The 56630-nt window shown below is 70.1% G+C and carries 49 protein-coding genes, 1 tRNA gene, 1 pseudogene and 1 riboswitch (1 of these 52 running past the window's edge); of the genes and pseudogenes, 22 read left to right on the top strand and 29 right to left on the bottom strand.

Going from position 1 to position 56630, the window contains the following annotated elements:
• Both ACFT7S_RS17975 and ACFT7S_RS17970 read left to right on the top strand, forming a co-directional pair.
• A protein-coding gene (locus ACFT7S_RS17975) for a pyridoxamine 5'-phosphate oxidase family protein (RefSeq protein WP_382732665.1) crosses the window boundary here: on the top strand, positions 1–541 show its 3' portion. 119 nt of this gene lie to the left of the window's left edge; 541 of the gene's 660 nt are visible here — the last part of the coding sequence; its start codon lies beyond the left edge, outside the window; its stop codon occupies positions 539–541.
• A gap of 219 nt (positions 542–760) precedes the next feature.
• A pseudogene (locus ACFT7S_RS17970) lies at positions 761–952 on the top strand (tyrosine-type recombinase/integrase); the annotation flags it as partial.
• Positions 953–1078: 126 nt separating this feature from the next.
• Here the strand turns inward: ACFT7S_RS17970 and ACFT7S_RS17965 are convergent.
• Positions 1079–1152, bottom strand: a tRNA-Pro gene (locus ACFT7S_RS17965).
• 128 nt (positions 1153–1280) lie between these two features.
• Between ACFT7S_RS17965 and ACFT7S_RS17960 the strand changes: the two genes are divergently transcribed.
• Together ACFT7S_RS17960 and ACFT7S_RS17955 are read left to right on the top strand one after the other, a co-directional pair.
• Positions 1281–1979, top strand: a complete 699-nt coding sequence (locus ACFT7S_RS17960) for a transketolase (RefSeq protein WP_382732663.1) — start codon at positions 1281–1283, stop codon at positions 1977–1979.
• A 39-nt stretch (positions 1980–2018) separates the two neighbouring features.
• On the top strand, positions 2019–2918 hold the full coding sequence (locus ACFT7S_RS17955) for a transketolase family protein (protein WP_382732661.1): 900 nt from the start codon (positions 2019–2021) through the stop codon (positions 2916–2918).
• An 87-nt stretch (positions 2919–3005) separates the two neighbouring features.
• On the opposite strand, the gene ACFT7S_RS17950 is transcribed toward ACFT7S_RS17955, so the two are convergent.
• Positions 3006–3359, bottom strand: a complete 354-nt coding sequence (locus ACFT7S_RS17950) for an MmcQ/YjbR family DNA-binding protein (RefSeq protein ID WP_382732659.1) — start codon at positions 3357–3359, stop codon at positions 3006–3008.
• Positions 3360–3589: 230 nt separating this feature from the next.
• Between ACFT7S_RS17950 and ACFT7S_RS17945 the strand changes: the two genes are divergently transcribed.
• Positions 3590–7084 carry a ThuA domain-containing protein gene (locus ACFT7S_RS17945; RefSeq protein ID WP_382732657.1) on the top strand — a complete coding sequence of 1165 codons (3495 nt, stop codon included), beginning with the start codon at positions 3590–3592 and terminating at the stop codon, positions 7082–7084.
• A 30-nt stretch (positions 7085–7114) separates the two neighbouring features.
• Positions 7115–7972, top strand: coding sequence for a sugar phosphate isomerase/epimerase family protein (locus tag ACFT7S_RS17940; protein ID WP_382732655.1), 858 nt, complete (start codon positions 7115–7117; stop codon positions 7970–7972).
• Between the two features lie 64 nt (positions 7973–8036).
• Here the strand turns inward: ACFT7S_RS17940 and ACFT7S_RS17935 are convergent, their stop codons facing one another.
• Positions 8037–8984 carry an NAD-dependent epimerase/dehydratase family protein gene (locus tag ACFT7S_RS17935; RefSeq protein ID WP_382732653.1) on the bottom strand — a complete coding sequence of 316 codons (948 nt, stop codon included), beginning with the start codon at positions 8982–8984 and terminating at the stop codon, positions 8037–8039.
• A 134-nt stretch (positions 8985–9118) separates the two neighbouring features.
• Between ACFT7S_RS17935 and ACFT7S_RS17930 the strand changes: the two genes are divergently transcribed.
• Positions 9119–9844, top strand: a complete 726-nt coding sequence (locus ACFT7S_RS17930; RefSeq protein WP_382732652.1) for a TetR/AcrR family transcriptional regulator — start codon at positions 9119–9121, stop codon at positions 9842–9844.
• Between the two features lie 63 nt (positions 9845–9907).
• Here ACFT7S_RS17930 and ACFT7S_RS17925 read toward each other — a convergent pair whose 3' ends face one another.
• Genes ACFT7S_RS17925 through ACFT7S_RS17915 form a run of 3 tightly spaced genes read right to left on the bottom strand, consistent with a single transcriptional unit; the run spans position 9908 to position 12627 of the window.
• Entirely contained in the window at positions 9908–10723 is an 816-nt protein-coding gene (locus ACFT7S_RS17925; RefSeq protein WP_382732650.1) for an ABC transporter ATP-binding protein, read from the bottom strand.
• Positions 10720–11739 carry an ABC transporter substrate-binding protein gene (locus ACFT7S_RS17920; protein ID WP_382732648.1) on the bottom strand — a complete coding sequence of 340 codons (1020 nt, stop codon included), beginning with the start codon at positions 11737–11739 and terminating at the stop codon, positions 10720–10722. Before ACFT7S_RS17920 ends, ACFT7S_RS17925 begins: the two co-directional genes overlap by 4 nt.
• A gap of 24 nt (positions 11740–11763) precedes the next feature.
• Positions 11764–12627 (bottom strand): ABC transporter permease, encoded by an 864-nt coding sequence (locus tag ACFT7S_RS17915; RefSeq protein ID WP_382732646.1) that lies wholly within the window; start codon positions 12625–12627, stop codon positions 11764–11766.
• A 252-nt stretch (positions 12628–12879) separates the two neighbouring features.
• Between ACFT7S_RS17915 and ACFT7S_RS17910 the strand changes: the two genes are divergently transcribed.
• Positions 12880–13899: a LacI family DNA-binding transcriptional regulator gene (locus tag ACFT7S_RS17910; RefSeq protein ID WP_382732644.1), complete on the top strand. Its 1020-nt coding sequence runs from the start codon at positions 12880–12882 to the stop codon at positions 13897–13899.
• 127 nt (positions 13900–14026) lie between these two features.
• On the opposite strand, the gene ACFT7S_RS17905 is transcribed toward ACFT7S_RS17910, so the two are convergent.
• From ACFT7S_RS17905 to ACFT7S_RS17880, 6 genes are all read right to left on the bottom strand, one after another.
• Positions 14027–15214 (bottom strand): Gfo/Idh/MocA family protein, encoded by a 1188-nt coding sequence (locus tag ACFT7S_RS17905; protein ID WP_382732642.1) that lies wholly within the window; start codon positions 15212–15214, stop codon positions 14027–14029.
• 28 nt (positions 15215–15242) lie between these two features.
• A complete protein-coding gene (locus ACFT7S_RS17900) occupies positions 15243–17453 on the bottom strand; it encodes a right-handed parallel beta-helix repeat-containing protein (RefSeq protein WP_382732640.1) in 2211 nt (736 codons plus the stop codon).
• Positions 17450–18916, bottom strand: coding sequence for a M1 family metallopeptidase (locus ACFT7S_RS17895; protein ID WP_382732638.1), 1467 nt, complete (start codon positions 18914–18916; stop codon positions 17450–17452). The genes ACFT7S_RS17900 and ACFT7S_RS17895 overlap by 4 nt, the downstream gene beginning before the upstream one ends.
• Complete coding sequence (locus tag ACFT7S_RS17890) at positions 18913–20586, bottom strand: extracellular solute-binding protein (RefSeq protein ID WP_382732636.1); 1674 nt, start codon at positions 20584–20586, stop codon at positions 18913–18915. Before ACFT7S_RS17890 ends, ACFT7S_RS17895 begins: the two co-directional genes overlap by 4 nt.
• Positions 20587–20633: 47 nt before the next feature.
• The gene (locus ACFT7S_RS17885) at positions 20634–21494 is read right to left on the bottom strand and encodes a carbohydrate ABC transporter permease (RefSeq protein WP_382732868.1); all 861 of its coding nucleotides are present in this window, start codon (positions 21492–21494) and stop codon (positions 20634–20636) included.
• Positions 21495–21594: 100 nt separating this feature from the next.
• Entirely contained in the window at positions 21595–22542 is a 948-nt protein-coding gene (locus tag ACFT7S_RS17880; protein ID WP_382732634.1) for an ABC transporter permease, read from the bottom strand.
• 339 nt (positions 22543–22881) lie between these two features.
• On the opposite strand from ACFT7S_RS17880, the gene ACFT7S_RS17875 reads away from it, so the two are divergent.
• From ACFT7S_RS17875 to ACFT7S_RS17855, 5 genes are all read left to right on the top strand, one after another.
• Complete coding sequence (locus ACFT7S_RS17875; protein ID WP_382732632.1) at positions 22882–23868, top strand: hydroxyacid dehydrogenase; 987 nt, start codon at positions 22882–22884, stop codon at positions 23866–23868.
• 62 nt (positions 23869–23930) lie between these two features.
• Positions 23931–25022, top strand: a complete 1092-nt coding sequence (locus ACFT7S_RS17870; RefSeq protein WP_382732630.1) for a LacI family DNA-binding transcriptional regulator — start codon at positions 23931–23933, stop codon at positions 25020–25022.
• A 167-nt stretch (positions 25023–25189) separates the two neighbouring features.
• Complete coding sequence (locus ACFT7S_RS17865) at positions 25190–26548, top strand: M60 family metallopeptidase (RefSeq protein ID WP_382732628.1); 1359 nt, start codon at positions 25190–25192, stop codon at positions 26546–26548.
• Between the two features lie 20 nt (positions 26549–26568).
• Positions 26569–28983: a polysaccharide lyase 8 family protein gene (locus ACFT7S_RS17860; RefSeq protein ID WP_382732626.1), complete on the top strand. Its 2415-nt coding sequence runs from the start codon at positions 26569–26571 to the stop codon at positions 28981–28983.
• Between the two features lie 21 nt (positions 28984–29004).
• A complete protein-coding gene (locus ACFT7S_RS17855) occupies positions 29005–30915 on the top strand; it encodes a DUF2264 domain-containing protein (protein ID WP_382732624.1) in 1911 nt (636 codons plus the stop codon).
• A 15-nt stretch (positions 30916–30930) separates the two neighbouring features.
• On the opposite strand, the gene ACFT7S_RS17850 is transcribed toward ACFT7S_RS17855, so the two are convergent.
• From ACFT7S_RS17850 to ACFT7S_RS17820, 7 genes are all read right to left on the bottom strand, one after another.
• Positions 30931–31512 (bottom strand): GAF domain-containing protein, encoded by a 582-nt coding sequence (locus ACFT7S_RS17850; RefSeq protein ID WP_382732622.1) that lies wholly within the window; start codon positions 31510–31512, stop codon positions 30931–30933.
• The gene (locus ACFT7S_RS17845) at positions 31509–32141 is read right to left on the bottom strand and encodes an ATP/GTP-binding protein (RefSeq protein ID WP_382732619.1); all 633 of its coding nucleotides are present in this window, start codon (positions 32139–32141) and stop codon (positions 31509–31511) included. Before ACFT7S_RS17845 ends, ACFT7S_RS17850 begins: the two co-directional genes overlap by 4 nt.
• Positions 32119–32490 (bottom strand): DUF742 domain-containing protein, encoded by a 372-nt coding sequence (locus ACFT7S_RS17840; RefSeq protein ID WP_362839838.1) that lies wholly within the window; start codon positions 32488–32490, stop codon positions 32119–32121. Before ACFT7S_RS17840 ends, ACFT7S_RS17845 begins: the two co-directional genes overlap by 23 nt.
• A gap of 2 nt (positions 32491–32492) precedes the next feature.
• Positions 32493–32927, bottom strand: a complete 435-nt coding sequence (locus ACFT7S_RS17835) for a roadblock/LC7 domain-containing protein (protein WP_382732617.1) — start codon at positions 32925–32927, stop codon at positions 32493–32495.
• Between the two features lie 7 nt (positions 32928–32934).
• Positions 32935–34914, bottom strand: coding sequence for an ATP-binding protein (locus ACFT7S_RS17830; RefSeq protein ID WP_382732615.1), 1980 nt, complete (start codon positions 34912–34914; stop codon positions 32935–32937).
• Between the two features lie 371 nt (positions 34915–35285).
• The gene (locus tag ACFT7S_RS17825; RefSeq protein WP_382732613.1) at positions 35286–36527 is read right to left on the bottom strand and encodes an MBL fold metallo-hydrolase; all 1242 of its coding nucleotides are present in this window, start codon (positions 36525–36527) and stop codon (positions 35286–35288) included.
• Positions 36528–36640: 113 nt separating this feature from the next.
• Complete coding sequence (locus ACFT7S_RS17820; protein WP_382732611.1) at positions 36641–36790, bottom strand: hypothetical protein; 150 nt, start codon at positions 36788–36790, stop codon at positions 36641–36643.
• Between the two features lie 143 nt (positions 36791–36933).
• Here ACFT7S_RS17820 and ACFT7S_RS17815 point away from each other — a divergent pair, with 143 nt between their 5' ends.
• The 3 genes from ACFT7S_RS17815 (at position 36934) to ACFT7S_RS17805 (ending at position 39522) form a co-directional block, all read left to right on the top strand.
• Positions 36934–37497 (top strand): carboxymuconolactone decarboxylase family protein, encoded by a 564-nt coding sequence (locus ACFT7S_RS17815; protein WP_382732609.1) that lies wholly within the window; start codon positions 36934–36936, stop codon positions 37495–37497.
• Between the two features lie 119 nt (positions 37498–37616).
• Complete coding sequence (locus ACFT7S_RS17810; RefSeq protein WP_382732607.1) at positions 37617–38831, top strand: Glu/Leu/Phe/Val dehydrogenase dimerization domain-containing protein; 1215 nt, start codon at positions 37617–37619, stop codon at positions 38829–38831.
• 79 nt (positions 38832–38910) lie between these two features.
• A complete protein-coding gene (locus tag ACFT7S_RS17805) occupies positions 38911–39522 on the top strand; it encodes a TetR/AcrR family transcriptional regulator (RefSeq protein WP_382732605.1) in 612 nt (203 codons plus the stop codon).
• A 56-nt stretch (positions 39523–39578) separates the two neighbouring features.
• Here the strand turns inward: ACFT7S_RS17805 and ACFT7S_RS17800 are convergent, their stop codons facing one another.
• Together ACFT7S_RS17800 and ACFT7S_RS17795 are read right to left on the bottom strand one after the other, a co-directional pair.
• Positions 39579–40580 (bottom strand): DUF6745 domain-containing protein, encoded by a 1002-nt coding sequence (locus ACFT7S_RS17800; protein WP_382732603.1) that lies wholly within the window; start codon positions 40578–40580, stop codon positions 39579–39581.
• An 82-nt stretch (positions 40581–40662) separates the two neighbouring features.
• The gene (locus tag ACFT7S_RS17795; RefSeq protein WP_382732601.1) at positions 40663–40989 is read right to left on the bottom strand and encodes a hypothetical protein; all 327 of its coding nucleotides are present in this window, start codon (positions 40987–40989) and stop codon (positions 40663–40665) included.
• 175 nt (positions 40990–41164) lie between these two features.
• Between ACFT7S_RS17795 and ACFT7S_RS17790 the strand changes: the two genes are divergently transcribed.
• The 5 genes from ACFT7S_RS17790 to ACFT7S_RS17770 are packed head-to-tail and all read left to right on the top strand — an operon-like array spanning position 41165 to position 46365.
• Positions 41165–42115: an STM4015 family protein gene (locus tag ACFT7S_RS17790; protein WP_382732599.1), complete on the top strand. Its 951-nt coding sequence runs from the start codon at positions 41165–41167 to the stop codon at positions 42113–42115.
• Between the two features lie 6 nt (positions 42116–42121).
• Positions 42122–43258: an STM4014 family protein gene (locus ACFT7S_RS17785; RefSeq protein WP_382732597.1), complete on the top strand. Its 1137-nt coding sequence runs from the start codon at positions 42122–42124 to the stop codon at positions 43256–43258.
• A gap of 34 nt (positions 43259–43292) precedes the next feature.
• A complete protein-coding gene (locus ACFT7S_RS17780) occupies positions 43293–44105 on the top strand; it encodes an STM4013/SEN3800 family hydrolase (protein ID WP_382732865.1) in 813 nt (270 codons plus the stop codon).
• Positions 44102–45475, top strand: coding sequence for an STM4012 family radical SAM protein (locus ACFT7S_RS17775; protein WP_382732595.1), 1374 nt, complete (start codon positions 44102–44104; stop codon positions 45473–45475). The genes ACFT7S_RS17780 and ACFT7S_RS17775 overlap by 4 nt, the downstream gene beginning before the upstream one ends.
• A gap of 8 nt (positions 45476–45483) precedes the next feature.
• Positions 45484–46365 carry an STM4011 family radical SAM protein gene (locus ACFT7S_RS17770; protein ID WP_382732593.1) on the top strand — a complete coding sequence of 294 codons (882 nt, stop codon included), beginning with the start codon at positions 45484–45486 and terminating at the stop codon, positions 46363–46365.
• Here ACFT7S_RS17770 and ACFT7S_RS17765 read toward each other — a convergent pair.
• From ACFT7S_RS17765 to ACFT7S_RS17755, 3 genes are all read right to left on the bottom strand, one after another.
• Positions 46351–47205, bottom strand: a complete 855-nt coding sequence (locus tag ACFT7S_RS17765) for an SGNH/GDSL hydrolase family protein (protein ID WP_382732591.1) — start codon at positions 47203–47205, stop codon at positions 46351–46353. The two genes, ACFT7S_RS17770 and ACFT7S_RS17765, sit on opposite strands and share 15 nt — an antisense overlap.
• Before the next feature lie 187 nt (positions 47206–47392).
• The gene (locus tag ACFT7S_RS17760) at positions 47393–48388 is read right to left on the bottom strand and encodes a peptidoglycan DD-metalloendopeptidase family protein (protein WP_382732589.1); all 996 of its coding nucleotides are present in this window, start codon (positions 48386–48388) and stop codon (positions 47393–47395) included.
• 5 nt (positions 48389–48393) lie between these two features.
• Positions 48394–48552: riboswitch (cyclic di-AMP (ydaO/yuaA leader) on the bottom strand.
• Between the two features lie 288 nt (positions 48553–48840).
• A complete protein-coding gene (locus ACFT7S_RS17755) occupies positions 48841–50940 on the bottom strand; it encodes an alpha-galactosidase (protein ID WP_382732587.1) in 2100 nt (699 codons plus the stop codon).
• Positions 50941–51119: 179 nt separating this feature from the next.
• On the opposite strand from ACFT7S_RS17755, the gene ACFT7S_RS17750 reads away from it, so the two are divergent.
• Positions 51120–51932, top strand: coding sequence for a tyrosine-protein phosphatase (locus tag ACFT7S_RS17750; RefSeq protein ID WP_382732585.1), 813 nt, complete (start codon positions 51120–51122; stop codon positions 51930–51932).
• Positions 51933–51942: 10 nt separating this feature from the next.
• Here ACFT7S_RS17750 and ACFT7S_RS17745 read toward each other — a convergent pair whose 3' ends face one another.
• The 5 genes from ACFT7S_RS17745 to ACFT7S_RS17725 form a co-directional block, all read right to left on the bottom strand.
• Positions 51943–52116: a DUF6126 family protein gene (locus tag ACFT7S_RS17745; protein ID WP_382732583.1), complete on the bottom strand. Its 174-nt coding sequence runs from the start codon at positions 52114–52116 to the stop codon at positions 51943–51945.
• Positions 52117–52161: 45 nt separating this feature from the next.
• Entirely contained in the window at positions 52162–52770 is a 609-nt protein-coding gene (locus ACFT7S_RS17740) for a helix-turn-helix domain-containing protein (RefSeq protein WP_382732581.1), read from the bottom strand.
• A gap of 64 nt (positions 52771–52834) precedes the next feature.
• Positions 52835–54232, bottom strand: coding sequence for an aspartate aminotransferase family protein (locus tag ACFT7S_RS17735; RefSeq protein WP_382732579.1), 1398 nt, complete (start codon positions 54230–54232; stop codon positions 52835–52837).
• The gene (gene dxs, locus ACFT7S_RS17730; RefSeq protein WP_382732577.1) at positions 54229–56139 is read right to left on the bottom strand and encodes a 1-deoxy-D-xylulose-5-phosphate synthase; all 1911 of its coding nucleotides are present in this window, start codon (positions 56137–56139) and stop codon (positions 54229–54231) included. Before dxs ends, ACFT7S_RS17735 begins: the two co-directional genes overlap by 4 nt.
• A 26-nt stretch (positions 56140–56165) precedes the next feature.
• The coding region (locus tag ACFT7S_RS17725) for a flavodoxin-dependent (E)-4-hydroxy-3-methylbut-2-enyl-diphosphate synthase (RefSeq protein WP_382732575.1) at positions 56166–56630 on the bottom strand (465 nt) is incomplete at its 5' end.

Here is a 56630-nt window from a genome sequence, read left to right as displayed (position 1 = left end):
CGAGATGCGGGACTTCATCGGCCGCCAGAGCATGGTCTTCCTGTCCACCGCCGACTCCCGCGGCGAATGCGACGCGAGCTTCCGCGCGGGGCCGCCTGGATTCGTCCACGTACTGGACGACCGCACGCTCACCTACCCCGAATTCCGCGGAAACGGTGTACTCGCCAGCGTCGGCAACATGACGGAGAACCCCCACCTCGGCATGCTGTTCGTGGACTTCACCCACCACCACGTGGGACTTCACGTCAACGGCGTGGCCCGGCTCTACGGCGACATCGACCTACGCTCCCTCCATCCCACTCTGCCCACCGACATCGCACCTGGGCGCAGTCCTGAGATGTGGGTCCATCTGAGCGTCGAAGAGGCTTACATCCACTGCTCCAAGTACATACCCCATCTGGAACCGGCTCCCCGTTCCACCAGCCATGACGCCGCGCGCCCCAAGGACTCGAACTATTTCACCGGGCTCGGTACAGCGCCGGCCAAGCCCTCCGCGAACAGGGACCACCTTGCAACGGTCCAGGTGGCACAACAGCAATGACGCTCCGCCGCTCGGCACACACCTTCACCATCAGCAGGTGCGAGGCGGGAGGCGCAAGAGCATGACGTCGCAACCGCTGGGACACCGATCCCGTCCAGCGCGTGGCTCCGGCTCAGCCGGATGGCTTGGCAGGTGAGTGCTTCCTCTTCGGGTCGGCGTCGCGCGGACGCCCGATCCGAAGGGACCGCCTGAGGTCGCCGACGGAGGCTGTCGCCCAAGGTGGCCGCATCCACAACGGTTCTCCGCGACGCGACCCACTGCGGCGAGGTCGTGACCAAGCTCGCGTACGAGCACCTACGCCGGCACGACCTCCGGCACACGGGCCTGACCTGGTTCGCCGACGCCGGAGTCAAGGTGCACGTCCTGCGCAAGATCGCCGGGCACGGTTCACTCACGACCACGCAACGTTACCTGCACCCAACCGTCCGCCGGATCACGGCTGCCGGCGCCGCGCTCTCATGTCAGTTGGTCCCCAAGAACGATCAAGGGCCAGTTTCAGATTCCCTGAAACTGGCCCTGACCTGCGACTCTCTCGAGTCGGGACGACAGGATTTGAACCTGCGACCCCTTGACCCCCAGTCAAGTGCGCTACCAAGCTGCGCCACGTCCCGATGCTCGCCTGACCTGGGGTTTTCCCCGGGCCGAACGCGCATGAGAACAATACCGCACTTGAGCAGGTGGTCACGAACACCTTTCCCCGCTTGACCTCAACCTCACTTGATGTTGAACGCTGATCCACATGACGAACACGACCGCCGCGCCGGTGCGCACGTACCGCGAGCTGAACCGGCTGATGAGCCTTATGACGGGCGACGAGAAGCACGGACCCGCCGCCACCTCCACGCTGGACGCCCTCTGGGTGCTGTACGACCGGGTGCTGCGCGTCACACCCGGCACCGCCGACGATCCGGAGCGGGACCGGTTCCTGCTCTCCAAGGGGCACGGGCCGATGGCGTACTACGCCGTCCTGGCCGCACACGGCTTCTTCGACGAGGCGCTGCTGCCGGGCTTCGGCTCGTACGACTCGCCGCTCGGGCACCACCCGGACCGTCTGCTGGTACCCGGGGCCGAGATCGGCAGCGGGTCCCTGGGGCACGGGCTGCCGCTGGCCGTGGGAAGCGTGCTGGGACTGCGGGCGCAGGGGCTCACCGATCCGCGGGTCTGGGTGCTGATCGGGGACGCCGAGCTGGACGAGGGCAGCAACCACGAGGCGATCGCCTACGCCGGTCCGGCGGGGCTGGAGCAGTTGCACACCCTCGTGATCGACAACGCCTCGGCCACCCACGGCTGGCCCGGTGGAATCGCCTCCCGGTTCGAGAACGCCGGGTGGTCCGCCGCCACCGTCGACGGGCGGGACCACGAGGCGCTGTACGCGGCCTTCACCGCGCCGCATCCCGGCCGGCCCCGGGCCGTGGTGGCCACGGTCGCCCCCAAGTAGCGCGCAAGACAGACACCGGACGACGGAGGAAGAGTTCTCATGGACACCATGCGTGACCGTTTCATCGCCACCACGTCGCGGCTCCTCGACGAGGACCCCCGGCTGGCGCTCGTACTGGCCGAGATCAGCCGGGACGGCTTCGGCCGGGCCGAGCGCACCCACCCGGACCGGGTGATCAACGTGGGCATCCGGGAGCAGCTGCTGATCGGCGCGGGCGCCGGGATGGCGCTGACCGGGATGCGGCCGATCATGCACACCTTCGCCGGCTTCCTGGTGGAGCGGCCCTTCGAGCAGGTGAAGCTGGACCTCGGGCATCAGGGGGTCGGAGGGGTCCTGGTCAGCGCCGGGGCTTCGTACGACTGGCCGGCCGGGGGCTTCACCCATATGTCGCCCGGTGATGTCGCGCTCCTCGACACACTCGACGGCTGGACGGTGCACGTGCCGGGCCACCCCGACGAGGCCGAGGCGCTGCTGCGGCTCGCGGCCACCGGGGACGACCGGGTGTACGTCCGGCTCTCCCTCCAGTCGAACCGGGCGGGCCGCCCAGTGGCCGGGGGCGGTTTCGCGACGGTGCGCGAGGGGCGCGGCGGTGTCGTGATCGCGGTCGGTCCGATGCTCGACAACGTCCTCGCGGCGACCGAGGGCCTGGACGTGACGGTGCTGTACGCGACCACCGTGCGCCCCTTCGACGCAGCCGGGCTGCGCCGGGCGGTGGGTGACACCGAGGGCGCGGACGTGGTGATCGTCGAGCCCTATCTGGCAGGCACGTCCACGGCTGCGGCCAATGACGCGCTCGCCGAACTGCCCCACCGTGTGCTCGGCCTCGGTGTGGGCCGGGCGGAGCTTCGCCGGTACGGGCAGATGGACGAACACCTGGTGGCGCACGGGCTGGACCCGCGGGGGCTGCGGGATCGGATCAGCGGCTTCGTGCGGCGGTGAGCGACCGCGGGAAGGGGTGGGGAGTGGGGGCGGGGCGTGGGGCGGGGCCCGCCGACCCACCCCCAGGTCGCCATCCCGGTTCCGGAGTTAGGGTCTCAACTCCGGGTGGGCGTCGAGCAGTTGGCGTGGGGCCGCCTGGCGCCAGGAGTCGGCGAGGATCGCCGTCAGCTCCTCGGTGTCCTCGAGAGCGGCCAGACGCACGCGCAGCCAGGCGTAGTGGTCGTCGTGGCCCTCGCGGGTGAAGAACTTCTCCGGCTCGGAGGCGATCAGCTCGGCCCGGTCCTCGATGGGGCACTTCACCCCCATCGTGGTGTCGTCGTCACCGAGCCCGGCGAAGATCTTCCCGGCCACCCGGAACGTGGGCTGCCCCCAGGCCAGTTTCTCGGCCGCGCCGGGCAGGGACAGGGCGATGGTGCGCACGTCAGCGGCGGTGGTCGTCATCCACGGTCTCCGATCCGGTGGCCCCGACGGATGCGAGGCGGGTCGAATCCGACCGTAGCGCCCGGCACCGACAATCACCGGGAGCCGCCGGACGACGATCAAGTCGGCACGTCACAGAGGTCGCTACCGACCCATTGACCCCGCGGAAGGCGGGAACCTACCCTGAACGACGTACTCCAGAAAGCGCTTTCTTAATCCCGCAGTCGGCATCTACCGCACAGGGAGCGCCCATGAGTAGTCGTCCGTCCCCCCATGACTCGGTTGGCTCGGTCCGAAGATTCCCCTCGCCCGCCGTCGCCCTCACCTCCTTATTGGCGCTGCTCCTCGGTCTTCTGGTGGCCTCTCCGTCACCGGCCCAGGCAGCGCCTTTCCGTGTCCTCGTCTATTCGGAGGTCACGAACTTCTCCCACGACTCGATTCCCGCCGGAATCGAAGCGATCAAGAAGCTCGGCGCCGAGAACGGATTCGAGGTCGAAGCGACTGTCGATTCGGCCGTGTTCAACGACGCCGATCTCTCGCGCTTCCAGGCCATCGTCTTCAACAACACCAACTCCAGCCCCGAGAAGGGGGACTTGCTGACCGCCGAGGAGCGCGCCGCTCTCCAGCGGTTCATCCGCGCGGGCGGCGGCTGGGTCGGTCTGCACGCCGCGTCCGCCAGTGAGCGCGACTGGGACTGGTACGAGGGTCTGGTCGGCGCGATCTTCGACCAGCACCCGGCCGTACAGACCGGCAGGGTCAAGGTGCTCGACCATGCCCACCCCTCCACCAAGGGACTTCCGGAGCTCTGGGAGCGTACCGAGGAGTGGTACAACTGGCGCTCCAACCCGACCTCCAAGGTGCATACCCTCGCGCAGATCAAGGTGCGCGACGGCGTCACCGGCCTGGACGAGGGCGTGGACCATCCGTGGTCCTGGTGCCAGAACTACGACGGCGGCCGGTCCTGGTTCACGGCGGGCGGACACGCGTCGTCGGCCTTCCAGGAAGAGGGCTTCGTCAAGCATCTGCTGGGCGGAATCGAGTGGGCCGCCGGTGCGAAGCCCGGTGACTGCACCGCGACGCGCACCGGCTCCTTCCAGCGGACGCCGCTGGTCACCAGCGATCTCGCCGACCCGTTCGAGCTGGCCGTGGCACCCGACCGCCGTGTGTTCTTCGCGCAGCGCACCGGGAAGCTGAAAGTCATCGACCAGCAGACGATGAAGGTGACCACGGCGCTGGACCTCGCGTACACCCCGGAGATGACCAGCCAGTCCGACGGGCTGCTCGGCCTCACCCTTGATCCGGGATTCGCGGAGAATCACTGGCTCTATCTCCTGCATTCCGACAAGACGGAGAAGCGGCTGAATCTGTCGCGCTTCACCGTCACCGGCAATACGGTCGATCCCGCCTCCGAGAAACGGCTGCTGACCGTTCCGACCTTCCGGGGAGAGGGCCGGGCCAATTCCCATATGGCCGGGTCGCTGGCCTTCGACAAGGACGGGCATCTGTACGCGGCGACGGGGGACAACACCGACCCGTTCGCCTCGGACGGATTCGCACCGATCGACGAGGGCGAGGGCCGTCGCGCCTGGGACGCCCAGGGCACGTCCGGCAATACGAACGACCTGCGGGGAAAGGTTTTACGGATCACTCCGCAGGACGACGGCACGTACACCGTCCCCGAAGGCAATCTCTTCGCGCCGGGCACGGAGAAGACCCGGCCCGAGATCTACGCCATGGGGATGCGGAATCCGTTCCGGATCACCACGGACCCGTCCAGTGGCGCGCTCATGGTCGCCGATTACGGCCCGGACGCCCGCTCGGCGGTCGCGGACCGGGGCCCCGAGGGCACCGTCGAGTACACCCGTATCACCGAGGCGGGCAACTTCGGCTGGCCGTACTGCATCGGCAACAACACCCCGTTCAACGACTACGACTTCGCCACGAAGACGTCGGGGCCGACATTCGACTGCGGGGCGCTCGTCAACGACTCCCCGAACAACACCGGGCTGCGGGAACTGCCGCCCGCCCAGCCGGCCACGGTCTGGTACGCCTACTCCGCTTCCCCCCAGTTCCCGGAGCTGGGGACCGGGGGCGGTGGGCCGATGAGCGGTCCCGTCTACGACTACGACCCGGCGAACACGTATCGCACCAAGTTCCCGGAGTACATGGAGGGAAAGTGGCTGAACTACGAGCTGACCCGACGGTGGTTCAAGACGTTCTCGATCCAGCAGAAGGACCAGACGTTCACCGATCCCCGGTTCGCACCGGTTGCCGCGGGTGAGGTGCAGTCGATCAACGGCATCTTCGAGGACATGAAGTGGAACCAGCCGTTCGATGCCGACTTCGGCCCCGACGGCGCGCTCTACGTCATCGACTTCGGTCTCGGCAGCGGTACCGGCCGGGGTGGGAGCAACGAGGGGTCGGGCATCTACCGGATCGACTATGTCGGTGACGGCCGGCTCCCCGACGCGAAGATCACGACGGACCGGGACAACGGTCCCGCGCCCCTCACCGTCGCCTTCTCCAGCGCCGGTTCGGGTCTTCCCGGCGGCCGGCAGGTCAGCTACGCCTGGGACTTCGACGGCAACGGCACCACGGACTCGACCGAGGCGAACCCGTCCCACACCTACCGCGCCACGGGCGTGTTCACGGCGCGTCTGACGGTCACCGGGCCGGGGGATCTGACGGCGCTGGCAGTGCAGGACATCACCGTGGGCAACACCCGTCCGGTCGTGACGATCAAAAAGCCCCCGCACGGCGGGATGTTCAGCTTCGGCGACACCATCCCGTTCACGGTGAAGGTGAACGACAAGGAGGACGGCAAGAGCGGGCCGATCGACTGCTCGCGGGTGGTCGTGCAGTCGCAGCTCGGCCATGACACCCATCTGCATCCACTGGACAACTACACCGGCTGCACGGGCGAGATCGTCACGGATGCCGGGGACAGCCATGGCCCGGGACAGAATCTGTACTACGGGATCACGGCGCAGTACACGGACAAGGGCGCCCCAGGCGCTCCCGCCCTCACCGGTTCCACCTCGCTGACGCTGCGGACCTCGTTCCGGGAGGCGGAGCACTTCACGACGACCGGCGGTGCGCACGACGGTGCCGCGATCGGTTCGAGGGCCGATGCCTCGGGCGGCAAGCGGCTGACCGAGATCGAGGACGGTGACTGGATCAGTTTCGATCCGGTGCATCTGAAGGGCATCGACTCGGTGACGGTCGGCGCGGCGTCGGGCGGGATCGGCGGGAACGTCGAATTCCGGTCCGGATCGCCGACGGGCCCGCTCCTCGGCAAGGTGACCGTTCCGCACACGGGTGACTGGGGGAAGGTCGTCTCCCCGACGACGGAGCTGGCGGACCCCGGGGGCAGCGTGAAGCTGTACGCGGTGTTCACCAACCCGGAATGGAGCAGCGAGAAGGCCGACCTGTTCGCCGTCGACTGGCTGCATTTCAACGGCCCGGGAGTCCAGAAGATGCCCGGTACGACGGTCGAGGTCACCGCTGCTCCGGCGACCGGGGCCTCGCCCCTGACGGTGGCGCTGAGCGGTGCGGTCGAGCCCGTGGCCGGTCGCACGATCGCCTCGTACCACTGGGACTTCGGGGACAACGTCAAACCCTCCGCCCCGGAGGGAGCGACGGCCACGCACACCTACGGCCGCCCGGGTGCGTACACCGCGCATCTGACGGTGACCGACGACAAGGGCGACACGAGCACCGGTTCCGTACGCATCGACGTGAGTTGAGACATCCGCGTGAGCTGAGAAGGGACAGATATGAACGGCACACGAAGAGCGTTCCTCAGTACGGCCCTGGGGGCCGCCGCGGCCGTCGGCCTCGGCACGGGAGTGGCCTCCGCTTCGGGGGGCGGCCCGTGCCGGCCGGTCCCGCCGTCGGGCATAGGGATGCATCTGTACACGATGCGGACGCCTCTGGCCGTCGACTTCAAGGGCACGCTGGAGCGCCTCGCCGACATCGGTTACGCAACAGTCGGGGTGAGCGGGCGGCACGGTCACAGTGCGGCGGACATCCGGCGGATGCTCGACGAGGCCCGGCTCAAGGCGGTCCTCGAACACGTCGGGTACGACACGGTGCGGGGGGCCGGGCTGCCGAAGGCGCTGGAGGACGTCCACACCCTCGGCGGGAGGTGGATCGTCGTGCCCAGCCTGCCGGGTCCGCTGCACTCACCGGCCGGATACCGGGAAGTGGCCAGGGAGTTCAACCGGGTGGGGCTGGCCGCCCGTGAATCCGGGCTGAAGCTGCTGTTCCACAACCACGGCAGCGACCATCAGGTCGTGGACGGTGTGAGCCTGTACGACATCCTGCTCAACGAGACCGATCCGGAACTGGTCGGCTTCGAGCTGGATCTGTACTGGGCTGCCAACGGTGGAGCCTCGGCGCCGGGTGAGCTCTTCGTACGGCATCCGGGCCGGTTCCCGGCCCTGCATGTGAAGGACATGGCGCCCGACGGGAGTTTCGCCGATGTCGGGTCCGGGGTGCTGGACTTCCCTGCCATGTTCGACACGGCTCGGCAGGGCGGGGTGAAGCAGTGGCTGGTGGAGCACGACGCGCCGGCTGATCCGTTCGCCTCGGCACTCGCCAGTTATACGTATCTGTCGCGACTGCGGTACTGAGCGGCGTCTTGCGCGTCGGTCCGGCCCCGGGCGGGGTGGTTGGCCGCCCGGGGCCGGACCGTACTCAGTGGGCGGCGAGCAGCTCCTTGTACCAGGCGAGCGTGGCGTCCAGCGTCGCGGCAGGTGAGCTGGGGACGAGCCCGTAGGCCTTCTCGATGGCGGAGGAGTCCATGATCTGCGGCTCGGTGTGCTGGTAGAACATCTCCGCGTACTCCGTCATGAAGACCTCGTCGAACGGGCCGAACGGGCGCGGTTCGGCGACGACCGTGAGGTCGAGGGGACGGCCGACGCGCTCCTCGATCATCGTGAAGATCTCCCGGGTGGTGAGCGCGGGGGCGGTGGGCAGGTGCCAGACCCGGCCGTCGCCGTCCGGGTTCTCACCGAGGGTGGCGAGTCCGGCGGCGACATCCCCGATGTACGTGTAGCTGTGCGCCAGATCGATGTCGCCGAGCGCCGGGACCTCTCCCCCGGTCAGCGCGGCCGGGAAGACTGCGCCGCCCAGCGTCGAGTTGAGGACGCCGGGGCCGACGAAGTCGGCGGAGCGGCCCAGGACGACGCGCAGTCGGCCTTCGGCGTGTGCGGCGAGATAGCGGGTGTCCAGCTCGGCACGCATCCTGCCCTTGCGGGTGGTCGCGTTCCACGGGGTGTCCTCGGTCATCACCGTGCCGTGCGTCTCGCCGTACGGGTAGAGCGTGTCCAGTACGACGAGCCGGGCGCCGACCGCCTCGGTGGCGGCGAGGACGGCCTGCTGGATCCGCGGCATGACCTCGACCGCGACTTGGTAGCCGACGTTGACGCAGTGGTAGATGACCTCCGATCCGGCCACCGCGGTCCGGGCGCCGTCCTGGGTGGAGACGTCGGCGGCGAGCCGGTTGACGCCCTCGATCGCGGGTCCGTTGCCCGAGCGGTCGACGAGCCTGACCTGGTGGCCCCGGGCGGCGAGCTCGCGGGCGAGAGCGGTACCGGCGGGTCCGGAGCCGAGCACGGTCTGAAGGTTGCGTACGGCGGTCATGGGGGTCCCCTTGGATTCACTTCGGCTACGACTTCTTGCAACTGTTAGAGACAGTAACTCTTGCGATGCCCTCTCGCAAGATCCGCTGTTAGACTCCGTAACTGAAGTGAGCTTGCCTAGCGAAAGGGGCCGTGATGGTCCGGAGCCAGCAAGGACCCCGTGCCCGGTACCGGGAGCAGAACCGGTCCGAGATCAAGGCGATGGCGCTTCGGCAGCTCGCCGACGGCGGGGTGGCGGGGCTCGCGCTGACCCGGATCGCCAAGGAGATGGGCCTCTCCGGCCCGGCGCTCTACCGCTATTTCGCAAGCCGCGACGATCTGCTGAACGCGCTGATCAGGGACGCCTACGACGACGCGGCGACCGCAGTGGCCGCCGCGACGGCGCTCTCCGCGGACGCGTCGGAAAGCCCTCGCGAGCAGGTGCACTCACTGGCGAACGCCTATCGGGCGTGGGCGGTCGCCGAGCCGCACCGCTATCTCCTGATCCAGGGCGCACCGGTCCCCGGCTATGCCGCCCCGGACGACACGCTGGAACGCGCCCGCGCGGTGCTCGGCCCGTTCCTGACGGTGTTCGCCGACGGTACGCCCGGAGCCGGGGTCGCTCCCGTGGTGGAGCAGATGACGGCCTGGCTCGGCGCGGACGCGGCCGTGGGCGAGTGGGTGGCCCGGTACGCACCGGACGCTGCCGGGGACACGGAAGCCTCCGCCCGGGCGCTGGCAGGGGCGGTGCTCGCGTGGACGCAGCTGCACGGCTCGGTCGGCCTCGAAGCCGCCGGTCAGTTCGCGGGTATGGGGCATCGCGGCGAGACGCTGCTGGCCACGCAGATGGACATGCTGGCGGACGCGTTCGGCCTGGCCTGAGCAGGGGTGGCGGCCGTACGGGACCGGGGATGCGCGGCTACGGGCCGCGCGTCCCCACCCCCGTCAGCCGTGCGCCGGAGCCGCCCCCAGCAGGCCCCGGATGCGGGCCGTCGCGTCACGGAACTCCGGCCGGCCGAGCGTCTCCGCGTACGCGCGCTCCGGCGGCAGCCCCACCTCGATGAGCTCGGTGATCGTGCCCGGACGCGGGCTCATCACCACCACGCGGTCGGCCAGATAGACCGCCTCCGAGATCGAGTGCGTGACGAGCAGCACCGTGGTGCCGGTCTCCCGCCAGATCCGGTTGAGCTCCATGTTCATCTGTTCGCGGGTGAGGGCGTCGAGCGCACCGAACGGCTCGTCCATCAGCAGGACCGGCGGCTCGTGCAGCAACGCCCGGCACAGGGCCACCCGTTGCTGCATGCCGCCGGACAGCTCGTGGGGGTACGCGTCCTCGAATCCGCCGAGGCCGGTCATCCGGATCAGCTCGTCGGCCCGCCCGCGTGCCTGCGCCGCGGGCATCTTCCGCATCTCGGCCTGGAGCAGGATGTTGCGCCGCGCGGAACGCCACTCCAGGAGGGCGGCGCGCTGGAACACGTAACCGATGTCGTGCCGCGGCCCGTTGACCCGTTCGCCGCCAAGGCGGACCTCGCCCGACGACGGCTTCAGGAGACCGGCGACGAGCTTGAGCAGGGTCGACTTGCCACAGCCCGACGGACCGACGATGGCGATGAACTCGCCGGGCCGCACATCGAGCGAGACGTCCTGCAGTGCGGTGACGTCCCGTTTCTTGCTGCGGAAGCGGACGGCCACGTCCGACAGGCCCACCGCGGCCGCGACCGGAGCCGCGGTGAGTGTCGCGTCTTCCTTCGGCATCGTCATCCCTTCAGCGCCGTCTTCTCGTCCCAGTAGTCCGCCACGGCCTTGGGCTTGCCGACCAGACCGGCCTCGGCGAAGACGTCGATGGTCTGCTGCCAGTCCGCCTCGGTGTTGAACCCGGGTGCCTTGCCCTGCGTCGAGGCGGTGTGCAGGAGCGTGAGCGTCGTCTTGAACTGCTCGGCCAGGACCGCCTCCGGGGGCAGTTGCTCCGAGGCCCCGTCCATGGCCGCGACCGCCGGACCGGGGGCTTTCTCCGCGGCAGCCCACGATTCGCTCACGGCCTGCACCATGCGCCCGGCCAGGTCGGACTTGGAGGCGAGAAGCCGCCCACCGGCCAGCAGACCGTTGGAGTAGAAGTTCAGCCCGTGCTCGGAGAAGCGCAGATAGGAGACCGGCTTCTTCGCCTTGTCCTGCATGGTGGGCCCCTGGTCACTGGCGTATCCGAGCAGGCCGTCGGTCTTCCCCGAGATGACCGCCGCGATCTTGCCCGCCGGGTCGGTGTTCTGGACCTTGACGTCCGATTCCTTGAGGTTGTTCTTCTTCAGGAAGATCGGGAACGTCTTGGAGAGCGCGTCCCCGGCGGTCCCGGCGATCGTCTTCCCCTTCAGGTCCGCGGGCGACGCGATGCCCTTGGCCTCGAAGGACTGGACCGAGGCCGGGGTCGTCTGGAGGAAGACGCCGAGGCTCTTGACCTTGACGCCCTGGTCGACCCCGGCGAGCAGCGCGGGAGTATCGGCCCAGCCGAAGTCGGTCTGCCCGGCGGCGGTCGCCTGCACCGTCTTCTGCGAGCCCTGGCCCGCCTGGATCGTCACGTCGATGCCGTGCTTCTCGAAGATCTTCTGCTGCTTGCCGTAGTAGAACGGCGCGTGCTCGCCGTACGGATACCAGTTGAGCGTGAGCGTGACCTTGTCCAGCTTCTTGCCCGAATCGCTGGTGGTGGTCGACGGGTCGTTGCCGCCGCAGGCGGTGGCCAGGAGAACGAGGGGTACGGCACCGATCAGGAGTCTGCGCGCATGCATGGGCTGGCCCTTCTCGCGACGAGGTCAGAACGTGGTCGTGGCAGACGCGTCCCGGCGGCCGGCGTGCCACGGGAGCAGGAGTTTTTCGGCGATCTCGACGAGGACGAAGAGGACGACACCGATCAGCGACATCACGAGCAATCCCGCGAAGAGCATCGGTGTGTCGAGGTTTCCGTTGGCCTGGAGGATCACATAGCCGAGCCCCTCGTTCGCGCCGACGAACTCTCCGACGACGGCCCCGGTCACCGCCAGCGTCACGGCGACCTTGAGCCCGGAGAAGAGATGGGGCAGCGAGGCCGGGAACCGGATCTTGAGGAACGTCTGCCAGGGCTTGGCGCCCATCGTCGCCGACAGCTGGAGCATCTCGGGGTCGACCGCCTTGAGGCCGGTGACCATCGAGATCACCACCGGGAAGAAGGCGATGAGGACGGCGATCAGGATCTTCGGCGCGATCCCGAAGCCGAGCCAGACGACGAACAGCGGGGCGATCGCGATCTTCGGAACGACCTGGGCGAACAGCAGGATCGGGTAGAGCGTGCGCTCGACCGTGGACGAATACACCATGACGACCGCCGCCAGGACGCCGACGGCGACAGCGATGACGAAGCCGAGCAGGGTCTCGTACGTGGTCACCCAGCTGTGCTGCCACAGATAGGCGGACTTGCCGGTGAGGACATCGAAGGTCGCGCCCGGCGAGGGTACGAGATAGGGCTCGACCAGCTCGGCCGCGGCGATCGCCCACCAGAGGGCGAAGCAGGCGAGCAGCAGGACGACGGGGCGCCAGCTCTGTTCGGCCGCGCGGGCGAGCCGCTCCCCCGCAGACGGCCCATCCCTTCGGGCAACTCCCGCCACCTCTGCGGGACTTTTCACCAATGCGCTCTGGCTCACTGTGAACTCCCTGGACTTCGCGGGCAGTTGTGGAGAGCTGTGCGATGCTGCGGTCCGGAGAAGGCGCTTTCAGAAAGCGCTTTCTGGTAAGGTGTCGCCACGCTAATGACTGTCTGCACGCACGGTCAATAGGTTGTCCCGAAGTTTCGGGGCCCTGCCACCGCCGCGCCCCTGGGGGTCGAGTTGAGTGAACGGGAAGCACCGATCCACCCAGCACCGAGACTCCGGAGCCCCGCCCGTGCACCGGCCCATGTGACGCTCGACGCCGTGGCCCGTGAGGCCGGGGTCTCCGCCGCCACCGCCTCGCGCGCTCTGAACGGCACCGCCCGGGTCCGCGACGATCTCCGCGAGCGGGTGCGAGCGGCGGCCGACCGGCTCGGGTACATCCCCAACGCGCACGCCCAGGCGCTGGCCGGCTCCGCCGGCAACCGCACGGTGGGCGTCATCTGCCACGACGTCGGTGACCCCTACTTCGCCGCCGTCGCGAGCGGGGTGATGCGCGCCGCCGCCGAGCAGGACCTGCTGGTGATGCTGGCCTCGACCTTCCGGGAACCGGCGCGGGAGATCGCCTATGTCTCCATGCTGCGGGCTCAGCGGGCCCGCGCGATCCTGCTGATCGGTTCCGGATTCCAGGACCGGGCGTGGGAGCGGGCCATGGACGGCGAACTGGAACCGTACGTACGCCTCGGCGGACGGGTCGCGGTCGTCAGCCGGCACCGCAGTCTGCGGGTGGACACCGTGCAGCCGGAGAACCGGGCCGGCGCCGCCGCCCTCGCCCGGTCGCTGGCCGGTCTGGGGCACCGCAGGTTCGCCGTGCTCACCGGACCGCCCGCGCTGACCACGGTCTCCGACCGGCTGGCCGGATTCAGGGAAGGGCTCGCCGGTACGGGGGCGCTCATCGACCGGGTCGTGGAAGGGGCGTTCACCCGGGAGGGCGGCTACCTTGCGGCGCGCCGGCTGCTCGCGGCCGGGCCGCCCCTGCCGACGTGCGTCTTCGCCGTGACCGACGTGATGGCGGTCGGTGCGCTGGCCGCACTGCGCGAGGAGGGACTGCGGGTGCCGGAGGACGTGTCGCTCGCGGGCTTCGACGACATACCGCTGGTACGGGAGTTGTCACCGCCGCTCACCACGGTGCGGTTGCCGTTGACCGCGATGGGCGAGAGCGCGGTCGCGCTGGTGCTGCGGGAGCCGGGGGGCGGGGGCCGGTCGCGGGTGCTGCGGATGGAGGGTCAGGTGGTGCTGCGGGGCAGTACGGGGGCTCCGCCGGTGTGAGCGGGGTGGTGGACGGACGGGCCTGAAAATCAAGCCCGTCGAGTGGGTCCCCCCATGCCCTTTGGGCAATGGGGGAGATTGAGGACACGGCGTGGCCCGAGGCCGCGCGCGCCCCGACCACGTCACGTCAGGCTCGGACCTGGCCCCCTTCGAAGTAGGCCGCGAGCTCCGGGTCCAGCGCGGGGACCTGGCGCGGGATGCCGCTGTTCCGCAGGGACTCCGTCGCCCGTACGCCCGCCGCGACGGCCATCCGGGCCGCCACCGGTGAGGTGTCCGTGCGGCCCCCCTCCCGTACGAACCGGAGGAACTCGTCGACCAGCAGCGGATCGGCTCCCCCGTGGCCCGCGTTGTCCTCGGCGGCCGGGATGTCGTGGATCTCGTCCGCCTCCGGGCGGTAGCCGGAGCGCCGGGTGTTCCATACCTTGACGCTGCCGCCGGGGCCGTCGCCGAAGTTCTCCAGCCGCCCCGCGTCACCGATCACGGTGTAGTTGCGCCAGTAGTCGGGGGCGAAGTGACACTGCTGGTAGGCGGCGAGCACCCCGTTGTCGAGGCGCATGTTGAGCAGCGAGACGTCCTCGACATCGATGACGGGGTTGAGCGCCCGCTGGGTGTGCGGCGGCCAGTGGCCGTCCTTGGTGTACCAGTCGTCGGCCTTCGGCTCGCCGGGCTCGCGGCGGTGCGGATTGTCGCCGTACACCATCAGGTCGCCCAGTGCCTGGACGTCCTTGGCGTATCCGCCGGCCAGCCAGTGCAGGACGTCGATGTCGTGGGCGGCCTTCTGGAGCAACAGCCCTGTCGTGTGTTGCCGTTCGGCGTGCCAGTCCTTGAAGTACCAGTCGCCGCCGTAGCCGACGAAGTGCCGGACCCAGATGGTTTTGACCTGGCCGACCGCACCGCCCCGGACGAGGTCGCGCATCAGTCGCACGACGGGCATGTGACGCATGTTGTGGCCGATGTAGAGCCGGGTTCCGGTCTCGTACGCCGTGCGCAGGATCGTGTCGCAGCGCTCGATGGTGATGTCGAGCGGCTTCTCGACGAAGACGGGCTTGCCCGCGCGCAGCGCCTCGCAGGCCAGGTCGGCGTGGGTGTGGTCGGGGGTGAGGACCAGCACCGCGTCGACGTCGGGGTCCTCGATGACCTCGCGGTGGTCGGTGGATATGAGTGCTTCGGGGAAGGCCACAGCCGCCTCCGTACGGGCGCGGGGGTCCGGCTCGGCCAGCGCGGTGACGCGGGCTCCGGAGCCGGGCCGGTGGGCGGTGCGGGCGAGTGAGCCGCGCAGGCCGAAGCCGAGCACGCCGATACGGAGGTCGGTCATGGGTCTTCCTTCGTTCAGTGGGGCCTGGTCAGGGGTGGACGAGGACCTGGGAGAGGGCCACGCGTCCGGTCCCGGAGACCATGATCTTCACGGTGCGGGTGCTGCTGTCCAGGTTCAGAACGGTCGGACGCAAGGACTTTCCGTCGACGTGGATCGTTCCGTCCTGGGTGATGACGTCGAAGTCGGCCGTCGTCATCGAGGCGTTGTTCCAGATTTCGATCTGCCGGACACGGTGGGTGTCACCGAGATCGACCTGCCACCAGGCGCCCGGCTCGGCCGGCGTGCGGGTGTCGGTGTTGGTGTCGGCGTCCAGGGCCCGCTCCGCGGTGCTGGTTCCGTCGGTCGATGACTGGGTGGCCGTGCCCGTGCGGGCGAGGTCGGTGCGCAGGTGCTCGACCGGGCCGCCGTGCGCGCCGGCCCCTGCGGCGACGGCGAGCGCCTCGGCGGGCAGCCGGTCCAGGCCGGTGAGGTTGTCCGTCATCACGGAGCCCCGGCCGGAGAGGACGGGCGCCGCGGTGTCGGTCCAGTTGAGCCGGGCCGTGTTCTCGATGCCGTAACCCGCCCAGTTGGAGACCCACTTGTAGCCGATGCGGGTGATGACGTTCTTCTCGACGAGGATGTGCGAGGACTGCTCGTCGAGGTAGATGCCGTTGCCGTCGCGCTCGGTGTTGCCGAACGCGGAGCGGTTGATGTAGTTCCCCGAGAGGACCGTGCCCGGCTGCGCTCCCTGGGTGTAGATCGCGCCGCCGTCGTGCTGCTCGTGGGCGACCTCCATGACGTTGGTGATGCGGTTGGCGGTCACCTTGTTGTCACGCAGGACGGACTTCTGGGCCTCGGGCTGGTTCCAGCCCCAGCCGACCGAAATCCCGGAGTACGGGAGGTGGTTGAGGGTGTTGTGGTCGACGGCGAGCTCTGCCTCGTACCCCGCCCAGATGCCGACGGAGTCGGTGTACTCGACGCCGGAGCGGCTGATGGTGTTGTACGCCACCGTGTTCCGCTCGCCCGTGAGCTCCGCGCCGGACATCGGCTCGGTGTCGCCGACGTAGATGGCGCCCGATGACAGGTCGCTGAAGGCGGACCTGGTCAGGGAGCTGTCCTTCGTGCCGGCCTCCAGGATCGCTCCGGCGCCGCCGAGCCTGTTGAACCGCGCCGCGTCGATCACGACGTGCCGTCCGCCGCGTACGGTGACAGCGGCCGACGGCTTGGTGTAGTAGCGGCCCGCGTGGTCGACGGGTCCGGTGGCGCCCGTCAGGGTGAGTCCGGCCTGCATGCCCGCGTAGCCCTCGTCGGTGCCGGGCCGGCGGTAGGCGGCGTACGCGAAGCCGATTCCGCTGACCGTGAGGTCGTGGGCGCCGTCGAGGACGAGCAGCTGCTCGGTGTGCGGGGTGACCGTCCGGGCGCTGCCCATGTTCTCGCCCTTGCGGGGCAGGTAGGTGACGGTGCGCGCCTCGGAGTTCCAGGTGAACTCGCCCGGGTTGTCGAGGAGTTCCGGGGCGTTCTCGAAGAAAGCGACGCCGCTGTAGCGGGTGGAGTCGACGGTCGTGGAGTCCCAGGCGGGCCCGGTGCGGTTGGTGCCGCTCGCGGAGTTGGTCCAGCAGGGCTGGGCGAAGGTCAGGATGTCGCCGCTGACGGCCGCGATCCGGCAGTGGTAGTTGCGCCAGCGGACCCGGATGACGGCCTCGGCGTCCGTGGGGTGCTCCCACGTGGCGATCCCGGTGGCGTTCGCTCCGGTCATGCCGGTCTTGGTGGCGTCGCAGACGCTCGGGGCGCAGGCTTCACCGCGGGCGCGGACCGCACGCTCGCCGTTGACGAAGAGCTGTCTCGGTGTGACGCCGGCCGGGGCGTCGGCGGTCCAGGTGCCGTCGGCGTTCGCGGTCCAGCCGGTGATGTCCCGGCCGCCGGACAGGACGGGGTCGGCGTCGGGGGCGGCGGTCCAGGTGACGGTGCGGCCCTCCCCGCCGGAGTCGGCCGCACCGAGGCGGAGCGGTTCGTCGAGCTCGTACGTGCCGCCCTTGAGCAGGACGCGGACGTCGCGGCCGGTCTCGGCGCGGGCCGCGTCCCTGGCGCCTTCGAGGGTGCAGGGCCGGGAGACCGTACAGGAAGTGCCCTGGCCGTTCGTGGCGGCGTACAGGGTGCGGGTGTCCGGGGCGGCCTGGGCCGTGGGAGCGGCCAGGAGCGCGGCGAGGGCGGCCGCGGAGGCGGCGGCGGTCAGCCGTACGGCCTTCATTGGGCGGTTCACGCGGTGGCCTTCCAGTCGGGGTGGCCGGGCATCGGCGGGTTCACGGCTCCGAAGAGCCAGTCGCGCAGGAAGCTGTCGAGGGACCGGTCACCGGTGACGTTCACGGTGTGGGTGATGAAGTCCTCGCTGGAGACGTTGCGGTCCTTGAACCGTTCGGGCCAGATCCTCATCACGCGGTCGAAGGCCTGGTCGCCGATCTGCCGGCGCAGGGCGTACAGGACGAGTGCGCCGCCGTCGTAGATGTTGGTCCCGCCGAGTGCCTTGGGAAGTCCGGGCGGACCGTCCTTGGCCCGGACGGCGTCGAGCTTGGCGTACGTGGCCTTCATCTTGTCGGTGAGCACGGACCAGCCGCGCTCCTCGCTGTACACGGCCGCGTAGTACACGGCGGGGCCCTCGTTGAGCCAGGCCTGCTGCCAGTCGGCGGGGGTGACGGAATCGCCGTACCACTGGTGGACCAGCTCGTGGACCATGGTGTTCTCGTACGTCGGATTGCCGTCCGCGTTGAGTTTGAACCAGTTGGTGGAGAAGAGGGAGAGGGTCTGGTTCTCCAGCGCGTCGGTGTATCCGTCGTAGATGTGGAGTCCGTAGACGGAGAACGGGTAGCGGCCGAACTTCGCCTCCACCCAGGCGAGATGGTCGGCGGTACGGGCGACGATCGGCCCGTACTTGGCCTCCTGGCCCTGCGGGACGATGTGCCGCAGCGGGAGTCCTCGGTGGCTGCTCCCGTACAGGTAGGTGCCCTTGACGACGGCGATGCCGATGAGTTCTGTCGCCATCCGCTCGCGCAGGCCGAAGTGCCAGACGGTGGAGCCGTTCGCGGCCGGTGTCTTGTGGAGCAGTTCGCCGTTGGCGGTGGCGACGAAGCCCTCGGGCGCGCTGATGTGGAAGGTCCAGGTCGCCTTGTCGGATGGCGTGTCGTTGCAGGGCAGGAAGGTGTCGGCGCGGGAGGACTGGGCGGCGGATGCGAAGCCGCCGTCGGTGCCGAACTTCCAGCCGGTGAGGCCGAGTCTGGGCGCCTTGCCGTTGCCGCGGTAGTGGATCTCGATGGTGAACGGCCGGCCGTCGTGCAGGGGGGCGGCCGGGGTGACGGTGAGTTCCTGGCCGCTCCTGCCGGGCGAGAGGGCCCAGGTGGCGGCACTGCCCGCGACCGTGACGGAGTCGATGGTGTGGCCGTCGGTGTCCAGGTTGAACGCGGACAGGTCCTGGGTGGCCCTGGCATTCATCCGCACCACGGCGCTGAAGTCGTACGTCACCGGGGTGAAGTCGAAGGTCAGGTCGTAGTGGACGACCTGGTAGCCGCCGTTGCCGAGGGTCGGGAAGAGCGGATCACCGACGCCGTCGGAACCGGGAGCCGGGTCGAAGCCGTACGGGAGTGCGGAGGCGGGCGAGCCGAGTACGGGCACAGCCACGGCTGCCGCGACGGCGGCGCCGCCGAGTCTGAGGGCGGAGCGTCGTGTCGTCACTTCTTCCCCTTCTGGAAGGCTTCCTCGAACTCACCGCGGGCCTGCTCCGCACCCTTGGCGAGGTAGTCCTTGACCAGCTGGTCGTAGGCCGACATGGGCTTGCGGCCGGCGATGATGTCCTTCAGCCCGTCCTGCTTGAGCGTGAGCAGGCTGCCGCTGCCCTTGGAGTCCCACGTGGGCGAGGAGTACTGGAGGGTGGGGTCCTGCTCCATGATCGGGATCATGGTGCTCAGCGTCTTGTGCACATGGCGGACGCCCTCTTCGGAGTCGGCGCTGAAGACCGCGGGGACGGCGGACGCCATGAACTTCCAGGGCACGGTGACGTCCTGGGTTCCCTGCTTGGTGAGCGCGGGATTGCCCTTGGCGTCGCGGGTGAAGTCGGTGCCTTCGACGCCGTAGTTGATGAGCGTGTACTCCTGGCTGCCGAAGGGTGACGCGGCGAAGTCGGCGAGGGCGAGCACCTGTTGGACGCGTTCGCCGGATGCCTTCCTGATGTGCGTGTTCTGGAGTTCGACGTTGTCCATCCAGGCGAGGGCGTCCTTGCCGAACGGGACGAAGGGCCGCGGGTCGTAGGACTTGTCGATCGCCTTCATCGCGGCGATGTAGCCGACGCCCGGCGCCAGGTAGGTGGGCATGCCGTCGTAGACGTACGCGCCCTTGCCGTTCCTGAACATGTCCGTGTACTGGGCCTTCTGTGCCCCGGACATCTGGATCGTGCCGGGGTAGAAGCAGCCCGCGTCGTGGAGCGACCGTGCGGTCTCCACGGCCTGGCGGTACTCCGGAGTCTCCAGATCGGTGGTGAACTTGCCGGTGGCCGCGTCGAGCCGCCAGAAGTACGGTGCGCCCGCCGACATGGCGAGGACATTGGTGACGCCCGCGATGATCGCGTACTGGTCCTTCTTGGGGCGGGTCAGCTCCTTGCACGCCTCGACGAACCGGTCGAGGCCGGTGATCTGGTCGAGGCTCGTGATGCCGATCTCTTCGAACAGGTCGTGGCGGTAGAAGCCCGCTCCGCCGGTGCCGGTGCGTGCGATCGGGATGCCGTAGAGCTTTCCGCCGAAGATCGCGGCCTGCCAGGCGGCCTTCGGTATCGCGGCGAGGTTCGGGTAGTCCTTGATCTTCTCGCCTGCGAGGTACGGGGTCAGGTCGGCACACTTGGCGTGGAGGAAGGCGGCCTTGTTGTCGACGCCGCCGACCTCGGGATACATGAAGAGGTCGGGCAGGCTGTCGCTTGCGACCATCGTGGAGAACTTCGTGCCGTAGTCGTCGGCCGGCACGGCGGTGAAGTCGACCTTGCCGCCGAGCAGCTTCTCGATCTCCTGCCAGGCGGCGTTCCTGGCGCGGGCAGGCGGCGGCGGGGAGAACGTCTCCGCCGTCACGCTGATCGTGGAAGCGCCCTTGAGCGGGGTGCCCCTGGTGGCCCGCAGCGGCTTGGCCGGGTAGCTGTAGAAGCCCTGCGGGACGCCTGTGGCGCTACCGGGCAGGTCGGGCTTGAGTCCGATGTTGCGGACCGCGGTGCTGGGCAGCAGCGAGGCGCTCTTGGCCTCCGCCTTCGCTGTCGTGCCGCCGTCGCCGCAGGCGGCGAGGAACGGTGCAGCGGCCACAGCCAGCCCGGCGCCCGCACCCATACGGAACAGCGCCCTGCGGTTGATGGGGGTGGAGCTCGACACTGAAATCTCCTTGAGAGAAGGGAAGAAGAGGCCGGTGTTGCTCGCGCTCAGCCCTTGATGGCTCCGGTGAGCACGCCCTTGGTGAAGTAGCGCTGGAGGAACGGGTAGACGAGGAGGATCGGCACGACGGCGATCACGAGAACCGCCATCTGCACGGCCTGCTGCGGGGCGACCACCTCACCGACGGAGGCGCTGTTGAGGCTCTGGCCCTGGAGGACATACGTCCGCAGCACCATGGGCAGCGGCCACTTCGCGGAGTCGTTCAGGTACAGGAGCGAGTTGAAGAAGGCGTTCCAGTACGTCACGGCGTAGAAGAGGCTGATCACCGCGAGGACGGCCTTGGAGAGCGGCAGCACGATCCGTACGAGGATGCGCAGGTCGCCCGCCCCGTCGACCCTCGCCGCGTCGTACAGCTCCTCGGGAAGGTTCATGAAGAAGGACCGCAGGACGACCAGGTTGAAGGCGCTGACGAGGGTGGGCATGACGAGCGCGGCGTACGTGTCGTACAGGCCGAGGCCCTTCACCAGCAGGAAGTTGGGGATGATGCCCGCGTTGAACAGCATCGTGAACAGCGCCGTCATGAGGATGAAGCGGGAACCCGTGACCTCGCGGCGCGAGAGTCCGTACGCCATGCCGACCGTGATGAGGAGGCTGGCGAGCGTTCCGACGACGGTGATGCCGACGCTGACGATCAGTGCCCGGCTCACGACGCCACCGGTGAAGATGGTGCGGTAGGCGTCGAGGGTCGGGTGATCGGGCCACAGGACAAGGCCCGTCGAGCGGATGATGTCGGTCTGTGAGGCGAAGCTGGTGCCGATCACACCGAGCAGCGGGTAGGCGACGGCGGCGACCACGACGACGATGGCCAGACCCTTGGCCAGCTGTCCCGCGCGGGTGGGTTTCTCCATCCACGGAGGCCGGCCGTCGGACTTCTTCTTCGCGTTCTTCGGGACGAGGCGGCCGGTCTTCTTCACCGGCTTCGTCGTGACGGATTCGGGCAGCGTCTTCTCAGCGATCAGCACCGCGGTACACCCCTTCGTGGCCCAGGCGGTGGGCGAACTTGTTCGCGCCCAGGACGAGCGCGGTGCCGATGACCGCCTTGACGAGTCCGACGGCGGCGGCGACGCCCCAGTCGTTGTCCTTGATGCCGTGGTAGTAGACGTACGTGTCCAGGACCTCACCCGCGTCCGCTCCGACCGCGTCGCGCTGGAGCAGGATCTGCTCGAAGCCGACGGAGAGGATCTGCCCGAGGTTGAGAATGAGCAGGAGGATCAGGACCGGTGCGATGCCCGGCAGCGTGACGTGCCACAGTCTGCGCCGGGGGCCGGCACCGTCGATCGCTGCGGCTTCGTACTGCTGCCTGTCGATGTTGAGCAGCGCGGCGAGGATGATGATCGTGCCCCATCCGGCGTCTTTCCAGGCCACCTGGAGGGTGAGCAGCCAGGGGAAGACGTCGGGGTCGCTCATCATGTCGTAGCGCGGGAGCCCGAGACTTCCGAGGACGTCGGGCAGGACGCCGGCGCCGCCCAGGATCTGCTGGAAGATCGAGACGATGATGACCCAGCCGATGAAGTGCGGCAGATAGACGACGCTCTGCACGAAGCGCCGGATACGGTCGCTGACGATGCTGTTGAGCAGCAGGGCCAGGGCGATGGGGACCGGGAAGAAGAACACCAGCTGGACGAGTGCGATCTCCAGGGTGTTGAACGTGGCGGTCCAGAATGCCGGCTCACCGAACGCAGCCGTGAAGTTGGCGAACCCCACCCAGACGCTGTGCATGTAGCCGAGGTACGGCTCGTAGTCCTGGAACGCCACGACGTAGCCGAGCAGCGGCACGTAGTGGAAAACGATGAAGTAGAGCAGGCCGGGCAGTGTGAGCAGCAGCATCACCCGGTCCCGCTTGATCCGCTGCCACAGGGACTGTTCCCTCGGCAGCGGGGGTGCTGTTTCAGCCATGGTGCGTCCTGTTCGGCTGGGTGGCGCGTAGTGAGCCTTCTGCGGCGGCAAGTTAGTAAGCGGTTAACCCCAGCGTCAAGAGATTCGGGGAAACGGCTGCGTTACGCGGTGCTCCGGCCGACCGATCCAGGGGTGCGTATGCATAAATCAGGGCTAATAAGGGGCAGTTGGAAACTGCTACCGCTTGACGGTCGGACGTCTGGCTCCTTAGCGTGCCGGTCATTCCATAGAACGCGATTACTGTCCGGAGGCAGGGTGCGAACCACCGAAGAGGCGCCGGCTCGTTCCGGGGCCGAGGGAGCGACACCGCCGACCAAGCGGCCTCGCACGGTCCTGGTCATGAGCCCCGGACTTCTCGACGACGTCTTTCCGCCTCCCGTACGGGCCCGGCTCGAAGACGTCGCCGACCTGAACAGCCCTGCTGTGATCAGCGAGTTCGACTCACCGGACGCCGTGACGGCGCTGGCCGGGGCGGAGGTTCTGCTGACCGGCTGGGGCTGCCCTTCCGTCGACGCGGCACTGCTGGAACGGGCGCCCGCCCTGCGGGCGGTGATCCACGCGGCGGGCACGGTGAAAACGTTTCTGTCACCTGTGGCCTTCGACCGGGGCATCGTCGTCTCGTCGGCGGCAGCGGCCAACGCCGTACCGGTCGCCGAGTACACGCTGGCGGCCATCATCATGGGGGCGAAACGGGTGTTCCCGCTGGCCGAGCTGTTCCGCTCCCGCCGCACCCACCGCACGGGCGCCGACCTGGACCGTCAGCACTGGCTCGGTACGCACGGACTGACCATCGGGGTCGTCGGCGCGTCCCGGATCGGCCGGCGGGTCATCGAACTGCTCCGCGTCCTGGACGCCGACGTCCTGCTGTACGACCCCTACGTCACCCCCGCCGAGGCGGACCGCCTCGGCGTCACGCCTGCCGACCTGGACACCCTGGTGGCGACGAGCGACGTGGTCACCGTCCACGCCCCGGACACCCCGGAGACCCGCGGTCTGATCGATGCCCGCAGGATCGCCCTGATGCGCCCCGGCACCCTGCTGGTCAACACGGCACGCGGCCCGCTGGTGGACACCGAGGCGCTGACCGGACACCTGGTCAGCGGGCGTCTGGACGCCGTACTCGATGTGACGTCACCCGAGCCGCTGCCGGACGGGCACCCCCTGTGGGACCTGCCCAACGTCTTCATCACCCCGCACCTGGCGGGCGCCCAGGGCAACGAGGTGGGGCGCCTCGGCGCACTCGCCGTCGACGAGCTGCAGCGGTACGCGAACGGCTCGGACTTCGCGCACCCGGTACACCGGGCCGATCTGGGGAGGATCGCATGAACCCCACGCTCCCGCAGGCTCTAGGCTCGTCGTCACACAACAGTCAGCAAGGGGTGGGCCGGATGCGTCGGCAGAGCACGGCCGGGGAACAGCGGCGGGCAACGGTCACTGATGTGGCGCGGCTCGCGAGCGTCTCCACGGCGACCGTCTCGCGCGTACTCAACCGGAACTACCCGGTCGCGCAGGCCACCCGGGAACGGGTCGAGTCCGCCATGCGCGAACTCGGCTATGTGGTCAACGCCCACGCCCGCGCCCTCGCCGGAGTGTCCAACCGCACCGTCGGCATCATCGTCAACGAGGTCATCGACCCCTTCTACGCGTACATCGCACGCGGAGTGGAGCGGGAGGCGGCGCTCGGCGGCCGGCTCTGTCTGGTCTGCTGCACCCAGGGCGACCCGCAGCGCGAGCTGGCCTTCATCGAGCTGATGCACGAGCGGCGGGCCGACGCGGTGATCGTGGTGGGCGGCAGCATCGCCGACCGCACCTACACCTCCGAACTGGCCCGCAGGGCACGGGAACTGGACGCTGGCGGATCGAAGCTCGTGCTGTGCGGCCGGCCTCCGCTGGGCGAGCACGCCCCGACCGCGGCGGTGGAGTACGACAACGAGGGCGGCGCCTTCGCCATCACCGACCATCTGCTGATGCAGGGCCATGAGCGCATCCTGTACCTGGGCGGCCCGCCCAAGCTCTCCACCACCCGCGACCGGCTGGCCGGGCACCGGCGCGCACTGGAGCTGCGCGGGGTGACACCCGACCCGGAGCTGGCGCAGCCCGGTGCGTTCAGCCGCAACTTCGGCCATCGCAGAATGGCCGAACTGCTGCGGAACGGACCGGAGTTCACCGCGGTGTTCGCCGCCAACGACATGGTGGCCGCCGGGGCAGCCCAGGCGCTGGAGGAGGCCGGGCTGCGGGTGCCGGAGGACATCTCACTGGTGGGGTACGACGACATCCCGGTCGCTCAGGAGATGCGACCCAGGCTGACGACGGTGCATGTGCCGCTGGAGGAGATGGGGCGGCAGGCCGTGCGGCTGGCGGTCTCGGGCGGCGACGACGACGAATGGCGTGAGCCGACGACCAGCGCGCTGCGGCTGGGCACCCACATCGTGGTGCGGGATTCCGTGGCGCCCCGGTCCACGAAGAACAGCCGGGCGTGACCGGTTACTACGTCGATGTCCGTGGTTGACCGCAGTCGGCCATAGAAAATCGCAGTAACTTCCCCACTCCCCTTGCGGCTCGATAGCAACCGCTTACATGCTGGCGCGAAGTTCAGCCGTCCCGCACGCCTCCGTCCCGCACTCACTGTCTGCAGGGAGAGTTCCGCATGCGTACCCCGACGTCCCCCTCCTCGCCCGCCCGCTCCTCGGTCAGCCGTCGTGCCGTCCTCGCCTCGGCGGCGGGGGCCGGAGCCCTGGCCGCCCTCGGCGCCGCCGCCGGCCCCGCTTCCGCCGGTACCCGCCGGCCCCTGGCCGACATCCTCGTCACCGCCCGGCCGGGCGCCGAGGCCGAACGGCTCCGGCTCGGACAGGCCCTGCGCGGCAGCGAGTTCGATCCCACGGGGCTGTACGTCCCGGCAGGCGCCGCACTCACGCTGACGGTCAAGCCGCACGACGACCTCACGCCCACGCTCTGGATCGGCGTCTGGGACTACTACGGCGAGATCAAGGAGCCCCGCCGCTACCCCCTGGCCGCCGGCGCCAACACGGTGACCGACCCGCACGGTGGGCCGGCCTACCTGACGCTGACGGGTGCCGGCGGACGGGCGAGCGTGCTGTTCCGCTCGGGGGCCGTCCCGATGCCCGTCTTCACCCTGGGCGAGACCACCGAGGCCGAGTACCAGCACCGCCTGGACACACTCACCGCATCGCCGTACGTCGAGCTCGTCGCCCCGAACACGATCATGACCCTCACCCGTGACGGCGCACTCCTCCACCGCAACGAGGACCACACCGCGCTACTGGAGCTGGTCGAGACGCTCATCGACTCGCACGCCCGGATCAGCGGCCTCGACGGATCGAAGGCGGTGCACCGGCGGAAGGCGGGGCCGTACCACTTCACCGAGGTCAGCAAGGTGCCGACCGGTGTCGGCGCCTACGCGACGCACGGCTACAACGGCTTCCCGCGCGCGTACCTGGACCGCGCCACCACCGTGACGGGACTGCGGACCCGTGGCTGGGGCTTCTACCACGAGCTCGGCCACCTGCATCAGCAGATGGCCTACAAGCCGGGCGGCCTCACCGAGGTCACCGTCAACATCTACTCGCTGGCCGCGCAGCGCACCCTGAACCAGCCGTCCAACCTCCTGACGGTCGACGCGACGACGGGGCTGACCTACTTCCAGTCCGCGCAGCGCAAGTTCGGCACGGCCGGGCTGACGTACGAGAAGTCCTTCGGCGCGTACGAGAAGCTCGTCCCGCTCCGGCAGCTGGAACTTGCCTTCGGCGAGGACTTCTGGCCCCGGATGCACAAGCTGGTGCGGGAGGAGAACCCGCAGTCCCACTACACGGAGAACGACAAGCGCTACCGGGCACTGGCCACTTACTCCAGCCGTGTCGCCGGATACGACCTCACGAACTTCTTCGTGAACACCTGGGCGTTCCCCATCGACGCGATCGGCAGGGCGGAGCTGGCCGCACTGAATCTGCCGCAGCCGCCCGTCGACCCCAGCACGCTCACCGACTGACCACGGCGGAAGGAATCCCGATGCAGCTCAGCAGACGTTCCCTCCTGGCCGCGACGGCGGCGACGGGCGCCACCGCGCTCGTCACCGCGGCCGGCACGGCTCATGCCCGGACGGCCACCGCGGCCGAAGCCCCCACGGCCGACATCCCCACGCTTCTCCAACGAGCCGAAACCCTGCTCACCGGGGGCGAGTTCGACCCCGCGGACCCCGACTTCGCCGCTGCCGTCACCGCACTGGACGGCACGGCGAAGGGGCTCTGGGACACACTCGACCGCGGTGCCGCGCGCACCGCCCTCTGGCCCGACCTCGTCCCCCTCACCGCCCCGGGCAACTTCGGCCAGAGCTACACCAGACTCCGCACCCTCGCCACCGCCTGGGCCACGCCCGGCACTTCACTGACCGCGGACGCCTCCGTGGCCGACGCCCTCGTGGCGGCGCTGCGCTTCACGTACGACACCGCCTACAACCCGGCCAAGCCCGAGAGCGGCAACTGGTGGTTCTGGGAGATCGGCGCACCGCGCGCCCTGATGGACAGCGCCGTCCTGCTGCGCGACCGGCTCCCGGCCGCCGACCTGGCGGACTATCTGTCGGTCGTCGACCGGTTCTGCCCGAACGCGGACCGGCGCACCAACTCCCCCACCCTCGCGGAGACCGGCGCCAACCGCACCGACAAGGCGGTGATCGTCGCGCTGCGCGGACTGCTCGGCGGTGACGGGGCGAAGCTCGCCTCGGCCCGGGACGCGCTGTCCGATGTGCGCGACTCCGGCCGCAACAGCCTGTTTCGGTACGCCGTTTCGGGCGACGGCCTCTACGAGGACGGCTCTTTCGTCCAGCACGGTGTGGTCGCGTACACCGGCACGTACGGCGCGATCCTCCTGAGCGGTACGGCCCATCTGCTGGCGCTGCTCGCCGGTTCGGAGTGGGCGGTCACCGACCCGAAGGTCTCGGTGATGTACGAGGCCGTCGAGCGGAGCTTCACGCCCGTGATCTTCGACGGTCTGATGATGGACGCCGTGCGCGGCCGTGCCGTGTCGAGGGAGCGGGCGGGCGACCACCGCGACGGGGCGGCGGCCGTCGCCGGGATTCTGCTGCTGGCCACCGGTGCGCCGGACACGCACGCCGCTCGGTGGCGCGCGGTCGTCAAGGGCTGGATCACCCGCAACCGCACCACCCCCTTCGCCGGGCTGGCCACCCTGCCCCAACTGGCCCTCGCCAAAGACGTCCTGAGCGACGGCGGCATCACCGCCGCGGACCCCGCCACGGGGCTCCACGTCTTCGCCGACATGGACCGGATGGTGCACCGACGCCCGCGCTGGGCGTACACCCTGTCGCTGTCCTCCAAGCGCATCTCTGCGTACGAGGCGGGCAACGGCGAGAATCTGCACGGCTGGTACACCGGCGACGGAATGGGCTATCTCTACGACGCCGACGATCTGGGGCAGTTCAACGACGGGTTCTGGCCGACCGTCGATCCGTACCGCCTTCCCGGCACGACGGTCGACACCCGCCCCCGAACGGATCTCGGTACGGGCGGCGGCACCTCCACCTACCGGCCGACGAACGCGGTCGCGGGCGGCTCCGTGCTGCACGACCGCTACGGCGCCGCCTCGATGGAGCTGATCAGCGCGTCCGGCAGCACCCTGCGGGCGAGGAAGTCCTGGTTCCTGCTCGACAACGCGGTGATCGCGCTCGGCGCGGACATCACCGCCACGGACGGCCGCACGGTCGAAACCGTGGTCGAGAACCGCAATCTGGGCCGTGAGGGTATGCCTCACCTGGTGATCGAGGGCGTCCGGCAGCCCAACACCCAAGGGTGGGCAGGGGAGTTCGGCCAGGCGGGGTGGGCCCATATCGAGGGCCTCGGCGGCTATGTCTTCCTCGAGGCGACCGCACTGCGCGCCCTGCGTGAGGAGCGCACCGGCACCTGGCGTTCCATCAATACCGGTGCGGACACGGGTGGTTCGGAGACAGCTGTCACTCGCCGCTATCTCACGCTCTGGGCCGATCACGGCCTCTCCCCCACCGGGGCGTCCTACGCCCATGTGCTGCTGCCCGGTGCCTCCGCCGACGCGACCGCGGTCTGGTCGCGGTCCCGCCCGGTGCGCGTCGCCTCCAACGACGCCACCGCGCAGGCCGTGGAAGTGCGGCGGCTCGGGCTCACCGCGGCGAACTTCTGGAGCGCGGGCAGGGCGGCCGGCATCACCTCATCCGGTCCGGCCTCGGTGCTGGTCATGCAGCGCGACAACCGGATCTCGGTCGCGGTATCCGATCCAGGGCGCACCGGGACCACCCTCTCCGTCGAGCTGCCGTACCCCGTCAGCGCGGTGATCAGCGCTGATGACACGGTCTCCGTCACCACCGGCCGCAGAGGCGTCCTCACCGTCACGGTCGGCGGGTCGCGCGGCCGCACCCATCGCGCCGAACTCGTCCATTAGCCCATCCCGAGGAGCAGCACCATGTCCGTCGCACCGCATCTGCATCTGCCGCCGCCCGACCGGGTCCTGTCGTCACGTACCGGCTGGACCCGCGCCCACTGGGAGGCGACGGCCGACCGGATGCTGGACGCTCTCGTGCCGTACGCGACGCCCGGCTTCGCCCAGTACCGGCTGCCCGGACGGAACAGCTGGTCGGGTGTCGTGTCGGACGGACTCGAAGGGTTCGCCCGGTCGTTCCTGCTGGCGGCCTGCCGGATCGCCGGTGCGGGCGGCGCGGTCGACCCGGCGCTCATCGAGCGGTACGCGGCGGGGCTGGCCGCCGGTACGGACCGGGGCGGCAAGGAGGCATGGCCCGAACTGACGGACTGCTCGCAGCAGATGGTCGAGGCGGCCTCGATCGCGGTGGCTCTGCACGAGACGCGGCCGTGGATCTGGGACCGCCTCGACGCCGGAGTGCAGGAGCGGGTCGTCGACTGGTTCTCCGGCTTCGTCGGCGGGCGTACGTGGGACAACAACTGGCGGCTCTTCCAAGTGGTGTCGGAACAGTTCCTGGCTTCGGTGGGCGCTCCGTACAGCCGCCAGGACATCGAGTCGGGCCTCGACAGGATCGAGGACTGGTACATCGGCGACGGCTGGTACACCGACGGGGACGGCCGGAACTTCGACTACTACATCGGCTGGGCGATGCATCTGTACCCGCTGCTGTGGTCGCGGATCGCGGGCGACGACAACGGCGGCCGGACGGCCGTGTACCGGGAGCGCCTGAGCAGATTCCTCGGTGACTACCCTCACTTCTTCGGCGGGGACGGTGCTCCCGTGCACCAGGGGCGCTCCCTGACGTACCGGTTCGCCGCTCTCGCTCCGGTGTGGATGGGTGCGCTGGCCGACTGCACCCCCCTCGCACCCGGGCTGACCCGCCGCCTCGCCTCGGGCACGATGCGGCATTTCGCCGAGCGCGGAGTGCCGGACGAACGGGGTCTGCTGCCGCTGGGCTGGTACGACACCTTCCTCCCCGTCACGCAGCCGTACTCCGGGCCCGCCTCCCCCTACTGGGCGAGCAAGGGCTTCCTCGGACTGCTGCTTCCGGCGGAGCACCCGGTCTGGACGGAGCGGGAACGGCCTCTTCCGATCGAGGAGTCCGATACGTACACGGCGCTCCCCGCCCCCGGCTGGCTGCTGCACGGCACCCGGCACGACGGGATCGTCCGGCTGATCAACCACGGCAGCGACCACCAGCCGCCCTACGAGGAAGGCTCCGACCCGGCCGAGGGTACGGAGGACCCGCATTACGCGAAGTTCGCCTACTCGACGGCCACGGCGCCGGAGTCCGCCCCGCACGCGGTGGCGCGCGCCGTCGACAACCATCTGGCGCTCCTGGCGCCCGACGGCACACCGTCACGCCGTGCCCGCATCCATCCCCTGCGCTGCGAGGACCGGATCGCCGCCTCCTGGTACGCGGCCCGCTTCCCGGACGACGACCACGCGTACCGCGTGGAGACGACGAGTGTGCTGCACGGCCCGTGGGAGATCCGCGTCCACCGGATCGAGGCCCCGGAAGGCGTGTCGGTGCGGGAGGGCGGCTATGCGGTGGCGCACACGGAGAGCCCGGCCGCGCGGACCGGACCGGGCTGGGCCCTGTCGCGTACGGCCGACGGGCTGAGCAGCGCCGTGATCGCGCTGTACGGCTGGGGCGACGGGACGGCGGAGGTGGCCCGGGACGTCCAGTCCAACGCCTTCGGTCCGCGCTCCGCCGTCCCGTACCTGCGGCTGGACCGTCACCCGGGGGGCCGGAGCACCCATGTGTCCTTGCTGGCACTGTCCCGCGACACGATCCATCCGCAGGCGCTGCGCGACGTGGTGTCCGTACGGGCAGGTGCCGGGGACAGCTCGGTGGCGCTGACGTTCCTCGACGGGACGACGATCGAGGTGTGAGCGGCACGGTTCGCTTCAGCCGCGGCGGCGCTCCCTGCAGTCGATGTGCCCGACGAGCTCCTGGGCCAGGGACTTGATCATGTCGAGCCCTGCCCGGCCCCAGGGGCGCGGCACGGTGTCGAGCGCGCACACCGTGCCGAGGGCGATGCCCGTACGGTCGATGAGCGGCGCCCCGAGATAGGAGCGGATGCCTATTTCGTCGACGACGGGATTGCCCGCGAAGCGCGGGTAGTCGCAGACGTCGTCCAGCACGAGGGCCTTGCGGCGCACGAGAACGTGCGGGCAGTAGCCGTGGTCGCGGGCCATATGGCGCCCGCTCCGGCCGCTGCCCGCGGCCGCGGCACCCAGGTCACAGCCGCTCCGCGTCCCCGCGGGGGTGTGCAGCCCCGCGAAGAACTGTCCGTTCTCGTCGATGAAGTTGACCATCGAATACGGCGTCTCGGTCACTTCGGCCACCCTGTCGGCGAAGGCGTCGAAGCTCTCGAACGAGGCGTCGGCCCGCTCCCCGAGATCCAGCCTGCGCAGCCGCGTGGCCCGCGCCGACCCGTCGGGGTCGGCCGGGGTGAGCAGAAGGCGGCCGGTCGCGTAACGGGTCACGGATGGGCTCCGAAGCCGGCCACCGGGGCCGGTGACGCCGGGGCGGCGGTGGCGTTGATGAGGTGCTGGACCAGGGTGACCAGGGCGCCGGTGCCCGAACTGGCGATCCGGGCGTCGCAGAGGAGCACGGGCACCTCGGGGCCGAGGTCGAGTGCGCCCCGTACCTCGTCGGGCTCATAGCGGTAGGCACCGTCGAACTCGTTGACCGCGACGATGAAGCCGATGCCGCGCCGCTCGAAGAAGTCGACGGCGGCGAAGCACTCCGAGAGCCGCCGGGTGTCGGCCAGTACGACGGCGCCCAGTGCCCCTTTGGAGAGCTCGTCCCACATGAACCAGAACCGTTCCTGGCCGGGAGTGCCGAAGAGGTAGAGCACGTGCTGCTCGGAGAGCGTGATGCGGCCGAAGTCCATGGCCACGGTGGTGGCCGTCTTGGACTCGATGCCTTCGAGGCTGTCGGTCGCCACACTGACCTGCGTCAGCAGTTCCTCGGTGCTCAGCGGTGCGATTTCACTGACTGCGCCCACGAACGTCGTCTTGCCGACGCCGAACCCGCCCGCGACCAGGATCTTGAGGGCCACGGGAAAGAATTCGGAGATTCCGGTGCTGTCAGAGCTGTCGTCGTAGACCATCGAGCACTGCCTCCAGCAGGGATCGGTCGGTGGGCGTGTCATGGAAAGCGGGGGCGTGCGCGGTGACCGCGCCGCAGTCGACCAGGTCGGACAGGAGCACCTTGGTGACGACTGCGGGCAGCCGGAGGTGTGCGGCGATCTCGGCCACGGAAGTGGGGCCGTCGCACAGTCCCAGGGCCACGGAGTGTTCGGGCCCCAGATGGATCTGGGGTGTGCTCCCGGTGGCCATCACCAGAGACAGCAGGTCGAGCACAGTGGTCGGCCGTGTACGGCCGTTGCTCACGGTGTACGGGCGGATGAGCCGGCCGGCCGCGTCGTCGAGCAAGGGCCCGTCCTGCGGGGCCGGCACCCTCACCGCCCCGGGGTGTACGGTGCCCCGGCCGCTTGCCGTACCGGGGTCATCAGATAGGGCCGGACGCTCTTGATCAGCATGGCCATCTCGTAGCCGAGCACCGCCGCGTCCGCCTCGCGTCCCGCCAGTACGGCGAGACAGGTGCCGGACCCGGCGGTGGAGACGAAGAGGAGCGTCGAGTCGAGTTCGACGACCACCTGCCGTACGTCGCCGTTGTCACCGAAGCGGGCTCCGGCGCTGCGGCCGAGGGAGTACAGGCCGGCGGCCAGGGCCGCCATGTGGTCGGCGCTGTCGGGGTCCATGCCATGGACGGATTTCACCAGCCCGTCGGCCGAGAGCAGGACCGCGCTGCGCGTATAGGGCACGCGCTGGACCAGCCCGCTCAACAGCCAGTCGAGGTCGGCGACCTGAACGGACGGCATTTCGCTCGCCATGGTGCATCTACTCCTTGGGGGTGTTCTGTGTGTGCTGGTCCGGCACGAGGGCGTCGGACAGGTGCGGGCCGGACAGGTGCGGGCCGGACAGGTGCGGGCCGGACAGGTGCGGGTCGAGCAGGTGCGGCTCGGGATGCGACGGTTCACCGGCCTCGGGCCGACGCGGGTCCGGCAGCTGCGGTGGATACGTCCGCCGGAGCGGCTCGGGTCCTCTGCGTGGTCCCGGACCACGGACCCGGAGCGGCACGGGGCCGTCGTCCCGCTGCGTACCGGGGTCCGGTGCGACCGCCGAGGGGTCTTCGTGGCCCGCACCGTACGTGGTGTCGGGTCCCTTGTCCTCGGCCGACCGCGCCTCGGCAAGGTCGACTCCGCGCCGGAACGCGGCCACGAGACCGGGGTCGTGCACGGCGTGTTCGTCCTCGACGCGGGGAGCGGGAGCCTCCCGCAGCTGCGGAACGAGGTGCTCCTGGTTGCTGCGCCGGGGCAGCTGCGGACGCTCCGTGGCGCCGAGTCGTCCTCGGTGCTCGTCGGGTGTCCGCACGCCCGGGTGGATGCCGGCCGTCTCCGGACGGTCGATGCGCTCGGCATGGAGCGGCTGCGGCGGGGGCGCCTGCAGCGGGGGTGTGGGCGGCTGGGGTGTGCGCGGATGCGCTGTCCGCGCCTGACCGGTGCCGTCCTCGACGGGCGGCCGGTGTACGGCTCCGGGCGGCGGGACCGGTGCGGCACCGGGGTGCATCGCCCCGTCGGCATCGCCTTCGACGCCCAACAGGGCCTGCGGCAGGACGAGTACGGCTTGCGTACCACCGTAGATATTGCTCTGCAGGCGTACGGCGATGCCGTGGCGCCTGGCCAGCGCGGAGACGACGAAGAGACCGATCCTGCCGTCCTGCAACAGATGGCCGACATTGACCTGGTCGGGGTCGGCGAGCAGGGCGTTCATACGCTTCTGCTCGGGAGCCGGCATACCGAGCCCCCGGTCCTCGACCTCCAGGGCGAGGCCCGCCGTGACGTGCTGGGCGCGCAGCAGCACCTGGGTGTGCGGGGCGGAGAACAGGGTGGCGTTCTCTACGAGTTCGGCCAGCAGGTGGATCACGTCGGCGACGGCGTGGCCGCGCAGCGTGCCGTCGATCGGCGGCACCAGCTTGACCCGCGGGTACTGCTCGACCTCGGCGATCGCCGAGCGCAGCACCTCCGTCATGGTGACCGGGTTGCTCCACTGCCGCCGGGAGACCGCACCGCCCAGCACGGCGAGATTCTCGGCGTGCCTGCGGATACGGGTGGCCAGGTGGTCGACGTGGAAGAGGCCCTTGAGCAGGTCGGGGTCCTCGACCTCGTGTTCCAGCTCGTCCAGGATCTGGATCTCGCGGTGGACGAGGGACTGGAGACGCCGGGCGAGGTTGACGAAGACCTCGACCTTCTGTTCGTTTCCGCTGTTGCTGAAGAGCTGGGACGCCTGCACGACGGCGGCCACGGCTCCGTCCTGCGAGCGCCCGAGTTCCTGGGCGAGCAGGTCGAAGGCATCGGCCCCGGGGTCGTTGAGCCGCGGGGGGCGGCGGGCCAACACGGGTTCACCGTTGCGGAGCTGTTCCACCACGCGTTGCAGGTCTGCCTGGGCCCGGGCGCTGGACCGCCGCAGTGCCTGGCAGCGGTCGAGGACCCCGGAGGCGACCCGGCCCGCGCCGAGAAACGCCGCTGCCACGGCTGCGACGGCCAGAGCGCCCGATCCGCCGAGCGCGGCCCAGAGACTGGCGGACGGGCGTTCGCCGGAGGCCCGGATGGTGAAGATGACGGCTGCGGCGCCGCTCAGCACGGCGGCGATCGTCGGCAGAAGCGCGGTGCGGACCAGTTGGGGGCGAATGCGGGCATCGGGCGGCGGCTGAACAGCACGCGGTCTGGTCGTGGCCGAGTGGGAGCGGGCGCCAGGGCGGCCGTGGCGCCCGCCCTCTCGGCGTTCCGGTCGCGCGGTGGGTGCGCGAAGTTGAGACATCAGCGTCCTCGGTACGTGGGGCACCAGGAATCGGCGTTCAGTGGTGACACCTACGGCAGTCGGTCAGGCTCGGGTCAACGGCTGGGCAGGCTCGAAAGATATGAGCCCACCGTTGATCGCCGAGCACACACGGTAGTCGTCAACCGCGCATGCGCGGCGTGCAGTTGTCGAACTTGCCCGCCATACGTCCCGCTCAGGTATGACCTCTCGCACACGCAGACGAATACGCGTAATTGACCCCGGGTCGGCAGAGCCGAGGCGGGGCCTTGCGATGACGAGGTCATGCGTGACGAACTCCGGCTGCACGGCGAGGAGGGCCGTGCAGCCGTCGGCCCGCCCGCGTCAGCCGCCGGCCGGACCGCGCCGTACGGTCACCGGCCACCCGCGAGGTCGAGGTCGCCGCGCGGGGCCGCCTCTGTCGCTTCCGCCGGCTCGGGGCGGCGCCACGGATGGGCGAGCGGGGTGGACACGGCCCGCCACCAGGGGTCGACGGGCAGGACCCCGCCGGGCTCGAACGACTCTCCCGGCCGGGGGAACGCGGCCGCCTGACCGACGTCCTCGGCGGCATCCTTCGTCCACTCCGCCGGCTCCGCCCAGGCATGCGGGGCGAGATTGAACGTGCCCCAGTGGATCGGCATCAGCACACCGTGCGGCGTCCGTCCCTGCAGGTCGAGGTGGGCCTGGACCCCCTGCGTGGGTGTCATGTGGATGTCCGGCCACGCGCCGGGAAGTGGCGTCGTAGCCGTGTGCTCCTTGGACCAGTGCTGCGAGTACGCACCGATCTGGATCATCGTCGCGTCGAACGGGCCGTGCTCGGCGCCGATGTCGGCGAAGCCCGGGAAATAGCCCGTGTCACCACTGTGATAGATCCGGTGCTCGGGGCCCGCGACCGCCCAGGACGCCCAGAGCGTGTGCTGCTGGTTCCGCAGGCCGCGGCCGCAGAAGTGACGCGCGGGCGTGGCCGTGAGGCTGATCCCCGCCACCTCGGTGCTCTCGTTCCAGTCCAGCTCGCGCGTCCGCTCGGGGGACACACCCCACCGCTCCAGGTGGGCACCGACACCGAGCGGGACCGCGAAGACCGTGTCCGTGCCGGCCAGCGCGCGGATCGTCGGCAGGTCGAGGTGGTCGTAATGGTCGTGGGAGATCACGACGATGTCGACGGGTCCGAGCGCGGCCAGCGGCAGCGGCACCGGATGCAGGCGCTTGGGTCCGGCGAAGGCGAAGGGGGAGCAGCGCTCACCCCAGACCGGGTCGAAGAGCACCCGGCGGCCGTCGATCTCGGCGAGCACGCTCGAATGCCCCATCCAGGTGAGCCGGAGGCCGGTCACGGGCGGCTTCGCGAGCTCGGCAGCGGTGGTGGCGTACACGGGCACGGCGCCGGCCGGCGACCTGTGGACCCGCTCCTCCTTACGGAAGTAGCCCTTCGCGAATTCCAGCTTGGAACCGGACGTGGGCGTCCGGACCCCCACCGGGTTCTGGAACACTCCGTCGGCGAAATTGGGCGAGCGGAGAATGCGCTCCATGCGGGCCCCGGCCGGATCGGCTCCGAATGCCGCGGAGCGCATCGAACGGAGTCTCGCACGGAGCGAAGGCTGATGATCGGCGCCGGTCACAACGTCTCCCGAGGGGGTGGATGTCATCTCATTATGTGCGCGCCGCCCGTCACGGCGAGATCAGGGCGGTGAACGGAGCAATACGAACTGCGCCACAGGCAGTCCGCGCGACGTCAGGGACGCAGCCGCCCATACATGTGTTCGATATGAAGGGTAAGGGGGGCCTCGGGCCTGCCGTCCCGCTCGAGTGTCGCGAGCACCCCGGAGTCGCGCTCACCGATGAGTCGCAGCAGCGCGTCGTGCCCGGTTTCGAGTCCTGTCATGTGGACTCCAACGTCCGCGCACGCCAAGGGATTCCGTACGCGGACAACCGGATGTCACATTCTGCGGGCCCCCGTACGTCCCAGGGGTGAACAGCGGCGCACACGCACCGCCGGACCCGCACCACCACCGAGGGAGTACAGCCGTGAACGCTCGCATCTCACTGGACCCGCCCCGCAGCCTCCTGTACCGAGCCGTCTCGTGGTACTCGAAGCGTGAGTACGGGAAGGTCATCGACCCCGTACGGGCCACCGCGCACCACAAGCAGGCGCTCTGGGCCGGATCGCGCTTCGAGATGTCCGTCGCCCGCTGGAAGGCGCTGGACCCGGACCTAAAGGAGCTCGCCGTCATGGTGACGGCCGCGACGATCGGGTGCAGCTGGTGCATGGACTTCGGGTACTGGGCGAACCACCAGCGCGGCATGGACACCCGCAAGCTGCAGGACGTGCCGGTGTGGCGCGAGAGCGAGGCGTTCACCCCGCTGGAGCGCGATGTCATGGAGTACGCGGAGGCCATGACCGTCACTCCGCCGCAGGTCGAGGACGTACTGGTGGAGCGCTTGCGGACGGCGCTGGGCGATGCGGCGCTGGTGGAGCTGACCACCATGATCTCCGTGGAGAACATGCGGGCGCGGACCAATTCCGCACTGGGCCTGACCAGCCAGGGGTTCAAGGACCACTGCGAGGTCCCGGGGCCCGCCGGCCGCTGAGGGATGCGGTACGACCCTTGCCCCCTTTGACAGGGGCGGCCCCCTCTCCGGATACTGACTGGCGATTCAGTAACACGGCCGACGGGGCGCCCCCGGGGCCCGACCGAGGAGCCCGCCCCATGCCCGCGTCGAACCCACCGCTTCCGCTACCCGCCCCGCTCGTCTCGCTGACCTGGACGGACCATGTCACCGGCCGTCAGGGGTATCTGGTCGTCGACCGGCTGGTGCGCGGTGTCGCCAGCGGCGGACTGCGGATGCGGGAGGGCTGCACCCTCGACGAGGTGACCGGTCTGGCCCGCGGCATGACGATGAAGGAGGCCCTGCACTTCGACGCCGGCAACGACCGGGCCAGATACATCCCGCTCGGCGGCGCCAAGGGCGGGATCGACTGCGACCCGCGTGACCCGGAGGCGTACGGCGTCCTGGTCCGGTATCTGCGCGCGGTGCGCCCGTACATCGAGAGTGTCTGGACGACCGGCGAGGATCTCGGGCTCACGCAGGACCTGGTCGACCGGGCGGCGGCGGAGGCGGGGCTCGTGTCGTCGATCCAGGCCGTCTATCCGCTGCTCGACGACGAGTCGGCGGCGCGGCGACGGCTGGCGGACGCGTTCGCCGTGACGGTGGACGGCATCGGGCTCGACGAGCTGGTCGGTGGCTGCGGGGTGGCCGAGTCGGCGCTCGCGGCACTGGACCGGGCGGGTGTGGCCCACCGCGGGGCGCACGTCTCCGTTCAGGGACTCGGCACCATGGGCGGGGCCACGGCACGCTTCCTGTCGCGGGCCGGGCTGAAGGTCGTCGCCGTCGCCGACATCAAGGGCACCCTGGCCAATCCGGCCGGCCTGGACGTCGAAGCGCTGCTCGCCGCGCGGGACGCGTACGGAACGGTGGAACGCTCCGTACTGCGCGAGGAGGACCGGGAACTCCCGGCCGACGCCTGGCTGGCCGCGGACGCCGACATTCTGGTCCCGGCGGCCGTCTCGTACGCGATCGACGCCTCGAACCAGGCCCGGATCACGGCCCGTTGGATCATCGAGGCGGCGAACATGCCCGTGCTGCCGGATGCGGAACTGCTGCTCGCGGAGCGCGGCGTCACGGTGCTGCCCGACGTGGTCGTCAACTCCGGTACGAACGCCTGGTGGTGGTGGACGCTGTTCGGCGACATCGGCGCCGATGCGGAGGAGGCGTTCGGGCACACCCGCCGCTCGATGCGTGCGCTGATCGAACTGATGCTGGCCCGCGCCGAGACCGACGGTTCCACCCCGCGGGCGGCGGCTCACGCCCTCGTCGCCGACCGTCTGCCGGTGATGGCGGAGCGGTTCGGCTGGTACCGGTGATCCGTGCGAACGGGCCCGGGACCTCCGGGGCATAGCGGCCGTGGTGCTCGACAAGAGGCCGGTTCGTTAGGCTGACCACGTGGCGAGAGTGCGGTTGGGAGTGGCGGAGCGACGCGAGGAGCTGTTGCGTGCTGCCGTCGAACAGATCGAGGTACGCGGTGTGTCCGCGGTGCGGATCGCCGATGTGGCGTCCGTCCTCGGGGTGAGCAACGCGCTGGTGCTCTACCACTTCTCGACCAAGGAGAAGCTGGTCGCCGCCGCGTTCGCGTACGCGGCGGAGGCCGACCTCGCCCATCTGCGCAAGCTGCTGACGCGCCGCACCAGCGCCGTGCGGCGCTTGCGGGCGGCCGTCCGGTGGTACGCGCCGACGGGTCAGGCCAAGGGCTGGCGCCTGTGGATCGAGGGCTGGGCGGCGTCGTTGCGCGATCCCGCGCTGCGCAATGTCGCCGGTGATCTCGACCAGCAGTGGAAGGCGGAGCTCGCCGAGGTCATCGAGGAGGGCGCCGCAGCCGGTGAGTTCCACTGCGACGACCCGATGTCCGTGGCCTGGCGGCTGACCGCCCTGCTCGACGGCCTGGCCGTCCAGATGACCTCGTACGGGGGTCCGCTCTCGCGGGCCACGATGCTTCAGTGGACCGACGAGGCGCTCGCCCACGAACTGGGCCTGGAGCACGCGGCGCTGACCGCCTGAGCGGGCTTCGCCTCCCCCGTTCCCCCGTCTCCTCGTCCCTCCCCCGCGTCGCCGGATCAGGTCTGACGGACCGGTGCGTACGCCTGGCCGTCCAGGCCGAAGGTCCAGGCGACGCCCTCCTTCGCCGTCCTGGTCCTCGGCGGTACCCGGAGCCAGTACGTCCGCTGGGTGCCGTCGGGCTCCGGGGTGGAGTTGACCACTTCGACCATCACCACGTCCTCGTCGCCGTCCAGAGCGATCCGCCAGAGAATCCCCGTCTCGTCGTGGTGCACGGGCTCGGCGCCGGCCTCCGTGAGGTAGCGGTCGTAGCCGTAGTACTCCAGCATCACGCGGCGGAGTTCCGCGTTCTCCTCACCGCGTATCCGTTCCGGAGTCAGGGTCGCCAGGCCCGCGAGGAATTCGGCGGGCACCGGCATGCCCCGCCAGGCGTGCAGCGCGAATCCGTCGGGGTAGGAGAGCGCCGGGCCGTCCCCGTGGTCGAGTCGCCCCGCCTCGTCGCGGTGGAGGGCCACCGGCCGCTCGCTGATCACGACGGCGCGCTCGTACGGCCACCACCAGCCGGCGTTCCTGGCGACCTCCGCGAGCCCCGTCAGCCGGTCTCCGCGGCCGTCGAAGGCTGCCAGCCAGGCCGCGTCGTGCTGTCCGAGGACCGCGTCGAGCAGCACGAGGCGCACATCGGACTCGTCCTCCGGGCGCTCGGAGAGGTCCGCGACCACTCCGGCCCTTATCCGTTCGGCCAGCGCCGCGGTGGTCTCCCAGAGCTGGGCCCCGGTCGCGGACCAGAGCGCCGACCAGCCGGCCGGGCCCAACTCGTCGTACATCCTGCGGCGCTCGTCCGCCCACGGCCGGGTGCGGACCTCGTCGCGCACCGAGCGACCCGCGTCGGTGAGCTTCTCCACCGCTTCGACGGCCGCCCTCGGCGAATCCGCCCAGACGATCGTGTCCGGCTCGGCGAGCCCCGCGCTGCGGTAGGCGAGCCGTACGCCGTCCTCGGCCGCCGACCGGTCCGCCGCGCCCGTCGCCGCTGCCACGGCCCGCCAAGAGTTCACATACTGCATCGGTTGTCCCCGTCCCCTGTTCTCTGATCCCTGATCCCTGCTCGCCGACCGCTGACCCCAGGAGTGCGCTCCTGAGCGCGGGTCAGTCCGCGACGATGCGGACCGCACCCGGTGCGTACTCCCGCTGGCGCACGACGCGGAACCAGCCCTTCGGCAGCGGTATCACCGCGTGCTCCTCGTGCACCACGCGTCCCCCCTCGGGCAGATGGAGCAGCATCGGGCCGAAGGCCCCCTCCTCGCGCATCAGCCGGCCAGGGCCCACCACCGCGTGCGCATGGCCCGTCACCTCGCCCAGCGCGAGCACCAGACGCCCCCGCCCGTCACGCAGTTCTCCCGGCGCCGCCATCAGGTGCGCGGGCACCGCCGACTCCTCCAACGCCACGATCAGCACATCGCCCTGCCGGTACACAGACGTCTCCCCTCCGGCTCGGCACGCTCTGTGCCGGCCACGTGGAAAACGCTACGGCGAGGGTCTGACAATCGACGGCCGCACACCCTCCCACCGTCCCCGGTCACGGGGTTGTCAGTGGGCCTTGATAAACCTTGCGGACATCAGCCGCCCCCAGCGACAGGAGCTCTGGACCATGTCCGATGTCGACCACCTGCAAGAGTTGATCGGCCTTCCCGCCGTCGATTTCGAAGCCGGGACCGCTGCCGTCCGGCCCGCCGCCGACGCCGCGGCCTGGCGCATCGGCGTCGAGCCGTACGAGGACGAGGACCGGACGTGGGAGGAGGAGTTCAACGCCTTCCTCGACGAGGTCGATCCGGCCGGGGTCCGCGCCCTGATCATCGGGCAGTGGGGCGAGTCCTACGACAAGGATTCTTCGTACCCGATCGGTCTCGTCGTCGCGGCCGCCGGCCGGCTGACCTCGCTGGAGGCGGTCTTCGTCGGGGATCTGCTGCAGGAGGAGGCGGAGATCTCGTGGATCGAGCACGCGGACGTCACCTCGCTGCTCACCGCCTTCCCCCGTCTTGAGGCCCTGGGGGTGCGCGGTGGGACCGGTCTGCGGTTCCCGCCGCTCAAGCACGAGAGTCTGCGGGGACTGATCATCGAGACCGGCGGCCTGCCCGCGGAGGTGGTACGCGGTGTACTGGACAGCGAACTGCCCGCACTGGAGCGGCTGGAGCTCTGGCTGGGGGTTTCGGCGTACGGCGGCGATGCCACGGTGGCGGATCTCCAACCCCTGCTGTCCGGTACCCGATTCCCGGCTCTGCGCCATCTCGGCCTGCGCAACAGCGAGTTGCAGAACGAGATCGCGACAGCGATCGCCTCGGCCCCGGTCGTCGCCCAGCTCCAGACGCTCGATCTGTCCTCCGGCACGATGGGTGACGAGGGTGCTGCCGCGCTCCTCGAAGGTCAGCCACTCACCCACCTCGGCGCGCTCGATCTGCATCACCACTTCCTCACCGAGCCGATGGAACGCCGTGTCCGTGAGGCCCTGGAGCCGCACGGTGTGCGGGTCGATCTGTCGGATCGCAATACGCCGTGGGACAACCGAGGCGCCGAGGGCCGCTACACCACCGTGGCGGAGTGACCTGACATGTACAGCCGGGCGCCGCGCTTCGCGGTAGTCGGGGTTCCGGGGAATCGCCGCGTCACGCTCTTCCAGGACGCCGTGCGCGCCTCCGGGCTGCCCGAGGCGCGTGTGGTGCCCTGGCGGACGGTGCTGCGCGGCGAGGCGGTCTTCCTGCCGGGAGAGTCCGTCCGGATCGACTCGCCGGGCGAGGACGCCGAGGTCGAACGACTGCTGCGCGGGGTCGACGATCCGACCAGGGTGGAGGGTTCCGCGCGGTGGTACGCGGCGTTCACCGCCGCCGTACGGGACGTGGCCCGGGCCGCCTCCGCGGCGGGTGCGGTGCTGCTCGACGACCCCGATGACATCGCGGTGCTGTTCGACAAGCGGCTGTGCCACGCCGTGCTGAGGGACGCCGGGGTGCCCGTACCGGAGTCACCGACGTCCGGGCCCGGAGCGCCCGCCGTGCGGGGCTGGGCCGATGTGCGCACGCTGATGCGGGAGCACGGCATGCGGCGGGCGTTCGTGAAGCTCGCTCATGGTTCGTCCGCCTCCGGGGTGCTGGCGGTGGAGACCGCCGGCGACGGCCGGGTGCGGGCGACCACCTCGGTCGAACGGGACGCGGCGGGGCGCCTCTTCAACTCGCTGCGGGTGCGCCGTTGCACGACGGAGGCAGAGGTCGCGGCGGTCGTCGACGCCCTGGCGCCGGACGGCCTGCACATCGAGCGCTGGCTGCCGAAGGCATCGCAGCACGGCCGGGCCGCCGACCTGCGGGTCGTGGTGGTGGCGGGCCGGGCGACGCACGCGGTCGTACGGACCAGCCGCTCCCCCATGACCAACCTTCATCTCGGCGGCGAGCGCGGCGACCTCGACGCGGTCAGGGCCGCGGTCGAGGCCGCGGGCGGCAGCTGGGCCGCCGCCCTGGCCGTGTGCGAGCGGGCCGCCGCCTGCTTCCCCGACACGCAGTGCGTGGGCGTCGATCTGCTGCCCTCCACCGGCTGGCGGCGCTTCGCCGTCTGCGAGGTCAACGCCTTCGGTGACCTGCTGCCGCGCCTGACGGGCCTGCCTGGCAGCGGCGCCGAGAACCTGGACACCTATGCGGCGCAGGTCGCCGCCGTATTGCCGAACAGAACAAGGAACCACCGTGCCGACGCTGCCCACTGACTCCGCCCCGCACCCGCCGGGAGCCGAACCCGACATGAACCGGATCGTGGGCAGCCACGATCTGCTGCTCGTGACCCTGGACACCCTGCGCCACGACGTCGCGGTGGAACTGGCGGCGGCCGGGCGCATTCCGCACCTGGCCCGCCATCTGCCCGGCGGCGTATGGGAGAAGCGGCATGCCCCGGGGAGCTTCACGTACGCCTCCCACCAGGCGATGTTCGCCGGGTTCCTCCCGACTCCCGCCGCCCCGGGCCCGCATCCGCGGCTGTTCGCGGCACGCTTCGCGGGCAGTGAGACCACGGAGGACGGCACCTTCGTCTTCGACACCCCCGATCTGGTCTCCGGGCTCGCCGGCGCCGGCTACCGCACGGTGTGCATCGGCGGCGTCGGTTTCTTCAACAAGCGGGGGCCGCTCGGCTCGGTCCTCCCCGACCTGTTCCAGGAGAGCCACTGGGAGCCCACTTTCGGTGTCGCGTCCCCCACCTCGTTCGAGGAACAGGTGGCCCGCGCCGAGCGGGTGGTAGCGGAACTCCCCGAGGAGCAGCGGCTGTTCCTGTTCGTCAATGTGGCCGCCCTGCACCAGCCCAACTGGTTCCACCGGCACGGCGCCACCCCCGAGGCGGGCGACTCCCGCGACACCCACGCCGCCGCGCTGGAGTACATCGACCGCCACATCGGCCGGCTCTTCGCGGCCGCGAGCAGCCGCCGCCGGTGCTTCGCCATCGTCTGCTCGGACCACGGCACGGCCTACGGCGACGACGGATACACCGGTCACCGCCTCGGTCACGAAGCCGTCTGGACCGTGCCCTACGCCCATTTCATCCTCGAGCCGGGGGCCGCCCGATGACCATCGCCACACCCGCCGTCAGGCCGTACCAGAGTTACGTCTACGCCTACCCGCACAAGACGGCGTACCGCCCACTCGGCGAACACCCCTCCGGGCGGCCCCTGCTCAGCGAGCTGTGGGCGCCGGAGCGCAAGGACGCGCTCTCCCTGTACGTCCACATACCGTTCTGCGAGGTCCGCTGCGGATTCTGCAATCTGTTCACCCGGATCGGCGCGCCCGAAGAGCTGACGACGCGCTACCTCGACGCGCTGGACCGTCAGGCCACCGCGGTCCGCGACGCGCTGGGCGACGAGGGGCCGGTACGTTTCGCCGCCGCGGCCTTCGGCGGCGGTACGCCGACCTTCCTGACTGCGTCCGAGCTGGAGCGGCTCTGCGACATCGCGGAGAAGCGGATGGGCGCCGATCTCCGGTCCGTTCCACTGTCCGTCGAGACCTCGCCCTCCACGGCGACGGCGGACCGGCTGGCCGTTCTCGCCGAACGGGGAGCCACCCGGGTGAGCATCGGTGTGCAGAGCTTCGTGGACGACGAGGCCCGCGCCGCGGTCCGCCCGCAGCGCCGGGCCGATGTGGAGGCGGCCCTCGGCCGCATCCGCGATGCCCGCATCCCGGTCCTCAACATCGATCTGATCTACGGCATCGACGGCCAGACCGAGGACACCTGGCGCGCTTCACTGGACGCCGCGCTGGCCTGGCGTCCCGAGGAGCTGTACCTCTACCCGCTGTACGTACGCCCGCTGACAGGCCTCGACCGTATCGGCGCCGCGACACCGCCCGGGACCGAGGCCGCGGCGGACGCCGCCTGGGACGAACAGCGGCTGCGGCTCTACCGGGCCGGGCGCGACCATCTCCTCGCCGAGGGCTACGAGCAGGTGTCGATGCGGATGTTCCGCCGGGCCGACGCCCCACACGAGGGCCCGGACGACTACGCCTGCCAGACCGACGGGATGATCGGTCTCGGCTGCGGCGCCCGTTCGTACACCTCGTCCCTGCACTACTCCTTCGGCTACGCGGTGGAGATGCGGGAGATCCGGGGCATCATCGACGGCTTCACGACGACGGAGGACTTCTCCCGGGCCGAGGTGGGACGGTACGTCGACGGCGACGAGGCGCGCAGGCGCCACCTGTTGCAGTCCCTTCTCCAGGCCGACGGGCTGGAGCGCGCGGAGTACCGCGCGCGGTTCGGCACGAACCCGTACGACGACTTCTCGGCCGAGCTGGACCGCTTCGCGGCGCGCGGCTGGCTGGCGGGGCCGGTGGGCAACGGCCTGCTCCGCCTCTCCCCGGAGGGACTGGCTCATTCCGACGCGCTGGGCCCGGAGCTGTTCTCCCCCGCTGTACGGGCCGCGATGGCCGCGTACGAAGTGAAGTGAGCCCTTCCATGGACCTGACGATCCTCTACCGGGGCCCGCTGGCCTCGTGCGACTACGCCTGTCCGTACTGCCCGTTCGCCAAGCGGCGCGATACTCCTGGGCAACTGCGCACCGACCGCGCCGCCCTGGAACGCTTCACCGCGTGGGCGGCGGCGCAGACGGGCGACCGGCTGTCGGTGCTCTTCACACCGTGGGGCGAGGGGCTGGTCCGGTCCTGGTACCGCCGGGCGCTGGTCGAGCTCTCGCGGCTGCCGCACATCGGCCGGGTCGCCATCCAGACCAACCTCAGCTGCCGTACCGGCTGGCTGGCGGACGCCGACCTAGACAAGGTGGCGCTGTGGTGCACGTACCACCCGGGCCAGACTCCGTACGAACGGTTCCTCGGCAAGTGCCGTGACCTCGCAGAACTCGGTGTCCGTCACAGCGTCGGGATCGTCGGACTCGACGCTCACCTCGACGAGGCACGGCGGCTGCGAGCGGCGCTGTCCGACGAGGTCTATCTCTGGGTCAACGCCGCCGAAGGGCACACCTATACGGACGAGGAGGCGGGCCGCTGGACGGCCCTGGACCCCCTGTTCCCGTACAGCCGGCACCCCCACACCTCGGCCGGGCTGCCCTGTCGGACCGGTGAGTCGGTCATCTCGGTGGACGGCGACGGCACGGTGCGGCGGTGCCACTTCGTCCGCGCGGAGCTCGGCAATCTCTACGACGGGAGTTACCGCAGGTCCTTGGGCCCGCGCGGCTGTCCCCTCGCCGTCTGCGACTGCCATATCGGCTATGTGCACCTGGAGACGCTGCCGCTGTACGACGTCTTCGCGGGCGGCGTACTGGAACGGATACCGTCCCGGCGTGCTCTCCCTGTTCTGGAGCGTGCGCTAGAGCGGCAGTAGGTCCGGGCGCTTGGCCTCGACGTGGTCGCCTGACGATTCGCCGCGCAGCCGTCGCCCGATCCAGGGGACCAGATACTCGCGGGCCCAGTGGATGTCGTCGCGCCGGTCGTCGAGCGGGCGGCGCAGGGCCTGCGGCGGCCATGCCTGGTCGGGGTCGGCGGGCACCTCGATGCCGAGGACCTGGGCGGCGCGGAGCGCGACCCTGGTGTGCCCCTCGGGCGACAGATGCAGCCGGTCGTCGTCCCAGGCCCGGCGGTCCTGCACGGAACGCAGCGACCACAGGTCGAGGACCGGGCAGTCGTAGCGGTCGGCGATGGAGCGCACATGGGCGGTGTAGGTGGCGATCTTGCCCCGGAGGTGGCGCAGCACCGGCATGTGGCGGGGGTCGAAGCCGGTGGTGATCATGACGGTGCCGACCGCGCCGGCCAGTTCGGCGACGGCGCGCTCGAAGCGCTCGGCCACGTCGTCGGGGTCGCTGCCCGGCCGGAGGATGTCGTTGCCGCCCGCGCAGAAGCTCACGAGGTCGGGTGCCAGTTCCTTGGCTCGCGGGACCTGTTCCTCGACGATCTGGTCGAGGAGCCGTCCGCGTACGGCGAGATTGGCGTACCGGAAATTGCCGTGCCGCGATGCGGTGAGGCCCGCCCCCTCGTCGGATACCGGGAGCTGATCCGCCAGCAGCACAGCGAACCGGTCCGCCCAGCCGACAAAGGTTCCATCGGGGCCGGGGTCGCCGACGCCCTCGGTGAAGCTGTCGCCAATCGCCGCGTACGACCCTATGACGCTCTTGACGCCCATGACGTCCTGGAGACCGCGCTGATTGAGTTTCGAATCGTCTGCCACAAGGACTTATCCTGCACCTACGAATGTGACCTACGCGACCGTAATAAGGGGTTGACGGGTCGTGAGATAGACCACCCGGTCAGTTTTTGGTAAAGCCGGAATAAGTGGCGGCCCCCGCAGAACCGGTGAGAACGCGAAGAAGGGCGGTGCGCCGCCGGCGCACCGCCCTTCTTCACTGCTGCTCGTCTCAGATGGAGACGCCGTGCTGACGCAGGTACGAGACCGGGTCGACGTCCGAGCCGTAGCTCGGGCCGGTGCGGACCTCGAAGTGGAGGTGCGGGCCGCTCGAGTTGCCGGTGGAACCGGAGAGGCCGATCTGCTGGCCGCCGGTGACGGTCTCGCCGACCGACACGTTGAGCGAGGTCTGGTGGGCGTACTGGGAGTACATGCCGTCCTCGTGCTTGATGACGACCTCGTTGCCGTACGAACCGCTCCAGCCGGCCGAGACCACGGTGCCGGGGCCGATGGCCCGGACGCTGGTGCCGGAGGCGGCCTGGAAGTCCGCACCGGTGTGGTAGCCACTGGACCACATCGAGCCGGAGGCGCGGTACGGCGTGGTGACGGTGGCGTCGGCCACGGGGGTCGTCCAGCCGGAGCTGTTGCTCTCCGAGGCGCCGGTGGCGGCGCTGGTGTTCGTCGAGGCGGCCGACTCGGCGGAGGAGGAGGCCGAGTTGGAGGACGTGTCCGCCTTCGGGGCCGCGGCCTTGGAAGCGGTGGCCTTGGGGGCAGCGGCCTTGGGAGCAGCGGCCTTGGGAGCAGCGGCCTTGGGAGCAGCGGCCTTGGGAGCAGCGGCTTCGGCGGAGCCGGACGCCTTGGCGCCGAGCGTGAGTTCGGTGCCGGGGAAGATCAGGCCCGGGTTCTCGCCGACGACCTCGCGGTTGTCCTTGTACAGCTTCTGCCAGCCGCCCTTGATCTTCTGCTCGGCGGCGATCTTCGACAGATAGTCGCCGGCGGCCACGGAGTACGTCTTCGGGGCGGTCTTGGACACGGCGGCGGGCGCGGTGTGCGCAGCGGCGACCGAGGCTGCCGCGGGCTTGGCGGCGGGCGCGGCCTGCTCCGCGGCGTGCGCTCCGGTGGCGCCGATCAGCGGAAGAGCGAGGACTGCGCCGCCGGTCCCGGCGGCGAAGATGCCGCGGGCGATCGGGCTGGACTTCGGACGACGGTGCTTACCCTGTGCGGGCATGGGGGAATTCCTCTCCGGCGCCTGCGAGGTGAGCTGTCGGGTTCGGGCTGGAGATGCCCGGTCGCGCTGGCGCGACTTCACCCCGAGCCGTTCCGGATTGCTCCGGACCAGCGGCTTACCTGGGTCCCCCGCTCCTGCCACGCGTGAGTGGGTGCGGATTCCGGGCGGCGGCAGGATTAGGCGGTCCGTCCGGATTGACGGTGACCGTAAGCGAGTAAGGACGGCCGGAACAAGCCATGTCCGACGCACCGGAATGCGAGATTCAATTCCGGCGCGGATTTCCGGTCACACTGCGTGGATTACGGATCTTGGCATTCCGTGCGGGGGGCGGAATGCCCGTCGGCCGGGCCACCACGCACCGTCACGGATATGATCCCGCTCACCAGTCGACCACCATCTCCCCCATAAGCAGGGCATGTTCTGCTAAATGCACCAATACGGACATGCCCCGATCACGGCGTACGGCGGAGCCTCAGCACCCTCGCGTCGAGATCGCCCCGGAGCCCGGTATCCACACCCTGATGGAGCAGCACCGAACCCTCGTACACCGCACCGGTGTCGAGGCACATGTACCTCGCCGAGGGGTCGAGCCCGCGCAGGCGAAGCGCAGGGGGTCGCTCCCCGTACCTCTGTGCCTCCAAGTACATGAGGACGACGACGTCCTGCCCGTACACGTACTGGACCGCACTGAGCCCGCCGCGTGGAGGCCGCAGCCGGTACAGCGCGCCCCGCTGCACGACCGGTCGGATCTCCTTGTACAGCGCCACCCAGCCCCTTGCCTCGGCCAGCTCCTCCTCGCTCCATTCGGTGAGGTCGCCGCCGACGCCGAGCACTCCGGCCATGGCACTGACGAACCGGAATCCCAGTGAGCTCACCCGGCCGTTGAGCTGGGTGTTCGGGCTGTCCGTCACCCAGGCCGCCATCACCCGCGCCGGATGGATCTGCCCGAAGCCCTCCTGGATGGCGAGCCGGTCCAGCGGGTCGGTGTTGTCCGACGTCCACACCTGGTCCGTGCGGGAGAGGATGCCCAGATCGATCCGGCCTCCGCCGCCCGAGCAGGACTCGAAGGCGACGCCCGGATGTGCCGCACGCAGCTGGTCGAGCAGCCCGTACAAGGCCTCCACGTGCTCGACCCACAGCTTCTGCGGATACTCCTCGCCGGGCCAGCCCGCATCCGTGAAACACCGGTTGAAGTCCCATTTCACATAGTCGACGGGGGCGCCGGAAAGCAGGGTGTCCAGCTGTTCCCAGAGGTACGCCCGCACATCGGGCCTGGCCAGGTTGAGCACCAGCTGATTGCGGAATTCGGTGCGGGTCCGTCCGGGATGGTGCTGCACCCACTCCGGATGGGCGCGGTAGAGATCGCTGTCGGCGTTGACCATTTCCGGCTCGACCCAGATGCCGAACCGCATCCCGAGCCGGTGCACTTCCTCTGCGAGCGGTTTCAGACCGCCGGGAAAGCGCGCCGGGTTCGGTGTCCAGTCGCCGAGCCCGGCGCGGTCGCTGGTGCGCCGGCCGAACCACGCGTCGTCCACGACGAACAGCTCGACGCCCAGGCCGGCGGCCCGCTCGGCGAGCGCCCGCTGCTGCGGCTCGGAGACGTCGAAGCCGGTCGCCTCCCAGGAGTTGTAGAGCACCGGCCGCAGGGCCTCGGCATCGGGGATCACCCGGGCCAGCTGCCAGGCGTGCCAGGCCCGGCTCGCGCCGCCGAAGCCCCCGGCGCTCCACAGGCCCGCGAAGAGCGGTGTGGTGTACGACTCACCGGGGGCGAGGCGCAGCAGTCCGGACTCGTCGTGGCCCGCGCCGCCGGTGATCTGCACGAGGCCGTCGGGGAGCTGCTGCACCGCGATGCGCCAGGAACCGGACCAGCCGAGCGCGCAGCCGTACACCTCGCCGTGCTGCTCGGTGGCTGCCCCGTCCGCGTCGAGGGCCACCCAGGGAAGGTGCTGGTGCCCGGTGTGGCCGCGCCGGCTGGAGAGAATGTGTTCGCCGTACGTGAGCTCCGCGCGTACGAGCCGCGACTCCGCCGCCCAGCGGCCGTGCAGCCGACTCAGTCGCCAGCCGTCCCGGGCGGGCAGTGTCCAGGCGGCGGCGTCGGCGCGGAGCAGTTCCAGGGACGGGCGGCCACGGCCGGTGTGGGCGACGGTGGCCCAGCGTTCGATCACATCGGAGTCGTCCCGCATGCGGTAGTGCAGGGTGAGGCAGAGAGCGTGTACGGCGTCGGTGAAGCGGAGGCGGAGCTCGTCCCCTTCCACCACAGCGTCCGCGAACACCCACTGCGTGCCCCTGACCCCGCCGCCCCGCACTGAGAGTGCCGGGCGGACGAACCGGGGCCCGCCCTCGACGGGGTACTCCTCCCTGCCGTCGAGCGAGGACTCGAAGGGCCGCTCCGGGGCCGGGGGCAGGGCGGCCAGGGCCTCTGCCGCGGCCAGGGAGATGCGCGGGCCCCAGTGCAGATGCAGCAGTTCGTCCCGGTCCGTGAGGTGCAGCGCGTAGCTTCCGGTCGCTCCGCCGAGCAGCCAGGTCCGGCCCTCGTCGCCTGTCTCGATCATGCCGCCCCCAGATTCGAACAGTTCCGCACATCATCGAGCGTGCGCGCCGCGTGGGCAACGGTGCCGCACGGAACGGCGACCTCCGGGGCAAGATGATTGCCTGGGGAATCAATGTCGTATCGTCACGACCGTGCCCTCGTCGGCGAGCAGCGCCGACGCCAGACACTCCAGGAGTCACCGTGACGCAGCAGCTGCCGCAGGTCCCGTTGTCGCACACTGAGCTGACCGGTGTACGCAACTTCCGTGACGTCGGGGGCCTGCCGGCCACGGACGGCCGCCGGGTGCGGTTCGGGCGGCTCTACCGCAGCGGTCACCTGGCGCACGCCACCGAGCAGGACGCGGCGTTCCTCGACGGGCTCGGCCTGCACACGATCTTCGACTTCCGCAACGCCGCCGACCACAAGCTCGACGGCCACGACGTGGAGCTGACAGGCGTCCGCAACGTCAACATTCCGCTCTCCGACCCGGCTGACGGCGCCGAGTTCTGGCGGCTGGTCCGCGACGGCAACATCGAGCAGCTGCGCTCGATCCTCGCGGACGGCAAGGGGGCGGACCGCATGATCGCCTCGTACCGCTCGATCATCAAGGACCGCACCGGCGAGCACAGCCGGGTGCTGCACGCCCTGGCCGAGGACAGTGTCCCCGCCCTGATGCACTGCGCCGCGGGCAAGGACCGGGCGGGGCTCTCCATAGCGGTGTCGCTGCTCGCCGTCGGCGTGGAGCGCGAGGCCATCGAGGCGGACTACCTGATGTCCAACGACGCCCACCGCCGGTACAAGGTGAAGCGCAGCGACACCTCGGCGGTCGGGATGTCCGACGAGGTCATGGAGCTCCTGAACCCGCTCTTCGGTGCGCACGCCGAATATCTGGCGGCGGCCTTCAGCACCATCGATGAGACCTGGGGCGGCACAGAGCGCTACCTCACCGAGGGGCTGAAGCTCTCCCCCGAGACCCGTGACCGGCTGCGGGAGCGCCTCACCGAGGAGGCGTGACCGCTCCTCGTCAGCCCTTGCCGGCCACCTCGAACAGCAGATAGAGGAAGGCCGCGAAGACGTGCCCGGCGACCAGGTAGGCGACGAGCCGGATCACCACACCGCGGGGAAACTTCCGCTCCTGCGCCTCGTAGTTCTTCCGGGACCTCGGGCTGAGCGGATCGTAGTGCTCTGAATCGGACATGACAGTCCCTCTTTCGGTGTCGGGGCCGGCCTTCCGGTGTCGGGGTCAGCGGCGGTGGAGTCCGCTGCCCAGACAGAGTTCGGCCGCCGGGCTCTGCAGCAGTGTGTGGACGAAGAGCAGCTCCGCGCCGCCGCGGTCGGCGGCGGCGATCCGGTGCGGGGTGAGCGAGTCGAAGTGCGCGCTGTCCCCGGGTTCGAGGTCGTGCACGGTCTCGCCGAGGCCGACCCTCAGCCGCCCCTCCAGCACGTACAGCCACTCCTCGCCGGGGTGGACGCGCACCAGATCGCCCTGTGCGCCGTACGGCACCCGGACGCGGAGCGACTGCATGGCCCGGCCGGAACCGCCGGCCTCGCGGTACATCCAGCCGTCGGCCTCGGCGCCCGTGAACGGGCCACCGCGGACGATCGCGTCACGTTGGGCCGGGGCCTCCCCGAGAAGCTCGGAAACCGTCGTACCGTAGACGCGGGCAAGACCCAGCAGCATGGGCAGCGAGGGCTGCCGGCGGCCGGTTTCCAGCCGGGAGAGATGGGCGGGTGAGAGCCCCGCCCGCTGGGCGGCGGTCTCCAGGGTGAGGCCACGGCTGCGGCGCAGGTCGCGCAGGCGCGGAGCGACCCCGGGCAGTTCGTCGGCTGCCCCTCCGTCAGGAGGATTCATGCCTCCATTAGGCCAGGATCTTTCCTCTGAGGCAAACTTTTTGCCTCAGAGGCAAACCCCCGGCTCAGCGGTTGGCGACGGCCTGTTTCACCAGGGTCCTGCCGAAGTCCCACATCAGCCCGCCCCCGCTGTGCGCGTCGTCCATCACCGCCGTGAAGGCGCTCACGAACCGGTCCACCTCCGGCTCGCCGATGACCAGCGGCGGGATCAGCTTGATCACTTCCAGATGGTCCCCGGACACCTGGGTGAGAATCCGGTGCTTCTGCAGCAGCGGCACCACGACCATCTGCGCGAAGAGCCCCTTGCGGGCCGCCTGGAGCATGGTCCAGCGGCTGCGGAGCTTCAGTGAGGACGGCCGGCCGAATTCGATGCCGATCATCAGTCCGCGCCCGCGCACCTCGTGCAGCAGCTCGTAGCGGCCGACGAGCGCGGCCAGCCGCTCACGCAGCAGATCACCGGTGCGGCGGGCGTTCGCCACCGTCTCCTCGTCCTCCATCACCGCGAGGACGGCGAGACCGGCCGCCATGGCCTGCGCGTTGGAGCCGAAGCTCGCCGAGTGGACGAGGACCCGGTCCATGGACGAGTAGACACGCTTGAAGATCCAGTCCTTGCCGAGCGTCGCCCCGACCGGCACATAGCCGCCGGAGAGCGCCTTCGCGACACAGACCAGGTCGGGCTCGACGCCGTCCTCGTGCTGGTACGCGTAGAAGTCACCGGTCCTGCCGAGGCCCGTCTGCACCTCGTCCACGATGAGCAGCGCCTTGTGCCGGTGCAGCAGCTCCTGCGCGGCACGCAGGAAGCCGGGCGGCGAGGCGTGCACCCCCTTGCCCTGGATCGGCTCCACGACGAGCCCCGCGACGTCGCCGCGCTTCAGCTCGCGCCGCAGTGCGTCCAGATCGCCGAGCTCGATCGCGGTGTCCGGCAGCAGCGGCGCGAAGCCGTCCCGGAAGCCCGCCTCGCCGTTGACCGAGAGGGAACCGGTGGTCAGACCGTGGAAGGCGTGCGTGCAGTACAGAATCCTGGGCTTCCCGGTGGCGTACCTGGCGAACTTCAGGGCCGTTTCGACGGCCTCCGTACCGCTGTTGCCGAAGAACACCCGGTCCAGGTGCGGGCTGTGGGCGAGCAGCTTCTCGGCCAGCAGGCCGGGGAGCGGCTGGCAGTCGAAGCGGGTGAGGTCGGCCAGCGAGGCGTCGAGGACGTCGTGCAGCGCCTTGCGTACGACAGGGTGGTGCCGGCCGAGCCCCATCACCCCGAAGCCGGCGAGCATGTCGAGGTAGTCGTTGCCTTCCGCGTCCCAGAAGTACGCGCCCTCGGCCCGTTCGTAGACCTTGTCGAAGCCGATCGTACGGAGCATGCGCGGCAGCTGGTGGTTGAGGTGCTTGGTGTGCAACTCGTAGCGCTCGCCGCCGCGTTCGGCGAGGAGCCGTGCCAGATCGAAGCCCTTGGGCCCGTCGTCCTTCATGCCCCGCTCTCCTTCAGTACCGGTTGCTCCGCCTTCGTCCGCCCGGCGGCGAAGAAGGCGCTGATCTGTCCGGCGATCTCCACCGGTGTGAGTCCGATGTCGGCGAGCACCTCGCCTCGTCCGGCGTGGGCGAGGAACTGCTCGGGGATGCCGAACGTCCGCAGCGGTACGTCGACCCCGGCATCGCGCATCGCCTGTCCGACGGCCCAACCGACGCCGCCGCTCCGGCTGTTGTCCTCCACGACGGCCACCAGCCGGTGGTCCGCGGCGAGCGGGGCGAGCTGCTCGTCGACCGGCTTCACCCAGCGCGGGTCGACGACCGTGCAGCGGATGCCGGCCCCCGCGAGCAGGTCGGCGGCCTGGAGACAGACCTGGGCGAGCACACCGACCGCCACCAGCAGCACATCGGGATCGTCGGCGCGGTGCAGGAGATCCATGCCGCCGATCCTTCCGACGGCCGGAATCGGCTCCCCCACGCATTCCTTGGGGAATCTGAGCACGGTCGGGGCGTCGTCCACGTCGACGGCTTCGCGCAGTTGCGCGCGGAGCTGGTCGGCATCGCGCGGGGCGGCGATCCGCAGCCCGGGGACGACCTGGAGCACCGACATGTCCCACATGCCGTTGTGCGAGGGTCCGTCGGCCCCGGTGACTCCGGCCCGGTCGAGGACGAAGGTCACGCCGCACCGGTGCAGGGCGACATCCATCAGCAGCTGGTCGAAGGCCCGGTTGAGGAAGGTCGCGTAGACGGCGACGACGGGGTGGAGTCCGCCGGTGGCCAGGCCCGCCGCCGAGACGGCCGCGTGCTGCTCGGCGATGCCCACGTCCCAGATCCGGCCGGGGAACGCCTCGGCGAACTTGGTGAGTCCTACGGGGTGCAGCATGGCCGCGGTGACGGCGACGATGTCGGGCCGCTCGGCCCCGATCGCGGCGATCTCGTCGCCGAAGACGGAGGTCCAGGAAGGGCCGGCGGGGACGGCGAGGGGTTCGCAGGTGAGCGGGTCCATCACGCCGACGGTGTGGAAGCGGTCGGCGTCGTCACAGAGCGCGGGCGGGTAGCCCCGCCCCTTCTCGGTGATGCAGTGCACGAGCACCGGTCCGTGGAAACGTTTCGCGCGGCTCAGCGCGGACTCGACGGCGGCGGTGTCGTGTCCGTCGACCGGGCCGACGTACTTGAGGCCCAGGTCCTCGAACATGCCCTGCGGGGCGAAGGTGTCCTTGAACCCCTTCTTGGCGCCGTGCAGCGAACCATAGAGCGGCGGCCCGATGACGGGGGTCTGCCGAAGGAGGTCCTTGCCCCAGGCCAGGAAGCGCTCGTAGCCGTCGGTCGTACGGAGGGTGGCGAGGTGGTCGGCCACACCACCGATGGTCGGGGCGTACGAGCGCTCGTTGTCGTTCACCACGATGATCAGCGGGCGGTCCTCGGCGGCCGCGATGTTGTTCAGCGCCTCCCAGGCCATGCCGCCGGTGAGTGCGCCGTCCCCGATGACCGCGACGACATGGTGAGGTCGCTCCAGTACCTCGTTGGCCTTGGCCAGACCGTCGGCCCAGCCGAGGACGGTGGAGGCGTGGGAGTTCTCGATGACGTCGTGTTCGGACTCCTCGCGGGACGGGTAGCCGGACAGGCCGCCCTTCCCACGCAGCTTGGAGAAGTCCTGGCGCCCGGTGAGGAGCTTGTGCACGTAACTCTGGTGCCCGGTGTCCCACAGAATGCGGTCCACGGGCGAGTCGAAGACCCGGTGCAGGGCGATGGAGAGTTCCACCACCCCGAGGTTGGGTCCGAGGTGGCCACCTGTCCTGGACACCGCGCGGACCAGGAACGTCCTGATTTCGGCGGCGAGTTCGTCGAGTTCCGGTCCACTCAGTGCCTTGAGATCCTGTGGCCCCTTGATGGAATCCAGAAGCGTCACGCTCGGGCCCCTCTCCGGTCCGGTTTTCAGCTCACGGTCACAGCCGCAACCCCCGACGGGGTCCCTGCCTCCTCCATACCGTCGGCGATCTTCAGGGCTTCTTCGATGAGGGTCTCGACGATCTTCGACTCCGGGACGGTCTTGATGACCTCGCCCTTCACGAAGATCTGCCCCTTGCCGTTGCCGGACGCCACACCCAGGTCCGCCTCACGGGCCTCACCCGGACCATTGACAACACAGCCCATCACCGCGACCCGCAGCGGGACCTCCATACCCTCAAGACCCGCACTGACCTGGTCCGCCAGCTTGTACACATCCACCTGCGCACGCCCGCACGACGGACACGACACGATCTCCAGACGACGCTGCTTCAGATTCAGCGCCTCAAGGATCTGAAGCCCGACCTTGACCTCCTCGGCCGGCGGCGCCGACAGCGACACCCGGATCGTGTCCCCGATGCCCTCCGACAGCAGCGCACCGAACGCCACCGC

The sequence above is a fragment of the Streptomyces sp. NPDC057136 genome, assembly GCF_042670885.1.
In the GTDB taxonomy this organism is placed as follows: domain Bacteria; phylum Actinomycetota; class Actinomycetes; order Streptomycetales; family Streptomycetaceae; genus Streptomyces.
The sequence above is the reverse complement of the archived record's forward strand: the minus strand, read 5'-3'. Positions and strand labels throughout refer to the sequence as shown.

Excerpts from the sequence above, each read along its gene's own strand:
- ACFT7S_RS17790 (WP_382732599.1), top strand. The coding sequence starts at position 41,165 with ATGTCCGATGTCGACCACCTGCAAGAGTTGATCGGCCTTCCCGCCGTC.
- ACFT7S_RS17865 (WP_382732628.1), top strand. The coding sequence starts at position 25,190 with ATGCGTACCCCGACGTCCCCCTCCTCGCCCGCCCGCTCCTCGGTCAGC.
- ACFT7S_RS17760 (WP_382732589.1), bottom strand. The coding sequence starts at position 48,388 with ATGCCCGCACAGGGTAAGCACCGTCGTCCGAAGTCCAGCCCGATCGCC.
- ACFT7S_RS17785 (WP_382732597.1), top strand. The coding sequence starts at position 42,122 with ATGTACAGCCGGGCGCCGCGCTTCGCGGTAGTCGGGGTTCCGGGGAAT.
- ACFT7S_RS17940 (WP_382732655.1), top strand. The coding sequence starts at position 7,115 with ATGAACGGCACACGAAGAGCGTTCCTCAGTACGGCCCTGGGGGCCGCC.
- ACFT7S_RS17870 (WP_382732630.1), top strand. The coding sequence starts at position 23,931 with ATGCGTCGGCAGAGCACGGCCGGGGAACAGCGGCGGGCAACGGTCACT.
- ACFT7S_RS17885 (WP_382732868.1), bottom strand. The coding sequence starts at position 21,494 with ATGGAGAAACCCACCCGCGCGGGACAGCTGGCCAAGGGTCTGGCCATC.
- ACFT7S_RS17820 (WP_382732611.1), bottom strand. The coding sequence starts at position 36,790 with ATGACAGGACTCGAAACCGGGCACGACGCGCTGCTGCGACTCATCGGT.
- ACFT7S_RS17955 (WP_382732661.1), top strand. The coding sequence starts at position 2,019 with ATGGACACCATGCGTGACCGTTTCATCGCCACCACGTCGCGGCTCCTC.
- ACFT7S_RS17775 (WP_382732595.1), top strand. The coding sequence starts at position 44,102 with ATGACCATCGCCACACCCGCCGTCAGGCCGTACCAGAGTTACGTCTAC.
- ACFT7S_RS17880 (WP_382732634.1), bottom strand. The coding sequence starts at position 22,542 with ATGGCTGAAACAGCACCCCCGCTGCCGAGGGAACAGTCCCTGTGGCAG.
- ACFT7S_RS17745 (WP_382732583.1), bottom strand. The coding sequence starts at position 52,116 with ATGTCCGATTCAGAGCACTACGATCCGCTCAGCCCGAGGTCCCGGAAG.
- ACFT7S_RS17905 (WP_382732642.1), bottom strand. The coding sequence starts at position 15,214 with ATGACCGACCTCCGTATCGGCGTGCTCGGCTTCGGCCTGCGCGGCTCA.
- ACFT7S_RS17950 (WP_382732659.1), bottom strand. The coding sequence starts at position 3,359 with ATGACGACCACCGCCGCTGACGTGCGCACCATCGCCCTGTCCCTGCCC.
- ACFT7S_RS17935 (WP_382732653.1), bottom strand. The coding sequence starts at position 8,984 with ATGACCGCCGTACGCAACCTTCAGACCGTGCTCGGCTCCGGACCCGCC.
- ACFT7S_RS17920 (WP_382732648.1), bottom strand. The coding sequence starts at position 11,739 with ATGCATGCGCGCAGACTCCTGATCGGTGCCGTACCCCTCGTTCTCCTG.
- ACFT7S_RS17860 (WP_382732626.1), top strand. The coding sequence starts at position 26,569 with ATGCAGCTCAGCAGACGTTCCCTCCTGGCCGCGACGGCGGCGACGGGC.
- ACFT7S_RS17740 (WP_382732581.1), bottom strand. The coding sequence starts at position 52,770 with ATGAATCCTCCTGACGGAGGGGCAGCCGACGAACTGCCCGGGGTCGCT.
- ACFT7S_RS17855 (WP_382732624.1), top strand. The coding sequence starts at position 29,005 with ATGTCCGTCGCACCGCATCTGCATCTGCCGCCGCCCGACCGGGTCCTG.
- ACFT7S_RS17960 (WP_382732663.1), top strand. The coding sequence starts at position 1,281 with ATGACGAACACGACCGCCGCGCCGGTGCGCACGTACCGCGAGCTGAAC.
- ACFT7S_RS17800 (WP_382732603.1), bottom strand. The coding sequence starts at position 40,580 with ATGCAGTATGTGAACTCTTGGCGGGCCGTGGCAGCGGCGACGGGCGCG.
- ACFT7S_RS17845 (WP_382732619.1), bottom strand. The coding sequence starts at position 32,141 with ATGGTCTACGACGACAGCTCTGACAGCACCGGAATCTCCGAATTCTTT.
- ACFT7S_RS17755 (WP_382732587.1), bottom strand. The coding sequence starts at position 50,940 with ATGATCGAGACAGGCGACGAGGGCCGGACCTGGCTGCTCGGCGGAGCG.
- ACFT7S_RS17780 (WP_382732865.1), top strand. The coding sequence starts at position 43,293 with ATGAACCGGATCGTGGGCAGCCACGATCTGCTGCTCGTGACCCTGGAC.
- ACFT7S_RS17835 (WP_382732617.1), bottom strand. The coding sequence starts at position 32,927 with ATGGCGAGCGAAATGCCGTCCGTTCAGGTCGCCGACCTCGACTGGCTG.
- ACFT7S_RS17735 (WP_382732579.1), bottom strand. The coding sequence starts at position 54,232 with ATGAAGGACGACGGGCCCAAGGGCTTCGATCTGGCACGGCTCCTCGCC.
- ACFT7S_RS17875 (WP_382732632.1), top strand. The coding sequence starts at position 22,882 with ATGAGCCCCGGACTTCTCGACGACGTCTTTCCGCCTCCCGTACGGGCC.
- ACFT7S_RS17830 (WP_382732615.1), bottom strand. The coding sequence starts at position 34,914 with ATGTCTCAACTTCGCGCACCCACCGCGCGACCGGAACGCCGAGAGGGC.
- ACFT7S_RS17770 (WP_382732593.1), top strand. The coding sequence starts at position 45,484 with ATGGACCTGACGATCCTCTACCGGGGCCCGCTGGCCTCGTGCGACTAC.
- ACFT7S_RS17945 (WP_382732657.1), top strand. The coding sequence starts at position 3,590 with ATGAGTAGTCGTCCGTCCCCCCATGACTCGGTTGGCTCGGTCCGAAGA.
- ACFT7S_RS17925 (WP_382732650.1), bottom strand. The coding sequence starts at position 10,723 with ATGACGATGCCGAAGGAAGACGCGACACTCACCGCGGCTCCGGTCGCG.
- ACFT7S_RS17930 (WP_382732652.1), top strand. The coding sequence starts at position 9,119 with ATGGTCCGGAGCCAGCAAGGACCCCGTGCCCGGTACCGGGAGCAGAAC.
- ACFT7S_RS17810 (WP_382732607.1), top strand. The coding sequence starts at position 37,617 with ATGCCCGCGTCGAACCCACCGCTTCCGCTACCCGCCCCGCTCGTCTCG.